General features: G+C 58.6%; 56 protein-coding genes and 7 pseudogenes (1 of these 63 only partly in view). 20 read left to right on the forward strand and 43 right to left on the reverse strand.

The genetic code is table 11. The features are described from left to right. Positions 1-35: 35 nt before the first annotated feature. Positions 36-416 carry a hypothetical protein gene (locus tag ACP7E0_RS25930; RefSeq protein ID WP_426129132.1) on the reverse strand — a complete coding sequence of 127 codons (381 nt, stop codon included), beginning with the start codon at positions 414-416 and terminating at the stop codon, positions 36-38. Positions 417-618: 202 nt separating this feature from the next. On the opposite strand from ACP7E0_RS25930, the pseudogene ACP7E0_RS25935 reads away from it, so the two are divergent. From ACP7E0_RS25935 to ACP7E0_RS25950, 4 genes and pseudogenes are all read left to right on the forward strand, one after another. Then, positions 619-1,067 (forward strand): annotated as a pseudogene (locus ACP7E0_RS25935) (YqaA family protein); the annotation flags it as partial. A 440-nt stretch (positions 1,068-1,507) separates the two neighbouring features. Then, positions 1,508-1,936, forward strand: a complete 429-nt coding sequence (copM, locus tag ACP7E0_RS25940; RefSeq protein ID WP_426129134.1) for a CopM family metallochaperone — start codon at positions 1,508-1,510, stop codon at positions 1,934-1,936. A 15-nt stretch (positions 1,937-1,951) separates the two neighbouring features. Beyond that, entirely contained in the window at positions 1,952-2,284 is a 333-nt protein-coding gene (locus ACP7E0_RS25945; RefSeq protein ID WP_426129136.1) for a four-helix bundle copper-binding protein, read from the forward strand. A gap of 684 nt (positions 2,285-2,968) precedes the next feature. Then, positions 2,969-3,391 (forward strand): hypothetical protein, encoded by a 423-nt coding sequence (locus tag ACP7E0_RS25950; RefSeq protein ID WP_209847920.1) that lies wholly within the window; start codon positions 2,969-2,971, stop codon positions 3,389-3,391. Between the two features lie 371 nt (positions 3,392-3,762). Here the strand turns inward: ACP7E0_RS25950 and ACP7E0_RS25955 are convergent, their stop codons facing one another. The 6 genes and pseudogenes from ACP7E0_RS25955 to ACP7E0_RS25980 form a co-directional block, all read right to left on the reverse strand. Continuing rightward, on the reverse strand, positions 3,763-4,092 hold the full coding sequence (locus ACP7E0_RS25955) for a hypothetical protein (protein ID WP_426129138.1): 330 nt from the start codon (positions 4,090-4,092) through the stop codon (positions 3,763-3,765). Next, positions 4,089-4,301: a DUF2933 domain-containing protein gene (locus tag ACP7E0_RS25960; protein ID WP_426129140.1), complete on the reverse strand. Its 213-nt coding sequence runs from the start codon at positions 4,299-4,301 to the stop codon at positions 4,089-4,091. The genes ACP7E0_RS25955 and ACP7E0_RS25960 overlap by 4 nt, the downstream gene beginning before the upstream one ends. Beyond that, positions 4,298-5,561, reverse strand: a pseudogene (locus ACP7E0_RS25965) (heavy metal translocating P-type ATPase); the annotation flags it as partial. The pseudogene ACP7E0_RS25965 and the gene ACP7E0_RS25960, both read right to left, overlap by 4 nt. A gap of 139 nt (positions 5,562-5,700) precedes the next feature. Beyond that, positions 5,701-6,408, reverse strand: coding sequence for an arsenical resistance protein ArsH (gene arsH, locus ACP7E0_RS25970; protein WP_426129142.1), 708 nt, complete (start codon positions 6,406-6,408; stop codon positions 5,701-5,703). A gap of 41 nt (positions 6,409-6,449) precedes the next feature. Then, complete coding sequence (locus tag ACP7E0_RS25975) at positions 6,450-6,782, reverse strand: ArsR/SmtB family transcription factor (protein ID WP_426129144.1); 333 nt, start codon at positions 6,780-6,782, stop codon at positions 6,450-6,452. 231 nt (positions 6,783-7,013) lie between these two features. Next, positions 7,014-7,721, reverse strand: coding sequence for a CGNR zinc finger domain-containing protein (locus ACP7E0_RS25980; RefSeq protein WP_426129146.1), 708 nt, complete (start codon positions 7,719-7,721; stop codon positions 7,014-7,016). Between the two features lie 9 nt (positions 7,722-7,730). Here ACP7E0_RS25980 and ACP7E0_RS25985 point away from each other — a divergent pair, with 9 nt between their 5' ends. Further along, the gene (locus ACP7E0_RS25985) at positions 7,731-7,904 is read left to right on the forward strand and encodes a hypothetical protein (RefSeq protein WP_426129148.1); all 174 of its coding nucleotides are present in this window, start codon (positions 7,731-7,733) and stop codon (positions 7,902-7,904) included. 531 nt (positions 7,905-8,435) lie between these two features. Here ACP7E0_RS25985 and ACP7E0_RS25990 read toward each other — a convergent pair. Continuing rightward, positions 8,436-9,635, reverse strand: a complete 1,200-nt coding sequence (locus ACP7E0_RS25990) for an IS256 family transposase (RefSeq protein WP_426129150.1) — start codon at positions 9,633-9,635, stop codon at positions 8,436-8,438. Positions 9,636-10,245: 610 nt separating this feature from the next. On the opposite strand from ACP7E0_RS25990, the gene ACP7E0_RS25995 reads away from it, so the two are divergent. Together ACP7E0_RS25995 and ACP7E0_RS26000 are read left to right on the forward strand one after the other, a co-directional pair. Next, complete coding sequence (locus ACP7E0_RS25995) at positions 10,246-10,431, forward strand: hypothetical protein (RefSeq protein WP_426129350.1); 186 nt, start codon at positions 10,246-10,248, stop codon at positions 10,429-10,431. A 179-nt stretch (positions 10,432-10,610) separates the two neighbouring features. After that, positions 10,611-10,710, forward strand: a pseudogene (locus ACP7E0_RS26000) (LysR family transcriptional regulator); the annotation flags it as partial. A 17-nt stretch (positions 10,711-10,727) separates the two neighbouring features. Here the strand turns inward: ACP7E0_RS26000 and ACP7E0_RS26005 are convergent. The 4 genes and pseudogenes from ACP7E0_RS26005 to ACP7E0_RS26020 all read right to left on the reverse strand — a co-directional run. Next, positions 10,728-11,190, reverse strand: a pseudogene (locus ACP7E0_RS26005) (GlxA family transcriptional regulator); the annotation flags it as partial. A 53-nt stretch (positions 11,191-11,243) separates the two neighbouring features. Then, positions 11,244-11,528 carry an SDR family NAD(P)-dependent oxidoreductase gene (locus tag ACP7E0_RS26010; protein ID WP_426129352.1) on the reverse strand — a complete coding sequence of 95 codons (285 nt, stop codon included), beginning with the start codon at positions 11,526-11,528 and terminating at the stop codon, positions 11,244-11,246. 265 nt (positions 11,529-11,793) lie between these two features. Next, a pseudogene (locus tag ACP7E0_RS26015) lies at positions 11,794-12,009 on the reverse strand (Crp/Fnr family transcriptional regulator); the annotation flags it as partial. Positions 12,010-12,046: 37 nt separating this feature from the next. Further along, the gene (locus ACP7E0_RS26020) at positions 12,047-12,256 is read right to left on the reverse strand and encodes a hypothetical protein (protein ID WP_426129152.1); all 210 of its coding nucleotides are present in this window, start codon (positions 12,254-12,256) and stop codon (positions 12,047-12,049) included. 212 nt (positions 12,257-12,468) lie between these two features. Here ACP7E0_RS26020 and ACP7E0_RS26025 point away from each other — a divergent pair, with 212 nt between their 5' ends. The 4 genes from ACP7E0_RS26025 (at position 12,469) to ACP7E0_RS26040 (ending at position 16,686) form a co-directional block, all read left to right on the forward strand. Continuing rightward, positions 12,469-14,646 carry a putative bifunctional diguanylate cyclase/phosphodiesterase gene (locus ACP7E0_RS26025; protein WP_426129154.1) on the forward strand — a complete coding sequence of 726 codons (2,178 nt, stop codon included), beginning with the start codon at positions 12,469-12,471 and terminating at the stop codon, positions 14,644-14,646. An 838-nt stretch (positions 14,647-15,484) separates the two neighbouring features. Then, the gene (locus ACP7E0_RS26030; RefSeq protein ID WP_426129155.1) at positions 15,485-15,709 is read left to right on the forward strand and encodes a hypothetical protein; all 225 of its coding nucleotides are present in this window, start codon (positions 15,485-15,487) and stop codon (positions 15,707-15,709) included. A 180-nt stretch (positions 15,710-15,889) separates the two neighbouring features. Next, on the forward strand, positions 15,890-16,165 hold the full coding sequence (locus tag ACP7E0_RS26035; protein ID WP_426129157.1) for a DUF1778 domain-containing protein: 276 nt from the start codon (positions 15,890-15,892) through the stop codon (positions 16,163-16,165). Continuing rightward, the gene (locus ACP7E0_RS26040; protein ID WP_426129159.1) at positions 16,162-16,686 is read left to right on the forward strand and encodes a GNAT family N-acetyltransferase; all 525 of its coding nucleotides are present in this window, start codon (positions 16,162-16,164) and stop codon (positions 16,684-16,686) included. Before ACP7E0_RS26035 ends, ACP7E0_RS26040 begins: the two co-directional genes overlap by 4 nt. 263 nt (positions 16,687-16,949) lie before the next feature. Here the strand turns inward: ACP7E0_RS26040 and ACP7E0_RS26045 are convergent, their stop codons facing one another. The 11 genes from ACP7E0_RS26045 to ACP7E0_RS26095 all read right to left on the reverse strand — a co-directional run bounded on the left by ACP7E0_RS26045 (position 16,950) and on the right by ACP7E0_RS26095 (position 26,843). After that, on the reverse strand, positions 16,950-17,468 hold the full coding sequence (locus tag ACP7E0_RS26045; RefSeq protein ID WP_426129161.1) for a hypothetical protein: 519 nt from the start codon (positions 17,466-17,468) through the stop codon (positions 16,950-16,952). Further along, positions 17,465-17,668: a hypothetical protein gene (locus tag ACP7E0_RS26050; RefSeq protein WP_426129163.1), complete on the reverse strand. Its 204-nt coding sequence runs from the start codon at positions 17,666-17,668 to the stop codon at positions 17,465-17,467. The genes ACP7E0_RS26045 and ACP7E0_RS26050 overlap by 4 nt, the downstream gene beginning before the upstream one ends. A 541-nt stretch (positions 17,669-18,209) precedes the next feature. Further along, the gene (locus ACP7E0_RS26055) at positions 18,210-19,121 is read right to left on the reverse strand and encodes an ABC transporter permease (RefSeq protein ID WP_426129165.1); all 912 of its coding nucleotides are present in this window, start codon (positions 19,119-19,121) and stop codon (positions 18,210-18,212) included. Then, positions 19,118-20,230: an ABC transporter permease gene (locus tag ACP7E0_RS26060; protein ID WP_426129167.1), complete on the reverse strand. Its 1,113-nt coding sequence runs from the start codon at positions 20,228-20,230 to the stop codon at positions 19,118-19,120. The genes ACP7E0_RS26055 and ACP7E0_RS26060 overlap by 4 nt, the downstream gene beginning before the upstream one ends. After that, positions 20,227-21,750 (reverse strand): ABC transporter ATP-binding protein, encoded by a 1,524-nt coding sequence (locus ACP7E0_RS26065; protein WP_426129169.1) that lies wholly within the window; start codon positions 21,748-21,750, stop codon positions 20,227-20,229. The genes ACP7E0_RS26060 and ACP7E0_RS26065 overlap by 4 nt, the downstream gene beginning before the upstream one ends. A 3-nt stretch (positions 21,751-21,753) precedes the next feature. Continuing rightward, positions 21,754-22,851 carry a BMP family ABC transporter substrate-binding protein gene (locus ACP7E0_RS26070; RefSeq protein WP_426129171.1) on the reverse strand — a complete coding sequence of 366 codons (1,098 nt, stop codon included), beginning with the start codon at positions 22,849-22,851 and terminating at the stop codon, positions 21,754-21,756. 27 nt (positions 22,852-22,878) lie between these two features. Beyond that, complete coding sequence (locus tag ACP7E0_RS26075; RefSeq protein ID WP_426129173.1) at positions 22,879-24,255, reverse strand: amidohydrolase; 1,377 nt, start codon at positions 24,253-24,255, stop codon at positions 22,879-22,881. A gap of 1 nt (position 24,256) precedes the next feature. Further along, positions 24,257-24,916, reverse strand: coding sequence for a glutathione S-transferase family protein (locus ACP7E0_RS26080; RefSeq protein WP_426129175.1), 660 nt, complete (start codon positions 24,914-24,916; stop codon positions 24,257-24,259). Further along, positions 24,913-25,758: an aromatic ring-hydroxylating dioxygenase subunit alpha gene (locus ACP7E0_RS26085; RefSeq protein WP_426129177.1), complete on the reverse strand. Its 846-nt coding sequence runs from the start codon at positions 25,756-25,758 to the stop codon at positions 24,913-24,915. Before ACP7E0_RS26085 ends, ACP7E0_RS26080 begins: the two co-directional genes overlap by 4 nt. Further along, the gene (locus ACP7E0_RS26090; protein WP_426129178.1) at positions 25,755-26,408 is read right to left on the reverse strand and encodes a Rieske 2Fe-2S domain-containing protein; all 654 of its coding nucleotides are present in this window, start codon (positions 26,406-26,408) and stop codon (positions 25,755-25,757) included. The genes ACP7E0_RS26085 and ACP7E0_RS26090 overlap by 4 nt, the downstream gene beginning before the upstream one ends. Positions 26,409-26,573: 165 nt before the next feature. Beyond that, a complete protein-coding gene (locus tag ACP7E0_RS26095; protein WP_426129180.1) occupies positions 26,574-26,843 on the reverse strand; it encodes an acylphosphatase in 270 nt (89 codons plus the stop codon). Positions 26,844-26,908: 65 nt separating this feature from the next. Here ACP7E0_RS26095 and ACP7E0_RS26100 point away from each other — a divergent pair. After that, positions 26,909-27,350: pseudogene (locus ACP7E0_RS26100) on the forward strand (ATP-binding cassette domain-containing protein). 43 nt (positions 27,351-27,393) lie between these two features. Here the strand turns inward: ACP7E0_RS26100 and ACP7E0_RS26105 are convergent. Both ACP7E0_RS26105 and ACP7E0_RS26110 read right to left on the reverse strand, forming a co-directional pair. Then, positions 27,394-27,951 carry a type IV toxin-antitoxin system AbiEi family antitoxin domain-containing protein gene (locus tag ACP7E0_RS26105; RefSeq protein WP_426129182.1) on the reverse strand — a complete coding sequence of 186 codons (558 nt, stop codon included), beginning with the start codon at positions 27,949-27,951 and terminating at the stop codon, positions 27,394-27,396. 571 nt (positions 27,952-28,522) lie between these two features. Then, a complete protein-coding gene (locus ACP7E0_RS26110; protein WP_426129184.1) occupies positions 28,523-28,828 on the reverse strand; it encodes a hypothetical protein in 306 nt (101 codons plus the stop codon). Between the two features lie 141 nt (positions 28,829-28,969). Between ACP7E0_RS26110 and ACP7E0_RS26115 the strand changes: the two genes are divergently transcribed. From ACP7E0_RS26115 to purU, 3 genes and pseudogenes are all read left to right on the forward strand, one after another. Continuing rightward, complete coding sequence (locus ACP7E0_RS26115; protein WP_426129186.1) at positions 28,970-29,290, forward strand: hypothetical protein; 321 nt, start codon at positions 28,970-28,972, stop codon at positions 29,288-29,290. Then, on the forward strand, positions 29,262-30,308 hold the full coding sequence (locus ACP7E0_RS26120; RefSeq protein ID WP_426129188.1) for an NAD(P)-dependent alcohol dehydrogenase: 1,047 nt from the start codon (positions 29,262-29,264) through the stop codon (positions 30,306-30,308). The genes ACP7E0_RS26115 and ACP7E0_RS26120 overlap by 29 nt, the downstream gene beginning before the upstream one ends. Then, a pseudogene (gene purU / locus ACP7E0_RS26125) lies at positions 30,305-30,406 on the forward strand (formyltetrahydrofolate deformylase); the annotation flags it as partial. The gene ACP7E0_RS26120 and the pseudogene purU, both read left to right, overlap by 4 nt. A 305-nt stretch (positions 30,407-30,711) precedes the next feature. Here purU and ACP7E0_RS26130 read toward each other — a convergent pair. The 16 genes from ACP7E0_RS26130 to ACP7E0_RS26205 all read right to left on the reverse strand — a co-directional run bounded on the left by ACP7E0_RS26130 (position 30,712) and on the right by ACP7E0_RS26205 (position 46,627). Further along, positions 30,712-32,019, reverse strand: a complete 1,308-nt coding sequence (locus ACP7E0_RS26130; protein ID WP_426129354.1) for a hypothetical protein — start codon at positions 32,017-32,019, stop codon at positions 30,712-30,714. A 22-nt stretch (positions 32,020-32,041) separates the two neighbouring features. Beyond that, entirely contained in the window at positions 32,042-32,773 is a 732-nt protein-coding gene (hutC, locus tag ACP7E0_RS26135) for a histidine utilization repressor (protein WP_426129356.1), read from the reverse strand. A 29-nt stretch (positions 32,774-32,802) separates the two neighbouring features. After that, positions 32,803-33,822: a zinc-dependent alcohol dehydrogenase gene (locus ACP7E0_RS26140; RefSeq protein ID WP_426129190.1), complete on the reverse strand. Its 1,020-nt coding sequence runs from the start codon at positions 33,820-33,822 to the stop codon at positions 32,803-32,805. A gap of 2 nt (positions 33,823-33,824) precedes the next feature. Continuing rightward, positions 33,825-35,141, reverse strand: coding sequence for a histidinol dehydrogenase (gene hisD / locus ACP7E0_RS26145; RefSeq protein ID WP_426129192.1), 1,317 nt, complete (start codon positions 35,139-35,141; stop codon positions 33,825-33,827). A 43-nt stretch (positions 35,142-35,184) separates the two neighbouring features. Further along, positions 35,185-35,985: an ABC transporter permease gene (locus ACP7E0_RS26150; protein WP_426129194.1), complete on the reverse strand. Its 801-nt coding sequence runs from the start codon at positions 35,983-35,985 to the stop codon at positions 35,185-35,187. After that, the gene (locus ACP7E0_RS26155) at positions 35,982-36,926 is read right to left on the reverse strand and encodes an ABC transporter permease (RefSeq protein WP_426129196.1); all 945 of its coding nucleotides are present in this window, start codon (positions 36,924-36,926) and stop codon (positions 35,982-35,984) included. Before ACP7E0_RS26155 ends, ACP7E0_RS26150 begins: the two co-directional genes overlap by 4 nt. Before the next feature lie 115 nt (positions 36,927-37,041). Then, a complete protein-coding gene (locus tag ACP7E0_RS26160; RefSeq protein WP_426129197.1) occupies positions 37,042-38,157 on the reverse strand; it encodes an ABC transporter substrate-binding protein in 1,116 nt (371 codons plus the stop codon). Between the two features lie 33 nt (positions 38,158-38,190). Next, a complete protein-coding gene (locus ACP7E0_RS26165) occupies positions 38,191-39,240 on the reverse strand; it encodes an ABC transporter ATP-binding protein (RefSeq protein WP_426129358.1) in 1,050 nt (349 codons plus the stop codon). A 40-nt stretch (positions 39,241-39,280) separates the two neighbouring features. After that, a complete protein-coding gene (locus ACP7E0_RS26170) occupies positions 39,281-40,054 on the reverse strand; it encodes an SDR family NAD(P)-dependent oxidoreductase (protein WP_426129199.1) in 774 nt (257 codons plus the stop codon). A gap of 512 nt (positions 40,055-40,566) precedes the next feature. Next, positions 40,567-41,025: a hypothetical protein gene (locus ACP7E0_RS26175; protein WP_426129201.1), complete on the reverse strand. Its 459-nt coding sequence runs from the start codon at positions 41,023-41,025 to the stop codon at positions 40,567-40,569. Between the two features lie 365 nt (positions 41,026-41,390). Then, on the reverse strand, positions 41,391-41,927 hold the full coding sequence (locus tag ACP7E0_RS26180) for an OmpA family protein (protein ID WP_426129203.1): 537 nt from the start codon (positions 41,925-41,927) through the stop codon (positions 41,391-41,393). 13 nt (positions 41,928-41,940) lie between these two features. Further along, positions 41,941-42,615 (reverse strand): L,D-transpeptidase, encoded by a 675-nt coding sequence (locus ACP7E0_RS26185; protein WP_426129204.1) that lies wholly within the window; start codon positions 42,613-42,615, stop codon positions 41,941-41,943. Positions 42,616-43,054: 439 nt separating this feature from the next. Then, positions 43,055-43,288: a 30S ribosomal protein S21 gene (gene rpsU, locus ACP7E0_RS26190; protein ID WP_113315867.1), complete on the reverse strand. Its 234-nt coding sequence runs from the start codon at positions 43,286-43,288 to the stop codon at positions 43,055-43,057. Positions 43,289-43,517: 229 nt separating this feature from the next. Continuing rightward, the gene (locus ACP7E0_RS26195) at positions 43,518-43,979 is read right to left on the reverse strand and encodes a cupin domain-containing protein (protein WP_426129206.1); all 462 of its coding nucleotides are present in this window, start codon (positions 43,977-43,979) and stop codon (positions 43,518-43,520) included. Positions 43,980-44,060: 81 nt separating this feature from the next. Then, complete coding sequence (locus ACP7E0_RS26200; protein ID WP_426129208.1) at positions 44,061-45,440, reverse strand: FAD-binding oxidoreductase; 1,380 nt, start codon at positions 45,438-45,440, stop codon at positions 44,061-44,063. Beyond that, positions 45,437-46,627 (reverse strand): alpha-hydroxy acid oxidase, encoded by a 1,191-nt coding sequence (locus ACP7E0_RS26205; protein WP_426129209.1) that lies wholly within the window; start codon positions 46,625-46,627, stop codon positions 45,437-45,439. The genes ACP7E0_RS26200 and ACP7E0_RS26205 overlap by 4 nt, the downstream gene beginning before the upstream one ends. A gap of 154 nt (positions 46,628-46,781) precedes the next feature. Here ACP7E0_RS26205 and ACP7E0_RS26210 point away from each other — a divergent pair, with 154 nt between their 5' ends. Continuing rightward, a complete protein-coding gene (locus ACP7E0_RS26210) occupies positions 46,782-47,930 on the forward strand; it encodes a DUF2652 domain-containing protein (RefSeq protein ID WP_426129211.1) in 1,149 nt (382 codons plus the stop codon). Between the two features lie 193 nt (positions 47,931-48,123). Here the strand turns inward: ACP7E0_RS26210 and ACP7E0_RS26215 are convergent, their stop codons facing one another. Further along, positions 48,124-49,041, reverse strand: a complete 918-nt coding sequence (locus ACP7E0_RS26215; RefSeq protein WP_426129212.1) for a dimethylarginine dimethylaminohydrolase family protein — start codon at positions 49,039-49,041, stop codon at positions 48,124-48,126. A gap of 1 nt (position 49,042) precedes the next feature. Then, the gene (locus tag ACP7E0_RS26220) at positions 49,043-50,629 is read right to left on the reverse strand and encodes an amidohydrolase (RefSeq protein ID WP_426129214.1); all 1,587 of its coding nucleotides are present in this window, start codon (positions 50,627-50,629) and stop codon (positions 49,043-49,045) included. 159 nt (positions 50,630-50,788) lie between these two features. Between ACP7E0_RS26220 and ACP7E0_RS26225 the strand changes: the two genes are divergently transcribed. From ACP7E0_RS26225 to ACP7E0_RS26240, 4 genes are all read left to right on the forward strand, one after another. Beyond that, positions 50,789-51,685, forward strand: a complete 897-nt coding sequence (locus tag ACP7E0_RS26225; protein ID WP_426129215.1) for a LysR substrate-binding domain-containing protein — start codon at positions 50,789-50,791, stop codon at positions 51,683-51,685. A 119-nt stretch (positions 51,686-51,804) separates the two neighbouring features. After that, the gene (locus tag ACP7E0_RS26230; protein WP_426129217.1) at positions 51,805-52,878 is read left to right on the forward strand and encodes an ABC transporter ATP-binding protein; all 1,074 of its coding nucleotides are present in this window, start codon (positions 51,805-51,807) and stop codon (positions 52,876-52,878) included. Between the two features lie 67 nt (positions 52,879-52,945). Then, positions 52,946-54,025 carry an ABC transporter substrate-binding protein gene (locus ACP7E0_RS26235; RefSeq protein ID WP_426129219.1) on the forward strand — a complete coding sequence of 360 codons (1,080 nt, stop codon included), beginning with the start codon at positions 52,946-52,948 and terminating at the stop codon, positions 54,023-54,025. Between the two features lie 174 nt (positions 54,026-54,199). Further along, a protein-coding gene (locus ACP7E0_RS26240) for an ABC transporter permease (protein ID WP_426129221.1) crosses the window boundary here: on the forward strand, positions 54,200-54,846 show its 5' portion. Its footprint extends 181 nt past the window's final position; only the first 647 of its 828 coding nucleotides appear in the window; it begins with the start codon at positions 54,200-54,202; the stop codon falls past the right edge of the window.

The raw sequence follows: 54,846 nt of genomic DNA on the forward strand, positions 1-54,846 counted from the left end.
GCACGTTCAGACCCGCAAGGACGGGCGTGTCCTATTCAGATATTCGGGGGGCGATGCAGCGGCACGAGTTCGCCGACGACACGATTGTCGTCGATGAATTCGCGGATAGAAGCCGTCACCACGGGAGCGCCGCCCACTTCGGGGGTGGCAATAATCGCAAAACTCACGCAGAAGTCTTTACAGCACTCCTGCTTTGCAATTTTCTCCATGTCATCCGGGGAGGCGCTCTCGTCTCCATGGACGTGGTCGCCGTTTGTCATGTCGTGGTGGTCGTGAGATTGGACGGTCGTGGATGTGGCTATCGATCCATGCATTGCCGCCGTAGCAGCAGGCAATGAATATCCAGCCAGTGATGCGATGATCACCAACCGAAGCAGAACCAGCATTTTTGCTAATGTGATTCGATACATACCCATGCCCGAGGACTACCATCAGCCCGGAAGTTGACAATTGCGAGCTTCATCTAGCCGATGATTCGCGTCGTTTATGTGGCGCTGCACAAGGAACCATCCCACCGATGGACCGTGAAGAAACCTTGTAGAGCTTCCAACGATGGCAAGGTCAACAGGTTCTAAAGGGGGAGTTCGGAATTTATGGGAGATATGCGGGTTACATTCGGTGAGTGGCTTAACGGCCTATATCGGGCCTTTCCTGGTCGCTTTCGGCGCAGCGACCATATTGCCCTTCCAATCTGAGCCGTGCTCGTTGGGCTCCTCGTTTCGGGCAAATTCTCCGTGTCCGGCCTCATCCTCGTCGCAAGTGTCGGGAACATTCTTGGGGCAGTGTGCAACTGGGTTCTCGGCCGGTTCATTGATGGCTTTCAGGACAGGGCTTGGTTTCCGGTGAAGGAGCCCTCGCTGGAAAGAGCTAGTGGTTGGTATCGGCGGTATGGGCGATGGTCCTTGCTGTTGTGATGGATGCCACTGTTCGAGGATTCGCTGACGGTTGTAGCCGGATTGTTGCGAGAGCCCCTGTGGTCCTTCGTAATCCTCGTGACGGTGGCAAAGACTGGCCGTTACCTCATACTCGCGGCGGCAACGCTGGGCACAATGGCAGTCCTCGGGTTCGAAGTTTCGATGACCAACGGGGAGGGAACATTCTTCGGAAAGGCGCGTTTGCAGGCGAAGGGAATTGCGCGTCCATGCCCGTTCTAAGAATCCTTTACCGCTTGGCCCGCATTGTGGCCCTGTGCGTCATGATGGTGAACCTCCACGGCACGGCGGCGGCTGGGCAATTCAACGCCAATCACAATTGCCCGTCCGTCTCGGAGTCTGGCCATCGCGCTCCAACATCCGTTCATCATGCGGGTTGCTGCTCCAATTTGCACTGCTGCCCCATACTGGCAGAGCCGCCGTGTGCAGATACGCATGCAGTCGTCGCCGGACCGGTTACGCCAATCCTGAACGAACTTAGTCCGTTCCTGCTCGTGCGTGCATTCCATCCCCCTCCAAAGCTCCCTGGCTGATTTGCCGAATTCAAATATGTGAATCCAATCAGGAGAATAGAGATGAAAACCCTCGTAAAATATTCGCTCGCTGCAGCAGGCGCTCTTTCAATACTCGCCATTATGCCAGCCACCTCTTTCGCGGAGATGGCCTATCCGGAAAAGTGCAAGTCCGGGATGGACATGTCGAAGATGGACATGATGTCCGGTGACATGGGCATGGCCGACATGATGACCGACTATCAGAAGGCATCAATGGAAGGCATGAAGTCGATGCACATGAACATGATGCAGGGCATGATGAAGAAGGACGCCGACGTTGCTTTCGTTTGCGGGATGATCGCCCATCACATGGGTGCCATCAGCATGTCCGAGGTCGAGCTGAAATATGGTGACAATGAATGGGCCAAAAAGACGGCCCAAAAGATCATCGACGCACAGACCAAAGAAATCGCCGAGATGACTGAGTGGCTCGACAAGGAAGCGAAGTAGGAAGGGAGCAGGAGCATGCATCACCTTTCAGACGAAATGAAAGCCTGCGTCGACAATTGTCTCGCCTGCTATCGCGAGTGCTTATCGATGGCCATGGGGCACTGCCTGGAAATGGGCGGCGAACATACCGAGCCGAAGCATTTCAGGCTCATGATGGCCTGCGCGGAAATCTGCCGAACTTCGGCTCATTTCATGCTCGTTGGTTCAGAGCATCACAAGCATGTCTGCCGAGAGTGCGCCGAAATATGCGCTCAGTGCGCCGAGGATTGTGAGCGTGTCGGGGACATGGAGTCGTGTGTAGCGGCTTGCCGTCGCTGTGCGGAGAGCTGCACAAAAATGGCGGCTTGAAAAGATGGTGGAGAGCACGGATGAGAGTGCTCTCCACCATCACCCTGTGTCATCAGGCGTTGTTAGCCTTTGCCCCTTCCAACCAGTAGGCGATCAAAGTCGCGGCCCAAAGGGCGAAGAGACCAAGTAGTGCTCACCTGAAGTCGGAGTTGAACGCGAAAAGACGGCTGTCATCGTCCCAATCGAAGCTGCGCCACCGTAAAGACTTACCCAATCTCAAGCGCTGCCCGAGAGCTGACAGGTCGGCGTCGGTCAACTCCATATAACGCACGTCCTCCGGCAGCATGGGCGGCGAAATAGAACAAAATAAATGGCTTATCCCGTTCGCACAGGTGTTAACAACATCTACCATTGGAGGATGACGCATCTCCCCCGCTTCAGTATTGAAGTGGGATGAGCGAGAGCCTGTTTCCGACGCGGCGAATGCCACAATCTACGCCGAACGTCAGGACGGCCGGAGTGCGAGCGGAAGTCCATCGGGTCCGGCGGATCGCTCACCGATGCCCCATTGCGGCCGCTCATTAGCGGTCGCGGCATGATCGAATTGGGCGGAACTTTGCCGTACGCCTCCATAGGACGGGCAAGCCATTTCCAAAAAGTTGATTTGACAACCATTATGATCGCGCCCAGGTTGATTTAGTAATCCGTAAGATGCAGCCTAACAAATTGGCTAGGGAGGAAACAATGGAAGCCGTCAATCGTAGAACCGCGCTCGCACTCGGTCTTTCAACGGCCGCAACGCCACTGATCGCCTGGGCGACGCCAGCAGCCGCCCAGACTTACGGCCCGGATGAGGGTGAGGAGCTAGGTCCCGGTGTCAGAGTTGTTGCGCTTGGTGAGCGGGCTTCGGTCATACCGGCCTATAAAATGGTCAAGTTGCGGGATGTTGTTATCCAACCCGGTTCGAAGACACCGGACAATGTGATGATGAACGACATGCTCTGCCACATGACTGAGGGAGAACTTTCGGTAGTTCAGAACGAGAAAAAGTTTACCGTCAAGAAGGGTGATGTTTGGACCTGCGCTAAAACCGATACGACGGAAGGCACCCAGAATACGAGCAGTGCGGTCGCGATCATGCGGGTCATCGATTTGATGACCTCATGAGGCGACGCGCGAAGTGCCGCAACGGCGGCTCTAAGAGGGAAGCCGGAGACGTCGTTGCCGCAATGTGGGCGATCTATATGCAGGAATGTCCACTTTTGGCACCACCTGCAGGTTCGGAAGGTGAGACGTAGGAAGAAAACCAGCGTCTTATCCTCAAAGCAGGCGGCTATCGTTAACACGCCCATCGCCAACGCGGCTGCGCTAGGTCAATCCGGACCGAGTTTCGCCGAAAATGCTGCCAAGGCAGCCGCGCCATCCGGTTAACGCACCATCTTGCGCAGATTGCACCTAGCAAGGTCCCAGCGATCCGGCCAACCACGGAAGTTGGATAGTTGTAATCGATACACACGTGGAGACGGCAGAGACGCCCGCTATCCTCTATTTGGAAGCGCATCCGGTAACTCCGATAGGCGCGGCTCTACTACCGTTTCCCATGCTTTTAGAAACGGTGCTTGCCGCTGAATGACAACTTCCTCCACATGCAGGTTCAAACCAGCTACTTTTCCGGTCATCTTGATTACGGAACCGACACTTCGACCGCAAGCTTCGTCAAAATCATATGCCATGCTCCCCCACACCATCATTGCCGACGATCTCTCCATGTGTGTGCCGGGGCTTGCCTGGTCGTCCATGTAGTCAAATAGCCGCTCTGCCGACGTCGCCACCTCCACATCTGCCTGTGCGGAGTGTGCGTAGATCAACGTGTTTCATCCTTACCTTCGCGGTCCTCGCTGTGCGCGGTGTGGCCGTGACCACCGTGGCCATGGAATAGATGCAGGACGGGGCAAGCTAACAGGAGAATGTAGGGCGCAAGACCAAAGGCATGCGCCCAGTGCTCGCGCAGAAGGAAAAAGGCGAAGATAACCCCGAGCGACGCAGCAAGCAGCGTCCATTTTCGATCCCATCTCATATCCGCACGCTCCTCAATCTCAGGGCATTGCCAATCACGCTTACCGACGAAAGCGCCATGGCGGCCGCTGCGATGATCGGCGACAGCAAAAGTCCGAACGAGGGGTAGAGCACTCCGGCGGCAATGGGTACACCAGCCGCGTTATATGGAAGGCGATGAACAGGTTCTGCCGGATGTTGTTCATTGTCGCATGACTCAGTTGGCGAGCCCGCACAATCCCTAGCAGATCGCCTTTGAGCAGAGTGACGCCTGCGCTCTCAATCGCGACATCCGTGCCGGTTCCCATAGCAATTCCGACATCTGCAGCAGCCAGGCAGGGGCGTCGTTCACCCCATCTCCGGCCATGGCGACGATCCGGCCTTCTTCCCGCAAACGCTTGACGATCTTGCTCTTGTCTTCCGGCAGGATTTCGGCCTCGACCTCGGTGATCCCGAGCTTGCGTGCGACCGCGTCGGCCGTCGTCTTGTTATCGCCCGTTAGCATGACGACCCGGACCCCTGCCTTCAGCAAAGCTTGAACTGCATCTGGCGTCGTCGTTTTGATTGGGTCGGAGATCGCCAAAAGGCCTCCAACGCGGCCGTCTATTGCGATGAAAATTACAGTCGCGCCTTCACCTCTCATCGCTTCCGCCTGGCTCGTAAGAGCCGAGACATCGATATGAGCTTCCTCCATGATGCGGTGGCTGCCTATGATGAGCATACGTCCGTCGACACTTCCCGTGACCCCTTTGCCAACCGGGCTATCGAAATCTACCGCGACGCCGAGAACCAACTGCCGTTCCGTTGCCGCGTTGACTATGGCAGTTGCCAGTGGATGCTCGCTCGCTCGTTCCAGTGTCGCCGCCAGTCGCAGCAGTTCGGATTCTGTGAACCCATTTATCGCGGCCATCGACGTTACCTTGGGTTTACCCTCGGTCAGTGTTCCGGTCTTGTCGACGACCAACGTGTCGATTTTCTCGAAACGCTCCAAGGCTTCGGCATTCTTGATCAGGACACCAAGTCCCGCACCCCGGCCGACGCCAACCATGATCGACATTGGGGTCGCAAGGCTCAACGCGCAGGGGCAGGCGATGATTAGCACCGCGACTGCGGCTACAAGACCGTGGGCAAAGCGCGGTTGCGGTCCCCATATCATCCACGCTACGAATGCCACGATTGCAATCCCGATCACCACAGGGACGAACCAACCCGACCAACCGCGTTGGTTGCTTGTGGCATTGTCGGCGGTGGGTGTTGCCGGGCCTGCTGCTCTGATTGCCTGGAACGTTGGCGAGGACAAAAACTAGCTCTCGGCCACGGGGCGGGCGGTATCGAACGGCCCCGCAATTTTTCTTGAATGAGACGCCGACGCCCGTGCCGGAGGTTCGATTCACCGACGGCGGAGAAGCTCCCTCGGACGATTAGATCGATTTCAACTGAACGCGCTTCTCGAGTTTTTCGGCATCTTCCTTCCGTTCGCTGTAGCGGTCGGTGAGGTACGACGACGCGTCACGCGTCAGGAGGGTGAACTTCGCCAACTCCTCACAGACATCAACCACCCGGTCGTAATAGGGCGACGGCTTCATACGGCCGTTGGTGTCGAACTCCTGGAAGGCCTTCGCTACGGAAGACTGGTTCGGGATGGTGATCATCCGCATCCAGCGCCCGAGGATTCGGAGCTGGTTGATGGCATTGAAGGACTGCGATCCACCGGAGACCTCCATGACCGCCAGCGTCTTACCCTGCGTCGGGCGCACCGATCCGACGGCAAGCGGGATCCAATCGATCTGGGCTTTCATGATGCCGGTCATCGCACCGTGCCGCTCGGGACTGACCCAGACCTGGCCTTCGGACCACTCCGACAATGATCGCAGTTCCTGCACTTTCGGATGTGAGACCGGGGCGGCATCGGGAAGAGGCAGCCCCTCCGGGTTATAGATCCGGACTTCGCATCCGAAGTGCTCAAGAAGGCGACCAGCCTCTTGCGCGAGCAGACGGCTGTACGAGACCTCCCTGAGGGAACCATACAGAATGAGAATCCGCGGCTTATGGGTTGAGAAAGGCGGTCTCAGTGCGTCGACATCCGGCTGGAGGAGGTGTTCGACATGGGCGGCGGGAAGTTTGGTCAAGAAAAGCTCCGTACATAGTTTGGGATCGGTATGGCGTGGGTTTACGTGGTCGAAATAGATGCCTTCGAGAACGCGGCGCAGATGTTAGGGTGTCCCGAGCAGCAGTCCTTCACAAGGAATTCAACAAGCGAGCCCAGCGCGTCAAAACGGGCGCTATAGAACATGGACCGGCTGCTTCGGCGGACCGCAATCAGGCCAGAGCGCTCAAGCTCCTTTAAATGAAAGCTGATGTTGGACGGGGAGACACTTGCCATGTCTGCTATTTCTCCGGCCGCCATTCCTTCAGGTCCAGCTACTACAAGCGCGCGCAGGACATTCAGACGCGTTTGCTGGGAAAGCGCCGCGAAGGCTAAAAGGGCCTGTTGCTCATTCATGTTTCAATATTTCTATCATTATCGACATATATAGTCGTCGGGTCATCGGGGGACAAGAGGGCACACAACATTGCATCGAGCACCGCTGTCCGACAACGTGGAGCGTTAACGAGGAAAATCAACTGCTGCCGTTACTACGACTGGGGCAGTGCCTGCAATTCGCATCTCCACTCGCCAAAGCCTGCCGTTTGGCTTCCGGCCTCAAAACAGTCAGCAAGCTCAGCGCGGTCTTTATCCCTGCTTTTTCCGAAATCGCTTGACGCGTTCATGCGTGCCGCAGGTGGCTTCGGAACACCAGAGACGTCGTCCACTCCTTGACGTATCGAAAAATAACCAGCCGCAATTGTCACCTTTGCATTCCCGGATCAGCCGACGATCACTGCGGGAAGTTATCAACTCCGCCGCCCCTATGGCAAACAGCCCAACCAGATCAACCAGGTCCGTGATTGGCATCAGCCACCGAAAACCATTATCAGTTTCAGATAAAATCTCTCGTGACCGAGCCCGTCTTGCGAGGTTATGGACGGCGTCGAACGCTTCACCCGGGTATGGCTGCTCAGCGTCTTCCGAAAGGAAAATCGCGTAGATCGCCTCCCGCAGGCGAACCGCTTCTTTGAATGCGGCTGCAGCCGCGCGAGGATGCACTGGGGCTAGCGCACCAAGTTCATGGACTTGGTGCTTGTCTACGAGGCCAACCCGTTCCGCCAGGTCGATGATATCATCATACGATCGCAGAAAGTCAGGTCCCCATCGCCCTCGCCGGCTGTCGACCGTGTTGGCAAAGTCGAGGGCAGGATGTCCACCGCTGAGCGTCATATCGGATGTAGCGATTGCCATGTCACCTTCGGAACAAGTTGGTTGCTGCCAAGTTTGTAACGGTAATAAATCATATAAACCGTTACAGAATAGGTTAAGCTCCGGCGAACGATCGTCAAACATACGCTGCGAATGCTTCAGGAGCTCTCGATCGTTCCTTTATGCGAGGGTGTCGAAACAGCGGGTGAGCTTCAGGTATTGCGTGACCTGGGTGTCTCACTTGTTCAGGGTTACGTCTTGGCTAAGCCAATGTTAGAGGGCCTGGCTGAGGTGACTGCAGTTGCACACCTGCTTGCCGCTGCCTAAGAGACAAGCCGATCCGTTCCGCTGAAATGCAATCCTGAATTCGGTAAAAAAACGAACTCTCGTGCCTGCCATTCGTCGAGGCGTGTGGCTAGCGTTACCACGTTAGCAACGGAGGCCCCTTCGACTGAGCACGTCTACAAGAAAACGGAATTCGTTGGCAGTTCGAAAACATCGATCGACGATGCCCTCCAAACGCGATCGGTAAGGCTTCGGAGACTATCAAGAACATCGACTGGTTGGGCGGCTGCCCCCCGGAACCGAAGTTGCATGCGCGAATTCTCGAACCGTGGCTTCGCCACCGCTATTCTCGGTTCTCCGATATGCTCATACATGTGAGAGGGCGCGCTCCGGCGCGACAGCCAATCCATGCTGTTGTAGTTCCCCGCGGGCGGCCAGATCGGATCCGCAAACAGGCGGAGACAGACTGGTTCGATGATTGCTAAAACAGCGTTAACTTATTCTTAACGATCGTGTCCCAGGACGTGGTGTAGCTTAGACGACCACGGCACATCCCAGAGGGTCGGATGAGTATCAGCGCGCCACTGCCGGCAAGCTGATGAGAGGATCATCGCTCATTTGTCCGATGGTTTCCAGCGTCATGTATCGAGCCCGTTGAACGGCCCACTCGTCGTTCTGTTCGAGCAGCAACGCGCCGACGAGCCGGGTAATGGCCTCATCATTGGGAAAGATGCCCACCACTTCGGTGCGTCGCTTGATCTCTCCGTTGAGGCGCTCGATGGGATTGGTGCTATGAAGCTTGGCCCAATGCTGCTTTGGAAAGGTCATGTAAGCCAGCACATCGCTTTCGGCCTCATCCATCAAACTGGCCAGTTTCGGCACCTTCGGCCTGATCTGATCAGCGACGCTGCGCCACTGTGTGCTGGCGGCCTCAGGCGTCTCCTGAGCAAACGCTGTGGCGATGAAAGCGGAAACGACGCGTCTGCCGCTCTTTCCGGCATGCGCCAAAGCATTCCTCATGAAGTGAACTCGGCAACGTTGCCAGGTCGCATTCAGCACCTTGCTAACGGCCGTCTTGATGCTCTCATGGGCATCGGAGACGACGAGCTTCACACCTCTCAAACCCCGGCGCGTCAGCTTGCGCAGGAACTCCGTCCAGATCGGCTCGGCCTCGGATGTGCCGATCTCCAACCCAAGCACCTCCCGGCGTCCATCGGCATTGACGCCGACAGCGATGATGGCTGCGACAGAAACGATGCGACCGCCGCGTCTCACCTTCAGGTAAGTGGCATCGATCCAGATGTACGGCCATTCGCCTTCGATGGGTCGGTCGAGGAAGGCTTTGACCTTGACGTCGATCTCCTCACAAAGTCTTGAGACCTGGCTCTTGGAGATGCCCGACATGCCCATCGCCTTCACCAGGTCATCGACGGAACGCGTCGAGATGCCCTGAATGTAGGCTTCCTGGATGACGGCAGTCAGAGCCTTTTCGGCCATGCGACGGGGCTCAAGGAAGCTTGGGAAATAGCTGCCTGTCCGCAGCTTGGGGATACGTAGCTCCACCGTTCCGGCTCGCGTTTCCCAATCTCTATCGCGATAGCCGTTGCGCTGGGCGATACGAAGCGCACTCTTCTCGCCATAGCCTGCACCAGTCGCAGCGCCAACTTCCAGTGCCATCAGCTTCTCGGCCGCAAAGCCGATCATATCGCGCAGCAAATCTGCATCTGCGCTCTTCTCAACAAGCGAACGCAGGTTCATCATATCGTCGGTCATCGGTGGTGTCCTTCAGGTTGGTTCTAAGCAACCCGACCCTACCGGAAATCACCGATGGCTATGAAATCCAGCTACACCACTCGCTGGGACACGATCTTCTTAACGGTGCGAGGCCATTCTGAAGTAGATTCGAGGCAGTGTCACACATCGGGTCAAAGCAGTGCAGTATAGTGCAGCGTACCCACAAACACGAAGCAATGCATGTTATTTCTCAGAATTGAGACCCACTGACCCTCTCAGTGGGTCTCTTTCGTTTGATCGATCTATGGGACCAGTGTAGCGGGTCGACACTCGCACTGTACGGAACGATGTTGCGCTGCAACAGAATATTTTGGAATGTGTTTCTTACAAATCGCCGCAAATGTCATACTTTTGAAAATGTGTTCTACGTTATTGTGTTATCCAATTGACAAACCCGACGTGTAATATACGTTCAAACCTGCCGGTCTGACCCGAGATGAAGAGGAGAGTGCCTTGAATATTTTCACAAGTATCTTGTCTCTCATTTCCATCCGAAAAGTGCATGGTTGTCGCGATCGAATGTGACGTAAACCGCGTCCGCTCGCATCGATTATCAATCAGCTTTCCGCCTCGATCGGAGAATCCAGTGATGAAACAGGTCGTCGAGTACCAAGGTATCCCGGTTGGCGTTCTCATCTCGCGTGACGGCAGCCTCGCCTTTATGGCAGTGAAATACGATGTCATCGAGCTTGATGGCCGAAGCTTTTCGTCGGCAACCGAAGCGCGTGAAGCCGTTAAAGCCCATGTGACACAACGCGTCGACCTTGCAGCCTAGGGCTGGCTTTTCGTCGGAGCGCGAGCTTTCGCTTTGGCCGGGGAACGAATGCTCCTTCCGGCGGCATCACCGATTACGGTTTTGGCCAACGACTTGCTTGAGATCTTCAGTCACCGGCACCACCGATGATGCCGCGGTAACTGCGGCATCACAATTCAGCGGTTGGTCTCGAACCAATTGATCAAATGGCAACCGCGCTTGAAAGGATAGAAGCCGGACAGGTGCGCGAATTGCTCTTCGTGGGCATGGTTGGAACGTCTGCCGTGCTGGCTACTACCTGTTGCGCGAAAAATAGAGGCGCCTTCAAGAAGGTTCCTGGCGGCATTTACCCGTGCGCTTTCGACGAACTCGTGCGGCGTAGTCCCTGTGGTCTGCCCGAAGTGCCTCGCAAAATTGCGAGTGCTCATACCCACGAGCGTGGCGAGTGATTGAAGCGTATGGCGTTCCCCGATGTTATGAATGACATGATGTTGAATTCTCGCGACGGTGAGTCCGGATCGCTAGGTGCTGTAAGATAAGGACTGAACTAGGACTTCCCTCCTTGACGTTGGGCAACCACAACTAAGCGCTTGGCGACCAAGAGGGCCATGTCGCCTCCGTGCGCTTCGATCAGTGACAGCGCCAGGTCATGCCCGCAGTTATCCCTGCGGATGTGACGAGGCGGCCATCGCGGACATAGATCGCATCCGGTTCGATTTGCGCCGCCGGAAACTTTGCTGCCAGCAGATCTGCATTTTGCCAATGGGTCGTGGCGCGTCGCCACAGCGGTTCGTATATCTTCAAGGCGACCGATCATCAGCAAACGCAAGCTGTTAGCGTCGCGTCGTGGGCGGCCGTGCCGCCGCTTGCTTCGATCTGCCACCAAATGGGCCAACGCGCGGCTTGAGCCGACCGAAGTGCTGGTGCGCTTTCGCCACTGCGTCGAACACTGCCCGCCAATCTGTGACGTCGAGCAAAATAGATAGGACGGCGTCTCCGAACTGCTCCGCCCTCGGGGCGAGCGCAGCCATGTTTCTCGCAGTCGACGCAACCTTGTCCCCGCGTTCGAGTGCCGCCTTGGCCCAGGGATGGCCGAAGCCCCTGGACGCGGCTGTGATGAACTATGTCTTTGTGGGGGGTCGTCATGCTGATTCCTGTCAGATGTCTGATGACTGTTCATCATGGGCGGCCCAGCGAGGACCGACTTAGTTTCGCTGGTGCTATCCGGGAACTGCGCGAGCAGCGTTTCGGCTTTCGATGTGATTGCTGCACCAATAACAGCCAGCTGCGACCTCACTAACGATTTTGGATCGCCCGGCTGGCCGGATTTAATGCAGCCGTGCGATGATCATGGGTTACCAACTGTGTTCCGAAGGCCGAATTTTATGCAGACCGAGCTACGGGAACTCCAAACAGATTCTTATACTCCGCTTCGGGCACGCCGTAGCTGCCACGCGCGATTTGCTGCAGCTGAGCCATGGTCAGAACGCGGATATTCCCACCGGTTGCTTTGACGGCATGCACGCCCTCCAGCACGTTTATATGATCGGTTACGCCGGAACGGCGAACGCCCAGCATTAGCGCGAGAAACTCGTGGGTGAGCGGGAGGTCATCGCGTCAACACGGTCATGGCACATCAATATCCAGCGTGGCGAATCGCTCGTGCATCCGGTACTGAGCGTTGGGCTGAATAGACCGCCTGGGTTCCACAGGTGTGGACATAACGCAGGAAATAATCCCGCACGCCATGATCGTTTATCGCCTGCAGGAACGTTTCGACAGGAACGAGGATGCCTTCCCCTGCCACCGGCATGAAGGTTTCTGTCGCTGCGCGATCAACCGTCATGACGACTGGACATCCAGTGACACCCTCAGCCCAACATGACGGACTTCGGCGCATTGAGAAAGACTCTTCAGGTAATCCAAGAACGCCGAAAGGCGCGCGCTGGGCAGACGCTGGAACGTTAACTTAATGACGAGGAGAAAAGAAACGTTAACCGTGTCCATTCCCTCAGACTTAACCCAGATCGCCTAGGTTTCCGGCCAGTGAAAAGGCAGATGCGCATGTTTAAGCAGTCACAATGGTTCTTGAAATGGGTACTTCCGGCAAGCGTGTCGGCCTTGGTCGGAGCGATCCTTCTCGGCACCCTCTACTGGGCTGCCGCCAGAACTGACGAGGTTGCCGCGGAGCGGCAGAAGGATCTCGTCGCCCTGATCGTTTCAAAAATTCAGTCTTCGGTCGCTCATGATCAAGAGAGCGCCACCGTGTGGGACGACGCGGTCACCAAGGCGAAGGAGCGTGATCACGATTGGCTTGACGTAAACCTTGGCCAATGGATGAACACCTACTTCGGCCATGATGCCGCGGTCGTGCTTTCGGCAGATGGGCTGCCGATCTACCGGTTTATCGCAAAGTCAGCCGGTTCGGCCTCACCAGAGGAACTTCACCTGGCCTATAGTCCGCTAGCCAAACGGCTGCGTGAACGGCTTGTCGCTGGAGACCAGGAAGGCATGTCGGACAGGGTCCTCTCAATCGGCGAGAGTGATCTGACATATGTTGGAGAACGACCCGCGGTGGTCAGTGTCAAACCTATTACGTCTGACACGGGCGAGATCGAGCAGCAGGCGGGCGAGGAGAGCCTGCATGTCGCGGTACGGTTTTTGGATCGAGACTTCCCAACCGAACTAGGTAACGAATACCAGTTCGCGGAGATGCAGTTCACGACTACGATGCCCCCCGACAAGCGCCACTCGCAAATCGCTCTCACCTCGAAATCCGGTCTGGTGATGGGGTATTTCAATTGGCATCCTTTTGAGCCGGGAACGAGCGTGTTGCACGCGACGCTTCCTGTCGTCGGCCTTTCCGTCCTTGGGATATTCATTGCCGCCAGCCTTGCCGGCCGTGCAATCTGGAGACGCTCGGTCAAGCTCAATTCTAATCGCCAGGAGCTTCAACATCTGGCGCTGCGTGACCCGTTGACGGGCTTGGCAAACAGGGCACATTTCAAAAGTGAGCTGGCGGCACGTCTGCAACAAGTACTGCCTCATGATTGCTGCAGCGTGCTCTATATTGATCTAGACCGGTTCAAGGCGGTCAACGATACCTATGGACATCCAACAGGTGACAGACTGCTTTCTCTCGCTGCAGAGCGAATGAGGGAAATTCTCCCCGACGCTCTAATTGGGCGGATCGGGGGCGACGAGTTCACAGCCTTGCTCGAGAGGATCGAAGCCGACGAAGTCGTTACGATCGCACAAAGGATCGTGGTGTGCCTGCGTGAGCCGTTTGAGATCGGAGGGATATATGTTTCGATTGGAGCGAGCGTCGGTGTAGCGATTGCGACAGGTACGAACGCCAATGCCGATGAACTGACAAGGCAGGCTGACATTGCGCTTTATCATGCGAAGGCCGCAGGGCGGAATGCGTATGCGGTGTTTGGCGATCATATGGACGAACTTCTCCGCACCCGCCGAAAACTGGAGCGTGACCTTCGCGCGGCGTTGGCAGCGGGGACGCAGATTGAGGTTGTTTACCAGCCGGTTTACTTCGCCGACAGCTCGGGACCATGCTCAGTCGAGGCACTGGCGCGGTGGAAACACCCAGAGTTAGGACCTGTTGGTCCCGATGTGTTCATTCCGCTCGCAGAAGAAATAGGCGTCATCCACAAGATCGGCTCCTTCGTACTCGAAGACGCGTGTAGCCTGATAGCCGAGTTGCCTTCGATAAGTGTCGCTGTGAATGCCTCCGCCGCGGAACTTGCTTCTCCCGGCTACCCACTTCGCGTTCTTTCTACGCTGGCCAAGTGGGCGGTCGAACCCGCTCGACTGGAAATCGAGATCACGGAAAGCCTGGCAATCAGTGCGGAAGAGGAAACCGAGCGTAACATCCTTATGCTTCGAACGGCGGGCGTGCGGTTTGCAATCGACGACTTCGGCACCGGATATTCTTCATTCTCACGGGTGCAGAACGTCACCGTGGATAGGCTCAAGATCGACAAGTCGTTCATCGGAAGGATTCGAGAGGGCCAAAACAGCGCTGTTGTTGAAGCAATCATCAACATGGCACGGGCGCAAGGGCTACAGACAACGGCCGAAGGGGTCGAAACCAACGAGCAGAGAGATGCTTTGAAGTCGCTGGGCTGTGACAACATCCAGGGGTTCCTGATGTCGCGCCCAATAGCACGAGGAGAGGTCATGGCGCTTCTGCATGCAGGCCACAAGAGCGAGAACGCTTAATGCGCCGACTGGTCTCAGCATCATCGAACGCGGTTTTGAACCCGGCCAGCATGGCCCAGCAACTGCTTGTACTAGCTGTGCCCTGATCCGGCCACGAGCATCTTCGAGAACATCTCGCATCTTGCACGTAATACGCGGACCGACGTCGATCCGATTTCGGCGACGCTCTCGCTCTCAGCCTGTTCACGTCGGCTCGGAGGGCCGCCAGCTCTTCATCCGTTGACACACTTGATGCGTTCTCCGTTTGCTCGGGCACGCTCGCAAGCGCAATATCGACCAAGGGAGCATCAGTTGCGGACACCTGATCGGCGGAGAGCGGTGCTGCATTGCCGGTTGGGATGGACGTGATGGTGGACGAGACGGGATCAGAGGCTGGAAACGTTACTTCGAGGCGGACATCCAATCCATTCTGACCACCCGGATTGTTGCCGCCTCGAAGACCACGAGCGCATGGCCGCGCTCGGCAGAGACCCGCGCCGCCTCGAGGCCAGCCGGGCGAGCACAGGCAGTTCCTGCCGACCAACTAATCGTCGAAGGATTTGTTGTGGGTGCGTGGTCACGTTCATCAAAGGCCAGGTATCGCATCGGGGAGAGGAGAGTGATCTCAAATCCGCGCGGATATCCGGGGGGTGAGGACAGGCCACCACCGCATCTTTGCCGATGATTGCCAAGGCTAGGCAGTACCCTCCCTCCTTTTTTACCTCCGGAAAGGCGCGGGTCCACTCATGGCAGTCTTTGGCAGGTTTTGCCTCCGAGAGAGCAAGATACGGGTTCAGCGGCTTCGACCTTGGGCTGTGTCATAGAGACAAAGCAGTCGGAAAACCGTACAGATGAAATAATGAGCCGTTTTGAAGACACAGAAGCCGCGGTGACCGAGAGGCTACGCGCGATGAAAGCCAAGCCAGAGATGACGATCAACTTGTTCGATATCGGTGTTGCCCTGAACGGTGATGGCTACTCGCAAGATGAGATCATGGAAGTCCTCTTCGCGCTTGAACAGGACAAGGTCATCGCGTTCACGCCGGGAAACAGAATCCTGATGTTTAAAGCACTGCCAGAATAGGCTGGGCCTTGCTGGTCAGAAGAGCTCGGTATTTTGTTCTGTTTAAAGACCCCGCCGGCAGCCTGCCTCACCGAAAATTTTACCGCCGCTACGGCGATGACTAATGTACGCCTTGAAGGCGCACAATTATTGACATCCTATGCAAGGGTGCATATACTCCAAGGATAGATGGAGGCTGATATGCCGAGCGTAGCAAATGAAAACAGTGAGCGAATGAGCCTACGGGTTCCGGCAGCTGCAAAGGCCAAGTTGGTGCGGGCAGCTGCGCTTAGCAATACGGATCTTACTAATTTTGTGACGCAATCCGCCCTACGGGAAGCCGAAGTGGTTATTGAGCAAGCCGAGACGATCAAAGTTTCTGAGCGGGATTACCCGCGCATTCTTGAGTTGCTAGAAAATCCGCCTGCACCCAATGAGAAATTGCGCGCCGCCGCCCGTGCTCTGCCAAAATTATGACAGCTTGGCATGAGGAGCCGATCGGCAAGCATCACGATCGCAAGTCTTTTGATTGTGGTGATGCCGAACTCAATGAATTTCTGCGAAAATATGCGCGGCAAAGCCACGATCAGGGCGGCTCAAAAACCTTTCTGGCGGTAAGCGACGCCAATGGTCAGAGCGTCTTTGGCTTCTATAGTCTGGCTCCGACATCAATCGAACCTGATAAAGTGCCTCCAGCACTGCGCAAAGGGCTCGGGCGCCACGAGGTGCCGGGCTTTCGATTGGCGCGTCTGGCGGTCGATCAAACCCAGCAAGGGCAGGGTATGGGTGGTCAACTCCTGCTTGCTGCGGGAAGACGGTGCCTGCGAGTCGCCGAGGAAGTCGGCGGCGGCGTTATGGCAATCGATGCGAAGAACGACCGAGTGGCGGATTGGTACAAGACCTACGGTGCTCACTCACTGATCGACGCGCCTCGTACCTTACTGATTCCGCTAACAACCATTCGGGCTGCTCTCGATGCTGCTGGTCACATCCTGTAATTCAGCTTGGATCGGTTGAGCCTTGAGCTGCTAAAGCCGAAAATTCCCAAGTCATGCCGTGGCTCGCGTCAGCGAGGCTCTGGGCGAAGCGCTCCTGGGTCATCGTCAGGTCACAGCGGTTGAGGACGATTGCGAAAGTCCGCTCCAAATATTGCTTTAGATTATTCGCATCTTGCCACAAGACCTCACGCCGTCCCGCATGAACGACTGCCGAGCGCAGTGAATAGAGGCCCTTGATTTGGTTATAAACCGCAATGCGCGTTTTAACATCCTGGGGTATAGATCACCGATACATGCCGGCTGATGGTCTGCGTCACCGGATCAGTCTTATCAGTTGACGTCAAAAGCGATTCAAGGGCTGTGAAAAATGACAGCAGCCGTTCGGCGCGGTCGGCGACCTGCCGTCCCCTTGTCATCCAGCCCAGTCCCTGCGCAACGCGCTGAGCCAAAGATTTATCGCTCGGATCAAAAAGAATGGACGCCAAACTTTGGATTTTGGGCAAATTTTGATCCACCACCGCCTTAGCTGTCGTTTCATACCAGCCTGGTAGCGTAGCGGTACTCGCATCGTCGAATGTCATATGCGGCTGCGCGTGAATCGTCGGATAGATTGGATGCGCTTCCAATTCGCCAATGCCGGGTAAATGTCCCTTCCATTGGCTTGTGCTGAGGCGCATCAGACTCACGGCGACGTCTATCAGCCATTTTGCTTCTTCCGCGACGTTGGCTTTAGTTGCGGGGACTTCGACAACCCACACACTCCCCGGCATATAGAGGGTCATGCAATCGTCTTTAAAGTCTGAGCGGGGTAATTCCCGACCTTCAACTGGATCTTCTTATTTTTTGACAAGGCAGTGTTCACCGCTGCCAATTCCGTGCGCATGGAACGAACGCGCCCGAGAGAAACCACGTCCGGCACCGCATGCCTTACCACGAAGTTTGGTTCGATATGCACATACTCGCGACCGGCCTCGGCCAGCACGGTGTCAACCAGATCCGTCGGAGCATTCTCGAGTGCGTCCGGAATGGGTGCCTCAGCGGTTTCAATCAGTTTGATATAGTCTGACCAGTCTTCTGGCAGAGTGTGCGTATTGATTTTTCATGCGCGTTTCGCGACTTGAGCATCTTGCAGCCAGACCGGTGATGTCTCGGCGGGCAACTGGGTAAAACGCGCAGCGTACCCATTAAAGAAGGTGATCCCAAACTCCCCATAGTCATGGGGTTGGGGTCATCGCTGAAACCCGGCAATGACCTTCCTCGCATGCTCAAGCAGCAGCTTCTTTTGTGCTCCGTCAAACTGCTTTTTCTTTGCCATGATCCCTCAAATGATAACCCGCTCGACATCATCAAGCGTTACGTCCTCGTTGCGACGATCGTAAAGTTGCGTTGTGCGCGTATCGGAGCGGCTTGCCATGTCTCGCGCTTTCTCCAGTGAATCCGCTATACCGGGGCAACTCATGGGTTCTCGATGCTCTCTTCCATAAGCCGGACAGCGTTGAGAACCTTCCGGTTCCACATTGTTGCTAACGCTCGAAAGGTTCGCCAAGCGAGGCGACGCCGTTCAGCTTCAGGAGGCGACGGTCTGCCGAGATGATGCCGAGTACGATGATCGTGATGAGATAGGGCAGGCTCGACAGCAGCTGCGAGGGAACATCCATTCCTGTCGCTTGGGCCGCGAGCCCCATTAGCGAGACAGCACCGAAGAGGCAGGCACCGAGGAAGACGCGGCCGGTGAGCCAAGTGCCGAAGACCACCAGGGCGATTGCAATCCAGCCGCGCCCGGCAATCATGCCATCGGCCCAGAGCGGTGTGTAGATCACTGCAGCGTAGGCACCGGCAAAACCCGCCATCGCGCCGCCGAAAGCAATGGCGGTCACCCGAACGGTGATGACAGAGTAGCCGATGGCGTGGGCTGCCTTGGGGTTTTCGCCGACGGCGCGAACGACAAGGCCCAGTTTGGTATGGGTGAACACCGCCCATATGCCGAACGTTGCCACAAGCGAAATCCACACAACGATGTCTTGGTTGAAAAGCCCGCCGACGACCGGGATTTCGGATAACCAGGGAAACGCAATCTTCGGCAGTGCCTTTACCGTCAGGCTTTCATAAGTCTTTCCGAAAAGCGCGGAAAGACCTTGACCAAGAATGCCGATTGCTAGGCCAGTCGCCACCTGGTTTGCCCGAAATCCGATAACGACAATGGCAAACACCAGCGAAAGAGCAGCGCTGCCGAGACCTGCAACGACGAAGCCTAGAAAATGCCCACCGCCGTGATAGACGATGATGAAGGCGAGCACGGCCCCAAAGGCCATCAGCCCCTCGACTCCGAGGTTGAGAACTCCGGCGCGCTCGACCACCAACTCGCCGAGGGCGGCGAGAAGAAACGGCGTCGCGGCTGCAAGCATGCCGGAAATGATGAACTCGATGGCGTTCATGATGGGCTCCGGAGGGCGGTCTTTTTGGTGGCCTGCGGCCACTCCAAGCGGTAACGCACGAAGGCAACGGCGACGAGATAGGCAAGCAGAAGGCTGCCCTGGAAGACACGAACGGCGGCGATCGGCAGGTTGGCCGAGACCATGGCATTGTCGCCACCGATGTAGATGACGGCCATGACCAGCGCGGAAACAACGATGCCGAGCGGATGCAGCCCGCCGAGATAGGCGACGATGATGGCGGCATAGCCATAGCCGGTGGAGATCGAGCGTTGCAACTGCCCAAGCGGCCCCGCGACCTCAGCTGCGCCTGCAAGTCCTGCGGCAAAGCCGCCGATCAAAAGCGAAAGCCAGATTGCCCAGCTCTCGTTGAAGCCAGCGTAGCTGGCCGCCCGAGGCGCAAGCCCGCCGACCTGCAGCTTGTAACCGGCGAAACTCTTCTGCATGAAGACCCAGGCCGCAAGCGACAGCGAAAGCGTGATGAGGAGCGACACGTTGACTCGTGTGCCGGAAATCAGCGTCGGCACCATCGCGTCATACTGGAACATCACGGACTGGGGGAAGTTGAAGCCGTTCGGATCCTTCCATGGGCCGAGCAGCAGGTAGTTGAGCAGTTGGGCTGCCACAAGGCTCAGCATTAGCGAAACGAGGATTTCATTGGCATTCAGGTGGACACGCCAGAAAGCGGTGATTGACGCCCAGAGCGCGCCGCCGATTGCGCCGAGCAACAGCATCGCCGGCCAGATCCACTGACCCGACGCCTGCGGAAACCAGACGGGAATGGCGGAGGCGAAAATCGCACCGAGGATGAACTGGCCTTCTGCGCCAATGTTGAAGACTTTGGCACGAAAGCCGATCGCCAGCCCCTGGGCAATGAGAAGGAGTGGCCCTGCCTTCAACAGCACCTCGGAAAACGATGCCCAGGAGAGGAAGGGCTCGAGTAGCATGGCGTAGATGACGGCGACCGGGTCACGGCCCATCACCACGTAAAGGCCGAGATTGAGGACGATGGCGACCGTCAGCGCGATCACAGGGGCAAGTAAGGTTGCCTTCAGTGACGCGCGCTCACGCCGCACGAGGTTGGGAAGGAAAGCCATGGGCCAGACATTCATGCGTGCGCCTTCTCGGGCGAATGCTGCGCCCCGATCATGTATCTGCCGATTTCCTCTGGCTTGGTATCGCGGGTAATGAGTGGTGGGCTGAGCGCGCCGTGATGCAGCACTTGGATGGAATCGCTGAGCTCGAACAGCTCCTCAAGCTCTTCGGATATCACGAGGATCGCCATGCCTTCGTTGCGCAACGCCACAAGCCGGCTTCGAACGGCCGACGCCGCGCCGATATCGACGCCCCAGGTCGGCTGCGCCACGAACAGCAGCTTTGGCGATAGCATGATCTCGCGCCCGACGATGAACTTCTGCAGATTGCCACCAGACAAGCTGCCGGCTTCCGCGTCCGGGCCGGGTGCACGGACATCGTATTGGCGTATGCAATCTTGTGTGAACGCCGCGACGCGTGCCCTGTCGACAAGGCCGCCCCGCAGAAGCTTGAGGGGATGGGCCGTCAGCAGGCTGTTGAGGAGAAGTGACATTTCAGGCACGGCGCCCCTCCCGAGCCTGTCTTCCGGAACAAAGGCAAATCCAAGCTTGCGGCGGGCGCCGGCATCGAGCCTGCCGACGTCCTTTCCCATCATATAGATCCGGTCGCGCTGTTCGCGTCCAAGCAGCGTCTCCCCGGATATCAGCGCGGCAAGTTCACTTTGGCCATTGCCGGAGATTCCAGCAACTCCCAGAATTTCACCGCCGCGCACTTCAAGGCTGATGCCGGAAAGCGGCACGCCGAAAGGGTCGGAGGGCTTATAATCGAGGCCGATGATTTCAAGCTGCTTTTCACCGCCTGCCCGAGGCAGGGCCGGCATCGGCGACGGCATGTCGCGGCCGATCATCATGCGGGCAAGATCATGGGCATCATGCTCGCGCGGATCGATATCTCCCGTCACGCGCCCGCCGCGCAGAATGGTCGCCCGGTCGCAGATCGCCCGGATCTCCTCCAGCTTATGGGAGATGAACAGGATGGAAACGCCGCCATCGCGCAGACGGCGCAGTGTGTCGAAAAGCTTCTCCACCAATTGCGGTGGCAGGACCGAGGTGGGCTCATCCAGGATGAGCAGTTTCGGGTTGGTCATCAGGCAGCGAATGATCTCCACGCGCTGCCGTTCGCCGACTGACAACGCATGCACATGGGCGAGCGGATCGACGTCGAGGCCGAACTCCCGTCCAAGCGTTCGGATGCGTTCCTTGAGATCGGCTTTCCGCCCGGGGACCACCAGTTGGATGTTCTCCACCACGGTCAATGTCTCGAACAGCGAGAAGTGCTGGAAGACCATGCCTATGCCCTTGCGCCTTGCGTCTGCGGGGGAGGCAACGTGCAAGGGGTGTCCCTCCCAGATGACGGTTCCGTCATCCGGCTGTTCGACACCGTAGATCAGTTTCATCAGCGTCGATTTTCCCGCCCCGTTTTCTCCGAGGATCGCATGGATCGACTGCGGAGCCACATCGAGATCGATTGCCTGATTGGCATGGATCTGGCCGTAGCTCTTGGAAATGCCGCGGAGCGACAGGAGCGGGTTGGTCATGGTCTATTTTGGCAGCGGCGTGGCGACGCCCTTGACGTGCCAGTCCAGTGCGACGATCTCGGTATCGGGCATGGTCGTCCCGGCGGCCACGCCTTCGCTGCCGTCGGCTTTGGCGATCGGCCCGGTGAACGGCGAGAAGCTGCCATTGGCGATATTCGCCTCGATCTGTTTGATCTTGGTCATCACCTCGGCGGGGACGTCCGGGCTCCAGTCAATCACTTCAACGACCTTTTCAGTGACGCCGAGGAAGGTATTGGCGCCCTTGAAGGTGCCGGCGAGATGCGTATCGACAGACGCCTTGAAGAATGGCGACCAGTCCGTTGAAATGCAGCCGAGATAGGTTTTCGGCGCGTATTTCTTCATCGATGAGTTGAGGTTGAAGGAATAGACGCCGGCGTCCTCGCAGGCGGCGATGACAGACGGCGTATCCTGGGCATTGGAAAAGATCACGTCGCATTTCTGCGCGATCAGAGCCTTGGCGGCTTCCTGCTCCTTGGCGGGGTCGAACCATGAATTTACCCACACGACCGACACCTCGATGTCCGGCTTGATCGCTTGGGCGCCGAGCGTGAAGGCGTTGATGGTGGTGATCAGTTCCGGGATCGCGAAGGCGGATACGGAACCGAGCTTGCCGGTTTTGCTGAGTGCTGCGGCCGCCATTCCAAGCAGATAGGAGCCCTGGAAATACTTGGCGGCGAAGGGAGAGAAGTTCGGAGCAACTTGGAAGCCCGATGCATGCAGCACCGTCACGCTCGGATCGCGACGGGCGATTTGCAGTGCGCCGTTCTGATAGCCGAAAGAGCCGGCAATCAGGAACTTGTTTCCGTCGGCAACGGTCTTATTCATGATGCGGTCGGCATCGGGACCTTCCGCGATATTCTCAAGAATGGTGACCTTTACCTTGTCGCCATAGGCTGCCTTGATAGGGTCGAGGCCAGCGGCAAGGGCGTGACCCCAGCCGACATCGCCGATCGGCGAGGGAACGACGAGCGCGATGCCGAGCGGCTCGTCGGCAGCAAAGGCGAGGCGGCTGCCGAGCGCGCCGGCAAAGCCGGTTGCGGCAGCGGCCTTGATCAGGTTTCTGCGGGTCAGATTGTTCATGGTGACAGTTCCCTTTTTTTGGTTTTTTTAGAATTCTACGGTGGCGAGTGCGGCCTCGGCATCAGCAGACAGTTTCGCTTCGTCAAGGCCGGGGAATTCGCCCTTCTGCCAGACAATGCGGCCGTTGATCATGGTCATGTCGGTTGCCATGCCGATGCCGACGCGGGGGATCAAGCTCAGCGGATCATGCCGTGTACCGACATAGTCCATACGGCGGGTATCAATCGCAAACAGGTCGGCGGCCATGCCCGGCGCAAGCCGGCCGATGTCGCGCCGCCCGAGCAGGCTCGCGCCGCCGGTCGTGGCGTAGCTGAGGAAATCGACGGGTGGTGGTACCGGATGGGCGCGTGTGGACGAAACGAGGCACTGCAGCATGTAGGCCGAGTGCAGGCAGTGCATCAGGTTCGAATTGTCGTTGGATGCGGTGCCGTCGCAGCCGAGGCCGACACGCATGCCAAAGGCGGACATGGCCGGAATATCGGTGACTTCGGCGCCGACCAGATAGACCGGTTCCGGGCAATGCGCGACGCCGGTGCCGCTGGCAGCCATCGTCCTCAGTTCGTCATGGGTGAGTTCCCAGCAATGGGCATAGAAGGCATCGGGTCCGGCAAACCCGAGCTCTTCCAGATAGTCGACGGTGCGCATGCCGTGGCGGGCCTGAATGACCGGGCTCTCGCCTTCGCCCACATGCGTATGCATCATCACGCCGCGATCGCGCGCCAGCGCCACCGACTCCACGAAGGTTTCGCGGTAGCAGTTGACCGGCTGGCAAGGCGCGACCGCAACCTGGCGCATACTGAACGGGCTTGTGTCGTGATAGGTGTCGATCAGGCGGGCGCAATCGGCAATGAATTCGTCCGTCGTCTCCAGCATTTCATCGGGTATGGTGGAACCCTTCGACTTCGGCAAGGTATTGCCGCCGCGGCCGGCATGAAAGCGCATTCCCAGCAGTTCTGCAGCCTCGAACTGGCGATCGATCAGCCGCTTTCCGGCGTGGCGGGGGAAATTGTACTGGTGATCGAAAGCGGTGGTGCAGCCATGCTTGATCAGTTCGGCCATCGCGGTGACCGAGGAATGGTAGAAGCATTCCTCGTTGAGCTGCGAGAAGATGGGGTAGATGCGGTCCAGCCATTCGATGACCGAAAGCTTCGTCCAGTCAAGTTCGGCACGGTTACGCACGAAGCACTGGAAGAAATGATGGTGCGTATTGACGAGGCCGGGATAGACAAACCAGCCGGTGGCGTCTTGTACCGTTGTACCATCGGGTAGCGCGGCGCCGAGATTCTCGCCGATGGCCTGGATGGCGGCGCCATGGGTCAGGAGATCGACATTGCGACGGACGACCGGACCCGTGCCGTCATCGACGATCACAGCTGCGCAATTCTTTAGAAGGTAGCCGGTCATGTCATGCCTCGCCCAGTTCGATATGAGGATCGGGCTTCAGTTCATGCAGCCGGTGAATGCCGGGCATCTCGATGAAATGATCGAGGCCACGCAGCGCCCGTGACCAGAGCCTGATCGCGGGATAGGGATCGAGCGGCACGCCGCCATCGGGGGCAAGCGCGACATAGGGAAAGCAGGCAATATCGGCAACTGTCGGCCGGTTAGCTGCAAGGAAACACATGCCACGAAGGCTTTGTTCGACCAGGCCCGCCTCCAATTCGCGTAGGGCCAGAACCCCGTGCGTCTGCAGCGCAGCGATGTCGCCGGGTCGCAGCAGCATTTCGGTCAGCCGTGCGCCGCCGAGACTTGCCGTCAGCCGGCCGGAAAAGGACAGCCATTGCTGCACCCGCGCAACTTCTTCGGCGCTTGCGCGGCCTAGCCATTCCGGTGCCGCCTTGGCCGCGAGATAGACGAGCATGGCCGAAGATTCGGTTAGGATCAGGTCGCCGTCCTCAAGGATCGGGATCCAACCGGCCGGATTGAGCGCCAGGAGTTCGGCGCTCTTGTGTTCCGCCCCGGGGTGGAAATCCACCGGGTGGATATCGAGCTTCACGCCAGTCAGCGCCGCCATCAGGCGAACCTTGTAGCAACTGGGCGAGAGGATGTAGTCGTAGAGCTTCATTGGGCCACCAACTGCGCGCCATAGGTATAGTTGTGGCGTTTAAGCCAGCGCCGATAGGCGACCGAAGTCAGATCGGCCCGTGTCGGGATTTCCATGCCGGGATCCAGCGGCAGAAGGCGCGGGATCTGGTTTTCGAGGATAGACCGGTCCTGCAGGAAGATCGTCTGCTGAAAATGAATGAGATCGGTCAGGGACGTCGTGTCATCGAACAGCGCCATCCATGGCCAGACGTCGCACAGGTCCTCGGCAAGCGGCTGCACGAAGAGAGTGATGACATCCCATTCGCTCGGGCGTGGCGGGCATGTCTTGTAGAGAACCGAGCAGGTCGGCGCCGGCACGCGGTACATATACTCAGTCGTAATACCGCCGCTTGCCGACTTGGCCGCCTGCGGCTGATAGAATTTCACCTGCGTTGCCCAGACTTCGTCAACATCTTCGCGGATCTCGACCTTGTAGTTTTGGACTTCCGTATGGGGCTCGGCGCCGAGAATGTCGGTGTGCACAAACGGAAAATGTGCGACGTCGAGGAAGTTTTCGACGGCGCGCAGGGGAGAGCAGCGCACGCGGACCACACCGACATCAACGAAGCGGCGGCCCGGCTGATCAGCCTCCGGGATCGGAAAAAGCTCCTTCTTCGGTTCGCCAAGCGACGACCAGACGTGGCCGTAGCGCACGCGCACGGGCAGGGTGCGGCCGTTTCCTCCAATTACTCTGGCGTTTCCCTCCGCATCGCGGCCGACTGTGATCGGCTCGCCCATCAAGGTGGTCTGGCGCCCTGCCTGATCAAGCTGGCTGAAAAGGCCGACGGGATACCATTCGTCGATGATCGCTTGCACGCTCATTGTGCGAACTCTTTCTTGTGAAGATCCTCGGCCCTGCGGCGTAGACTTTCGGTGCTGCGCACAGCAGCAATGCGAGCAGCCGGGTCGATTATGCCCTTGAGCAGAACATGGATCAGCGTCCTGTCCTCTTCCTGTGGCGAGAGTAGGAGACAGATGGCGCCCATACCACTGGCGATCTCCACAATACCTTGCGGACTCGTTTTTGCTCCGGCTGCGGCCGCAATCGCGGCAATGTTTGCAAGCGCTGTGAGGGAGCGCAGGGGCACGAGACCTTCAAGCCGGGGTGGCCCACCCTCTGGCTGCCCGGCAGCGACCCAGATGACACCGTCGGCCTCTTCGACCACATGCGTCACCACCCGGATCGTCTCCGGCGGCACCAACCCTGGATGCGCCGGAATGCGAAGACAGTTTCCAGCCCGTGCGTAGCTCCAGCCGTGGTAGATGCAGGATAGCGCTTCACCGCGCACAAAGCCGTGAGACAGGCGCATTCCCCGATGCGGACAGCGATCGGCAGATGCTGCAGTGCGCCCGGAATCCGTTCGCCACAGGGCAAGGGATCCGGCCGGTATCTGTACCGGCATCACGGTTCCTGCTGGCAAATCCGCGGAAAGGGCGACTGGCGTCCACGAGCCCGTCGTGTCGGAATGCATAACTGTACTTTCTGAACGAAATCAAAGGCTAACCAAGCAAAACCGCGTTCTTTGTCGCGCGTCATTCTCCCCAGCAGCCACCACGATTGCATAATTTTTTCGCAATGGCAAGAATGATCAAATAAAGTGCAGCGGTTGTGAGCGCTACAGAAATGCGCGCGGCAGTTACGTCGTTTTAGAGTTGATAGGCCTGCGTTCTATCGTCTCAACCCAGACATCGATCGGCCCCAGCGAACACCCCATCTCCATCATGTCGATCAGTTCCTCCGACCCTTCGACCTCCATCTCGACCCGGTCGCTGCTGGCATGGGATATGGCATGGGAAAGCCCCAGTTTGGCGGCATGCCTCCGGATCCACGGCACGAAGGAGGGGGCATCGAGATCGCCGAGGATAGTCATCCATTCCCGGGTGGGATCGCTGTGCTGTTTTCTCATGGCGGGCCTCGCATTTCAGTTGCATGTACATACAATAGCGATTGGATTGGGCTGCGGAAGGGGGCATGCTAAAGATTAAAACCTTGGAAACGAAAGCCACCGATAAAGTAGTGTTGTCCGTTAGGGAGTTGACCGTCAGGCTTCCAAAGAACATGGAGCGGACATATTCCGTGAATAATATTTGCTTCGACCTAAACTCTGGAGAAATTTCTCTGCATTATCGGCGAGTCCGGTTCGGGAAAATCCGTCACCGCCAATGCCATCATGGGGCTTCTCTCCTCGGCGAAGGGCGCCGGTTTGTTACAACACAGTCATGACGAAACGTATGGTTCACACGAGGTGAGGAAGGCGCGTGCCCAGTTTTTTAAGCAGATCAAGGGGCGGTTTCGTGAGCTTTGCGCCGCAGCAATCGTGATCGAGGGAGCGACGCCAACCAATGCCACTCCGGTTGGCCGCTCAAGGGTTCGGCAAGGCTTTGGGGGTGAATTTCCATTTCGCCAAGGGTGAGGGGGCCGCCGCAACCGTCGGGAAAGAGTGCCGCATATAGCGATCACGCGCCATCTATACTCTCCTTTGGCAACAGGTCTGCAGGGACCGTTACGCGATAAATCGGGTGGAGCCGGCCGCCTGGGACAAGTGCCCGATCACCGCGTCCCATATCGATCTGCGATCTGTCTATATGCTTGAGCCACGCATGCGCATGCTTGTCGGCATAGACGAAGAATAGGCGTTTCACCTTTACGCTGCGACACTGGGTCAACAGCGTCGTCAACATTGTCGGGCGCAAATTGACCATTCCCTCAAACACCATGTCGATGCTGTGAAAGCTCTCGTTCTTCGGAAGTTCATCAAGAAGCTCCAGTATCGCCCGCTCTGCCGACGAAATTCTGAAAAGCCATCGCCACGGGCTCATGGCGAGTTCCTCATCTGGATTATCGGAGAGGCTGAATTCGCTATTCTCCACGCCGCTGCTCTCCTCAGGGAAAAGTCCATGACGTCGTCGAACGAACCTGGCATCGGTTGTCAATGTCATAAGCCAGTCAGGGATATCGGACCCATAGAGGTACACGCGTGTATCACCGCCAAGCTGCAGGTCGCAGGCCACCATGCCTGAAGCAGCAGATGATCACCCGGCCACCATATCAAATTGTGCCTGTGTCGAAGTCGCGCTTCGGATAAAAAGCAGTTCCCCACCTTCCCTTCGTTACGGAAAATGGCAATCCGGCTGATCAGGCCATTGAAGCAGGCACCAAATGAAACATGCGTGCTCGTTAGCCGGGATATGGAATGCAACTTCGGGGACAGTCGATCCCGATTTCCGCCGTGGCGGCGGCGCGATGCTAAATCTCCTACGAATGCCAGAGCCGTGGCTTAGGCCAGCCATTCGATGGGGCTTATGAAGGGTATTGATACGGCCGAAACGGTTTTCGACGGCCGTAATGACAAGGTCTTGAACATCTTCGCTGTTGGAGAGCACGGCATCGAGGGACACGGCCATCAGGCCATTGACCTCGGTAACAAGCTCATAGCGATCAAATCTCAGCTGCAAAGGGGGCATTGGCTGCCGCGGGTCCAGGATCGATCAGGCATGAGCTACGGGATATGCGCATAGCTCGGGAGGCGAATGCGTGACCATCTGATGCCATTGGGTGGGTGCGGCTGCCATTCAACTGCGGCTCTCATTCCGAGTAGGAAAGCGTTTCTACGAGCCGCTGCAATGCCGGCGGTAGTGAACCGGCGTCGGTAATGTGCGCCTTAAGCCCGCTTTTGTCAGAATGACCGTCTTGATACCAGTGGATCAATCCGACTGCCACGTCCTGAGCCGCCTTGTCATTGATGTCTACCGAATTTTCCACGCACCATGCCTCCAGAAAGGTCTGCAAGAGAGCTAGGTCTTCAGGCGCAAGGAACTGGCTGGACGTCACAGTGGAGTGCATGGTGAACCCTTTCCGTCTTGGACAGGAAATCATTTTGATCGACTGCAATGCAGGGTCCGGCAGCGCATGATTGACCCAATATCGTTTAAAGCTTGCGCTAAGCTTGGAAACGATATCATCGGTAGCGATAAGAGTTCTTCTCGATACCTACTGCGATCCAGATTAGATGGCCTCAGGAAGGCGTGCATCATGGACAGCATCAAGCGCGAGAAGAGCCGCATTCCGCCCTGCGAGAGTTTCTCGGTAGTCTTGCGCGCTTCAACATCCCTGAAGAATGGTGCGTCCGGCGCCAACCGGGCAACAGTCATGGCCGGCATGATCTCCAAGCCAGTTACACATACCCAAAACACCATCATTTTTGCTTGCGCAGTTGTGGTGATTTTGGATGGTTTCCCCCACCAGCCGATTCCGGCCTTGCAACAAACCGGGGCGGATATACCCTCCGGTTTGGAATTAAACAGAGATCAATGGATAGATGAAAATGGCAATGCAACGTGCACTTGTTCTTGAGCGTCAGCACGAACTGACGCTTCGTAATATCGACTTGCCGGCGACCACCGGACCGGGCCAGGTGAAGATCAAGATCCATACCGTCGGTGTATGTGGATCAGACGTTCACTATTACACCCACGGCAAGATTGGCCCTTTTGTCGTCAAAGAGCCTATGGTTCTCGGACACGAGGGTGCCGGTATAGTCATCGAGATTGGGGAGGGTGTGACCCATCTGAAAGTTGGCGATCGCGTGTGCATGGAGCCCGGCATTCCCGATCCGAATTCCAAGGCGAGCCGGCTCGGCATGTACAACATCGATCCCGCCGTCGCCTTTTGGGCGACGCCGCCGATTCACGGGGTTCTGACACCGGAAGTCGTTCATTCGGCAAATTACACATTCAAGTTGCCGGACAATGTCAGCTTTGCTCAGGGCGCGATGGTGGAGCCCTTCGCGGTCGGTATGCAGGCGGCGGCCAAGGCAAAAATCGTTCCGGGCGATACGGCTGTCATTCTCGGCGCTGGACCGATTGGCACCATGGTGGCAATTGCCGCTCTTGCCGGGGGATGCGCACGGGCGATCGTGGCGGATTTCGCCCAGCCGAAGCTTGATATAGCTGCCCAGTATCAAGGCGTCATTCCCGTCAACATCAGGGAGACAAACGTTGCCGAGAAAGTCAATCGGTTGACCGATGGCTGGGGCGCGGACGTGATCTTCGAGTGCTCCGGTTCGCCGAAAGCCTGGGAGACACTCATGCAACTCGTTCGTCCAGGCGGGACGATCGTTGCAGTCGGTCTTCCCGTCAATCCGGTCGCCTTCGATGTTTCCACAGCCACCACCAAAGAGGTCCGGATCGAGACGGTGTTTCGCTACGCCCACCAGTATGAGCGTTCGATCGCGTTGCTCGCGTCGGGTCGTGTGGATCTCAAGCCGCTGATCTCGGAAACGTTCACGTTCGAGGACTCGATCAAGGCGTTTGAACGGGCAGTCGAGGCACGTCCGACCGATGTCAAGCTGCAGATCGTATTTGACGCGTGACCGTCGCGGCGATCACCGGTTATCTGGCAGATGAGGGCTGTCACATCACGGACAGTTCGCAGTTCGACGATCTGGAGACGGGGCTGTTATCCAGCAGGGCTATTTGATGATGCGCGCGGTGGTTCGCTTTTGCCTACGTGTTTGTCCGGGCGAGTGGGCACCGCCGATGAAGGAGCTTATGTGACATCACCGGCCGGAGGTCGGAAGTTCTGGATGAGGCTGTCACACAGATCGGTCGAAACATCACCAGCGTATAGCGCGATGCAGTGTTTCTGGACGACTCGACCGATAGCCTGACTGCTGGAGAAAAGTCTTCCTCTGGACGATGCCGATTTCGTCCATCCTCGGACACGTCGTCCTCCATGAGGCAACCACAACGTCCGCCCACCGACCTAGATTTTGATCAGGATTTAGAACCAAGACCGAGGTCGGGATCAACGCGTTCCAGAAACAGTGACATCCTATCGTCCCCCGTCTCCGGCTCGCTCCCCACCATTACCGCCGAGGCGATAGCGATGAGCGAAGAGGTGGGATTGTGTGTCGATGCCCCGGCCCTGATGTTCATGACAAGCGTCGGGCACAGAAAAAGCGCGAGCCTAATGACGTGGCGCCAATCTTTCGGAAGCATGCCCCGTGCATCCAACGCGCTCAAAAGAGGCCGCCACACATTGTCGGCCTTCACGTCCAGCAATTTGGCTCGCACCACACTCAAATCCCAATTCGTTTCCAGGAAAAGCGTGCCAGCCTCGTAGCGGGCAAGCCCCGAAAATCGTTTTTCAGCGTCGGCAGGATCATAGAGCCATAGCGGATGTGCGAAAACATTATGGAAGGTCGTCTTCACCTCAGCGAGAAGCGTCGGCACATTCTGCCCTGCAAAGGCCGGATCGAAGTAGGACAGTTGCGCCCGGCCGTCCGTCTCTCTGTACCAGACATTCGCATTGTGCGCATCGCCGTGCGCGACGACGCCACCGGCATCGGCAAGCCGGTCGGGTCTCAGGCGAATACTCGCAAGCTCGAAGAGTTCGCCAAAGCTGTGACGATATCGCCGGTCATTAATGACGATTCGGGCCCTAGAAAAGGTCTCCCAGTCGAGATCGACGCCCGGCAGAACAAACTGCTGGTCTACGTAGAAACTTTTGTAGCGCCCGCCCGGAATGGCGCCGGATTGCGGATCGGTGAGCCTGTCGTGGAACAGCCTATGGATCGGCTCGGCCGCAACCTCCTGCGGCGTCACCTCATGCAGGCTTTCGAGGTAGACGGAAAGCACCCGGGCAGAAAGAGCCGTCTCCGCAGCAACGGCCTTCGATTCCGCCGCGGGATCCGGTTGGAGGTCCAACGCCCGAAGCACATCGGAAAATCGCGGATCGCTGCGCCGGCGATAAATGAGTATCTGTTCTCCGGGCAGAACCGACATATAAAGGGGTTGATCAACCGGGAGCCCGGCGCGAGCAAGGATGTCGGCGCGATAATATTCGCCGGACATCGCCTCTTCGCCTTCCTCCTGATGAAACTTGAAGAAAAACGACTGGCCGTCGGCGTCGAAAAAGCCGTTCAGCGAATTCAGGCTGTATTGATCGCGATTGATGCGGATCGACTCGGCCTTCAGTGAAAACAGGTCCAGAAGCAGGCAGGCCAGAAGTGCTGTCGCCGCCGGCTCATCGGTTCGCGCCATCCGGCGAATGTCAGCTGTCCTGCTGTTGGTTTCGGTCATCTTCATCGTCCAGTCCTTGATGTTATTTCAGCGATGACGGTGCATAGCGGCTGCCAAGGGAATAGCGGTTGCCGGCATAGGTGAGCCGGTTGACCGTCGCGACTTTTGTACCGGACCAGGTCCGGCGGTGAAGAAGCAGGCAGGGGGTTCCCTCTTCCACCTTTAGCATCCGTGCGGTTTCAGCATCCGCTCCGATGGCGGAAATAACGTGTTCCACTTCGGTCATTGGCGTCGAGCGCTGCAGATAGTCGTAGGTGGTCATAAGAGCGAAGTCCTGCTGCTCGTAGTCCGGCACGAGTTCCGAGTTGACGAAGCGCTCTTCGACCTGGACAGGAATGCCGTTGTCAAAGTGGACGACGATCGAATGGGCAACGCGGATCTGCCTGCCGGCCTCGAAGGCTGCCAAGAGTTCGATTTCCGGCCTTATAGTTTCGAGCAGAATGACCTCGGCGCGATGTTCTCCGCCACGCCCGATAATTTCGCTGGCAATATTGGCGACCTCGATCAGGGTCGATTGCGGCTTGGGTGGGGCAACGAATGTACCCACCCCTTGAATGCGCAGGAGATAACCTTCGGACGTGAGCTCCCGCAACGCCCTGTGAACAGTCATGCGGGATACACCGAGCCTTGCCACCAGATCGTGCTCGGACGGTAGCCTGCGGTTCTTGTCCCATTCACCGCTGCCGATATGCGCAAGGACATAATCCTTGACCTTCTCGTAGAGGGGGCTCGCATTATCGGTCAGGGGCTTCATCGCAACCGGCTTTCCATCAAAGGCTTGGGTCACGGGCGGTACCCGAGCCGAACGATCGTTTTGAGACCTGTGACATTGCCGGCAAGAAGCCGCTCATAGGCCTGCGGCACGGCATCGATTGTGATTTCCCGGTCGATCAATTTGACAAGAGCGGGCGCCAGTTCGGGCAACATGGCGACAGCTTCCGGCAACTCGTCGGTAAAGGCGTGGCAGCCGATGAGCGCGATTTCGCGCTCGACGAGCGTGTTCGGGTCGAGCTCGATGCGACCGTGAGTGATGCCGACCAGTGTCAGCGAACCGCCGCCACCGAGAAGCACAATAGCCCGCATCAGGACATCGATATGGCCCGTCGCGTCAAGCGCGTAACGCAGTACCCGTCCAGAAAGCACATCGCCGAGAGATTCCGTGTCGAGAGTGATACTTAACGCACCTGTCACCCGCGCAACTAGTTCTGCGCGATCCGCGTTGCGGTCGCAGACAAGGACCGGACCATCGTGAAGGCGCGATAGGAGAAGCGCTGCAAGGCCCCCAATTGGGCCGCAGCCGATAACGAGAACCGGCTCGCCTGCCGGGGCAGCCTGCCGGCGTACCGCATGCAGGGCAACAGCCAGCGGCTCGGCCATGGCAGCAATGGCGGGATCAAGCGCCGGATCGTACCTGACGAGCAGCCGCTCCGGTAATGCCACCTGCTCTGCAAAGCCACCGTCGCAGATTTCTCCCACGAAGCCGAGATGGTCGCAGATGTTGTGCCGGCCGCTTTGGCAGGCAGGGCATTCGCCGCACCAGAACCGGGAGTCGGCAACGACTGTATCGCCGGACGTGAACGCGCGAACATCCATCCCGACCTCCGTGACCACGCCCGCGAACTCATGCCCTGCCACCGAAGGCGACCGCGTGATCCACTGTCCGGTACGAAAATTATGAATATCGGAGCCGCAGATACCAGCGGCGGTAACAGCGACACGGACCGAGCCGGGGGCAAGCGGGCCGGGGATGTCGATGTCCTCGACCCGGATATCGCCTGCTGTGTAGAGTCGGGCCGCCTTCATCGTCACAGGTAGTCCTTGCGAACATCGGAGACCGCGTGCTCGTGCGAGGAGAAGCCCTCGTAACGGGCAAGGGTACGGGCATGTCGTGCAAATTCCGGATAAGCCGACGCAGTGACGTAACCGATCGACGAGCGTTTGACGAAATCTGTCACGGACAGCGGTCCGTAGGTTCGTGCCCAGCGGCTTGTCGGAAGCACGGCATTGGGGCCAAGACCGAAATTGCCGATCGAAACCGGCGTATGCGGACCCATCAGGATTTCCGCGGCTTCCGTGATATGGCCAAGATGAGCGAAGGGGTCCATCGACAGGATTTCGAGATGTTCCGGCGCATAGTCGTTGACGAAGCGATAGCTTTCTTCAAGCGAGGAGGTGAGCACGATGCCGCCGCAGCGGCCGGTGAGCACCGCTTTCGAGAAAGCCACGCGTTGTTCGGTCATGCGAGCCCAGTGATCGGGCAGGGCGGCGAGGGCCTCGTCGGCCACGCGACGGCTATGGGTGACGAGATAGGCGGATGAATCCGGACCATGCTCGGCTTCGATCAGAAGGTCGAGCGCCGCAAGGCCGCCCTTCACCGTATCGTCGGCAAAGATGACGGCCTCGGACGGGCCGGCAGGCAGGCCGGGATCGATGACGCCGGACAGAAGCCGTTTGGCCGCCACCACGAATGGGCTTCCCGGACCAACGATCTTCAGCGCCGGCTTGATGGTCTGCGTGCCATAGGCGACAGCCGCCACGGCCTGCGCGCCGCCAACCTTGTAGACGTTGGACACACCGGCGAGACGCGCTGCGACCAGTGTCGCGGCATCCACGGATCCATCCGGCGCCGGCGGCGTGACGATGGCAATCTCCGGCACGCCGGCGACGACGGCAGGCACGGCCGTCATCATGGTGACCGAGGGAAACGCGCCCTTACCACGGGGAACGTAGAGCGCAACGGAGCGGATCGGGGTGAAGCGGTCGCCGGCATAGGCGCCCGGGCGCATTTCCTTCAGCCACATCGGTTCTGGTTTCTGCACTTCGTGGAATCGCCGGATATTGTCGATGCCGAACCGGATGGCTGCGATGACTTCATCCTCCACCAGATCGAAGGCTGCTTCGAATTCGGCTTCCGTCGCCTTGAGCCGGCTCTCGTCCAGATCCGCCTTGTCCAGTTCGCGCGCATAGCGCACCAGGGCGGCGTCGCCTTCGACGCGAACCGCCTCGATGATCGGCTTCACCGTTTCCATGAAACCGGAGAGGTCGGTCTCCGACCGGCGCAAGAGCGCTGCGCGGCTCGGCGCGTCCAATGCGGAGAGATCGTGAAAGGAGACGTCTGACATGGCTGTTATCCCGTTTCGCCGGTGCATCGCGCCGGCTTCTGCGTCATTTGGATTTGAGGAAGATTTCAAGGCCGACGAGGCGATCGAGAAGAACGATCGCCAGCGCAGCGCATGCGATGAAGACGACCGAGATCGCCGCCAGGTCCGGCGTGATGATGGAGCGGATGGAATTATAGATCTGGACTGGCAGCGTCACGATGCGTGCATCCGTCAAAAGCAGGCTCACCAGAAATTCATTCAGCGCCAGAATGAACATCAGCAGCGACCCGCTGATGACCCCGGGCATAACGGCGGGCAGGGTCACGTGCAGGAAGGTAGAGAGCGGTGGTGCGCCGCAACTGGCGGCGGCGAGCTCGAGATCAGGATCAAGACTGGAGGCGCTTGCAGTCACGGCCCAGATCATGAACGGCAGGTTGATGACGCAGCAAGCCAGTCCGACCGGCCAGAGCTGGCCCAGCAGCCTCGCTTCGCCGAAGATCAGCATCAGCCCGATGCCAGAACCGATAAGCGGGATGGTGAATGGCAGCAACAGATAGATCTGAACCGATTTCTCAAAGCGGATCGCGTATTTTGCAAGCACGATACCGGCCAGCGTCCCCACCGGGATAGCGATGATAGTGCAGATTGCCGACACGTAAAGTGAACGCAGGAACGCATCCCACAGATCACGCGAGGTGGCGATCTTCTCGTACCATTTCAGGGAGAAGCCCTCCGGCGGAAAGGTGATGATATTTCCGGACGTGAAGGAAGCACCGAGGATCACGATGGTCGGCGCGGACAGAAGAACAAGCACCGCGACGACGAAGATCCAAAGAACGATGGTTTTGCTCAAGGGGGCAGTCATCGGCGTGCCCTCCCCATGGCCAGGGTGCCGGCACCGAACAGGGTGAAGACCAGACCCACCAGCATGGAGCCGGCGGCGACGAGCAGCAGCGCCAGCGTCGAGCCCAGCCCCTGATCCGATGTGCGAAAGAACTGGTCGTAGATGGCGTTGGCGATGAAATCCTGGCTGCCGCCGCCGAGGATGGCGGGCATGGCGAAATCGGTAAGCGACAATGTCATGACCACAAGCCCGGCACCGACAAGTCCAGGCCTTGCAAGCGGTACCACGATGTGGCGGAAGGTACGCACCCAGTCGGCACCGAGGGAGCCGGCGGCAGCTTCCAGCTCTTCTGGGATGGCAGTCAGCGCCGGAGCCAGCATAAGAACGGCGAAGGGCAGCATGTACTGGACAAGGCCGAAGAGCACGGCCCAGTAATTATAAAGAAGGCGTATCGGGGCGATGCCGACAAGGCCGAGCGCCTCGTTGACCATGCCCTGGTTGCCAAGAATGATCAGCCAGCCATAGGCTCGGACAACCTGGCCGATGAAGAAGGGGAGAAAGAGAGCGATCAGCAATAGCTTGCGGATGGTCGGCGAGGATGTGCGCACCATCACGTAGGCATAGGGAAAGGCGAGAGTGAGGGTAACGACGGTGACGATCAGCGATCCCGCCAGGCTGCGCCAGGCGACGACTGCAAACAGGCTTTCGGTGAAGGCGCGCTGATAATTAGCAAGGGTGTAGGCTTCCGACATCAGGAAGGTGCTCGTATCCAATGTCCGCAGGCTGACATCGCCGATCTGCCAGAGACCGAGCACGAGGAGGCCGACGAGCAGAAGGGCGGGTGCGAGCATCAGCCACGGGATTGCCCGGCCGAAACGCGCTGGCCAGACAAAGGCCGCGAAGGCTTCCAGTGCATCCATGATGCGCCAGGTCAGGGGATAGGCCGATTTCGCCGCTCGCATGTCTGTCCTTGTTTGGTGACGTATGGGCACCGGAGCGCCCCTCATCTGGCCTGTCGGCAACCTGTGTCGTTGCCTCTTGCGGGGCGACAGGCCAGGGTGAGGGGTATCCGAGGGCTCAACCCTGCATGATGGCCTTGAACTTCGAGAACCACTCGCTCTCGTTTTCCACCTGCACCTTGGAGGAGATACGGATCAGGTGTTTGAAAGCTTCTTCTGTGGTGGGATAGGAGGGATCATCAACGAGGTCGGCCGGCGGCTTGACGCCCGGCACCACACCCGGCAGTCCCAGGCCGTCAAGCCAGATCTGCTGGGCTTCGACAGTCAGCGAGTGGTTGATATATTCCTTCGCCCAGAAAAGCTCGTTGGCCGGCAGACCTTTGGGAATCCAGAGACCGTCGGTATCGAACTTGGCGCCCTCCTCCGGCACGACCCACTTGATGTCGATGCCGTTTTTCTTTGCCTCGCGCGCGTTGGTCGAAATCGTGCAGGCGGCGTCGATTTCGCCCTTCTGGAACCACGTTGTGAAATCCGGATCTTCGCCAAGCAGCGGCTGCTGCTCCTTCATCTTGGCGACGAAGTCCCAGGCTGGTTGCATGTTGGCCGGAATGTCCTCGAGCTTGCCGCCGCCGGCGACCTGTGCGGGGAAATGGAAGCCGATGCCGTCATTGTAGAGCGCGATGCGGCCCTTGTACTTGGGATCGAGCAGGTCCTTCCAGGACTTCGGCGCACCGTTCGGAAAGGCTTCCGGGCGGTAGGCAAGCACATAGACATAACCGTAGGTGTTGACGATTGGATAGCCGTCGAGACCCACCGGCTTTGCAAGATCGGTTGTGTTCTTCAGGTTTGAAAGATCCGACAGATCCTCGGTTACTCCGCGCAGCGCCGATTTCGTGGCGTTGGTGGTCGTGTCCCAGTTGATGTGGATCGGTGGCACGCGGCCTTGGGCGACAGCCGCCCAGACCTTCGGCTGGATTTCGTTATCCTCAGTCAGATCGTGGCGGACGGCGATGCCCGTCTTGGCGGTGAATCTATCGGAAACACCGGCTTTCAGGGCATCGACCCAACTGCCGCCCCAGGCGCGAACGATCAGTTCCTTCGGTTTTTCCGGCTCTTGCGCAAACGCGCTGGACAGGCCCAGTGAGGACAGACCGGCCGCTCCGCCGATGGTTGCGGCGCCCTGAAGGAACCGGCGTCGGGGGAGCATCATGGATGTCAGTTTACCTTCGCGCATTTTCTTCTCCTCTGGTTGACCGGTTTGTCCGGCTTACGGTTTGAATTCTAAAACATCGCCCGCGGTCCAGCCGAGATAAACGTCAGAACCCGGTTCCAGTCGGCTATGTTCGGACGGGTCATGATCGAAAACCCGCAGCAGCGTATCGCCGAGAGATGCGACCCGGACCTCGTAGACGACCCTCTCGCCCTCGAAGATCGCATCCGCCACCATCCCCTCGACAATCGTGTCGGCGCCGACCAGGCCGTGACGGGTCGGCGCGATGCGTATTTTCTCTGCGCGGATTGCCCGGCGTTCGCCGTCCGGCGCATCGAGGAAATTCGTCACGCCGATGAAATTCGCAACGAAGGCGTTCGAAGGGCTTCGATAGGTTTCGGAGGGCCGCGCCTTCTGCTGAATCTCCCCGCCGTCCATGACGATGATCTCATCGGATACAACGAGGGCTTCCCGCTGGTCGTGCGTCACGTTGATCGTGGTCACGCCGAGCTCACGCTGGATGCGGCGAAACTCGAGTTGCATCTCCTCACGCAATTTCCGGTCGAGGGCTGCGAGCGGTTCATCGAGCAAGAGCAGGTCCGGCTCGAACACCAGCGCGCGGGCAATCGCCACACGCTGCTGCTGGCCACCCGACAGCTCGTGCACCCGGCGGGTGCCGTAGCCGCCAAGACGTACCATGTCCAAATAGCGCTCGACCCGGGCGGGAATGGCACGCGCATCACTGCGCCGCATTTTCAGTGGAAAGGCGACATTCTCTGCGGCAGTCATATGCGGAAACAAAGCTAGCTTTTGGAACACCATGCCGATTGAACGTTTATGCGGGGGAACCGCACTGACAGCGGCGCCATTGATGAAGATTTCGCCGCTGGTTGGACGCTGGAAGCCGGCGATTAGTCGCAGCAGTGTGGTCTTGCCGGATCCTGAAGGCCCGAGAATCGTCAGGAACTTGCCAGTTTCCAGATCGAACGACGCCGACCGAACTGCATGCACACCATCATAGACCATGTTCACGGACTTGACGGATACGGCTACTGTGGGCCTTTCTAGCTCAGGCTTAATCGCCGATCCTTTGAGTGCAGCCGGCATCATGCTTTCCCTGCGCGGCGATCCTGCCGCATTAACAATGTTAGATTGAGGCAAGGTAGCCTCCATCGATCGGTATGCAGTGTCCCGTGACATAGCGGGAGGCGTCACTCGCAAGGAAGACGACGGCGCCTGCCACGTCGTTCATGTCGCCGAAGCGCCGCTGCGGGATCTTTTGTAGCATCGCTTCTTGCCACGCTGCGTCATGATAAAAAACATCGGTCATCGCAGTGCGGAAATAACCAGGTGCAATGGCGTTGACGCGAATCCCCTGTTGCGCCCACTCGGCGGCCAGAGCATGGGTCATACCCATCAGGCCGGATTTCGAGGAGCCGTAGGGAACCGCCGTTGGAACACCAACATAGGAGGTCAACGAGCAGAGATTGACGATTGCGCCGCCTGTGCCGAGCGCCACCATGTTGCGCGCTGCGGCCTGCGCGCAGAAGAACGCCCCCTTCAGATTGGTCGATACAATCCGCTCCCACAACGCCTCATCGACATCGAGAGCCGGCCGGATTTCTTCATAACCGGCATTATTGACGAGAATATCCAAGCCGTCCAACGCGCGCGCTGCAGCGTCGATGACAGACGCGCAGGAATCAACATCGCGGACGTCGTGGGCATAAGCGAAGGAGCGCTTGCCCGTGTTGCCAATGCGCGTTCTGGTCTCTTCTAAACCGTTGACGTCACGCGCAGTGACCGCGACGTCCGCGCCGGCGGATGCGAGCGCGTGGGCTATTGTCTGCCCCAGACCGCGGCTTGCGCCTGTCACAAGTGCCTTTCGCCCCGTCAGATCGAAGAGTGCCGCTACATTCATCGGGCTCGCCAAGGTCTAATTGCTTTCCTACTTCCGCATAGCACCATCTTTTTTAAAGGTTGTCTATACATATATGTACAAACAATAAGCTCTTCGGGTGGGTGAGTAAAAATCAGTCAATTTTGACTCGGCGCAAGGGTGATTACCCCAGCGCAGATCAATTTCGTGCAACCACACCGATCGAAACAGGTACCTTCCAATCAGTGAACAGCGCCATTTCCAAGAGGAGGTGACGGCGGAATCGGTCGAACTGAAGGCTGCAAATCAAACGCTTTGGGACCTGCTTCGTCGCAGCTCGACCATTCCGGCGATGTCATGCCGAGCCTTTCGATCTCTTCCGCAGTGTCACAGGGTTGATCGACCAATGGGACCGCCGATTTTAGGGGCGTACTTATGAACGCCGATGGCGGAGAGGGTGTCCGACCACGGCGATGGCCGCCGGGCATTTGATGCCGTAAAGATGCGAGCCCCGAACATGCAGCCCGTGCGGTGAGTTCGGGGCTCGCATGCCGTTATGCCATGCGGCGAATCTTGGCTTGAAGTTGCTGAGCCTGATTTTGCAAGACAGCGTATCGCGCTGCCGGTATCGCACCATTGTTATGGTCAGCCACTGCCATTGCTTCATGGCGTATCTGTGCATCGTCGGCCTTGAGGCGCTGATATTCAGCACTTGTGAGAAGACCGCGTGCCTTGTCCGCGTTCATGCTGCGGTTGTCGGCCCGAAGCTCGGCGAGGATCGTATCAAGCCGCGACCGGTAAACGTGAGCGGGGGCATAGGCCGGAACAACGAAGGTCGGACCTTGAGTGTCGTCGTTCGTGATGTCATCGTCCCCGCGCATAAAGGATTGGTCGCGGTGACCGTCGTGGTGATCATTATGGCCGGGATCGCCGTGGGAACCGGCGAAAGCAACGCCCATAGAGGCTGAGATGAAAATTGCGGAGATTGCTGCGGTTTTTGCAACAGAGAACATTTGCGTTACCTCTAATATAAAGACGTTCCTGAAACGTCTTTTGATAGGAAGCTATCCTATAGTGTCGCGTCACGGCGCGATTGCCGCCGGCAATACATAGCTTCGATCAGGAATATACTGCTCATGCCGCGTAAGATCATGTTAAATTAAAGTAATATTCAGATGCGTGCGGCTGCCACAATTTCGATGAATTGTGGGGAGCGTGACTTGTTGCAGTTATCGGAGAGACCAGGTCTTCGTAAGATGGGTTGGCCGGATCATGGAACTGACGAACAGCGGGGAGCGGATGCCTGCATCGCCGCCGATCTGATGGGCTCAAAGGAGCAGAGCCGCCTTCCTTTGAAACGAGGCGCTGGCATCCGTGGTCAGAGTGTGTCGCGCTGGGTGCGCAGATTGGCGACGACACGGCGGTTCTGCACCTTGCAGGACTTTTCCGTACAATCGCGCACTTCCCGGTCTTTGCCGTAACCCTTGGCCCACATCCGCGAAGCGCCTACACCCTTCGAGGCAAGATAGGCCATTACCGCATCGGCGCGCTTCTGAGACAGTGCCTCCATTTGGGAAGTGGAGCCGGAATCGTCGGCAAACCCCTGCAGCTTGAGCAGCCAGGCCTGATTGTTGTTTAGCCAGTTGGCCTGGTTATCCAGTGTTGCCATGGCGACGGAATCGAGCGTGGCAGAATCCTGCGTAAAATAGATTCTCCGGCCGACATTGAGGATGAAGTCTTCTTCGCTACCCGCCTTGACGTTCTCGAAGCCAGGGGCAGGATCGTTGGTTTGGCCGGTCATGGGAACCGCCGCGGGCTCTTCCACGGAAGCGACGTCGGCGGTGTTGCAGGCGGCGAGCGTCAAGAGCATGGCAGCGGCGAGAAGGCCTCTCGCATATCCGGGAGGAATAGACATCAGGCGATATTCCTTATTCGGCCGGAGCTGTTTGGCTGACCTGAGCGGCATTTTCAGCCTGGTCGGCGATGTGCGGCAGTACCTGCACAGCAGTGCCGATGGGACAGCGCTGATAGAGATCGATGGCGTCTTCGTTGAACATGCGAATGCAGCCGCTCGAAGCATCCTTGCCGATGCTTCCAGGTTCCAGAGTTCCGTGGAAGCGATAGCCGGTATCGACGCCGTCGCGCAGCAGATACATGGCGCGGGGACCAAGCGGATTCTTCGGTGAGCCCCCCGCCACGAATTCCGGCAATTCGGGATGGCGCTTGCGCATATCCGCTGGTGGCGTCCAGCGCGGCCATAACGACTTTCTGTCGATCGTGGCCCGGCCAAACCATTTGAAGCCCTCACGGCCGACGCCAACGCCGTAGCGGATAGCTGTCTTGTTTTCCATGATTAGATAGAGAAAATGGTGCCTTGTGTCGACAACGACGGTACCGACCGGCTCACTGCTGAAATATCTGACAACCTGGCGGTGCCACTGCTTGTCGATCTTGGCAAAGTTGGTCTTGCGGTAGGTCACGCCATTGTCGATGGTGGTGCCGGTAAAGTAGGAAGTGGCCTGGGCGAATAGAGGCTTCTGGACCGCCCCGGCACCAAGAAACGCCAAACCACCAATCATCAAATTCCTGCGGGTCCACACCATCGGCAACATCCCCCCGAAAGCCAAGCCGTGAAGGGGCAGTAAATCAGATTTTCTATTTGCTACAACAGAAAACTCCTCAGGGCCGGCCGATCCAGCTGCAACCAGGCGCTTTGGGGGCGCGATCGATGGTGCTGAACAGCACAGACCCAAGTGTCCAGGCTTTGATTTTCGGATATTTCGGCCAAGCGGTGAGCGCGACGGATGGCCGGTTCAGCTATCATCTTCCACTGGATGTGAAACTTACTGGGGGTCTATGCGCATGAGCAGCCCATGACCTGGTCAGAAACCGAAGCCTGGGTGTTGCGTCATGCGGGCACAAAAAAACGATCAGTCCGAGGCTTTTCAATGCCTGGGACTGGCAGCACCTGATGGGAGGTGAAATCCCACGATTCAAAGTCTTCACGTCTGGGTGACGACCACGATCGCGGGATGATGGCGCTTAAACGCTTGGCTTCTTTTTTGGAGCCGGCAGCAGGCCGTCCCGCTGAAGCTGCTTGCGAGCAAGCTTGCGCTGGCGGCTGATAGCTTCCGACTTCTGCCGTGCCTTCTTTACGGACGGCTTCTCGAATGCCTCGCGCAGCCGCATCTCACGAAAGACGCCTTCACGCTGGAGTTTTTTCTTCAGTACGCGAAGCGCCTGATCAATGTTGTTGTCGCGAACCAGTACCTGCATTTAAAACCTTTCGACACTTGCAACTGCGCAAGAGAGCGGGCAATCTAACGTTTTTGCCGGACTTTACCAGCGGGCAATGCAACGATTTTTCGCGAAAATGGGGTTATCGGAAATATTTCGAGTCGTGCAGACCGTCACAAAGTCCACCGTGAATAGTTTTGGGGGCTGCGCGGCCCTGCCGTGACGTCCCTGAAACCGCGGCATATCGTCGAAGAATGTGCTGCCCCCGCTACGCGTTGTCGAAGGGCTTGCCATCCTTGTGCACGAACCGGCCGTCTGCATTGGAGCTCATTACGTCGATATCCGAGCAGGTGGTGAGGTCGTCCCACTGACGCGAGCCCATTTCCAGATAAACAACCGTCGCCGCCGACCTGTTGATCATGTGATGGCCATTGCCGGAGTTTTTTGGAAACGCCGCGCAATCACCCGCCCGCAACACCGTCTCGCCATCGTCCTCGACAAGAACAACCTGACCTTTCAGAATATAGACCAGCTCGTCCTCGTGACTGTGCCAGTGACGCTGGCTGGACCAGCCGCCGGGCGGCAGTGCCATCAGGTTAACGCCGAAATCCTGAAGCCCGCCGGCATCGCCCAGACGTTTGCGCGTCCGTGTCGCGCAAGGGGCGTCATAGGGCGGCGGATAACCTGAGCCCTTGATGGCGGGCACGGCGGCAATATCGATCTTGGGCATGGCGCTTCTCCCTCGTTCGGTTTCGGCAGTTTAAACCAGCGCAACGCGCGAGTCCGGTACCTAAATTTTGGGTAGCGAACGCTACGGCTTCGGCGGGATCACCTTGCCGGGGTTCATGATGCCGTTCGGGTCGAGCGCCGTCTTGATCCGGCGCATGACGCCGATCTCGGCTTCGCTCCGTGAATGGTCGAGAAAATCGCGCTTCAGTGTGCCGATACCGTGTTCGGCCGAGATCGAGCCTTTGTAGGTCCCCACCAGATCATAGGCGATGGCATCGATTTCGTGCAGATCGTGCTCGCTCGGCGTCTGGACCGCGATCGCTACATGCAGATTGCTGTCGCCGACATGGCCGAAGAAGGAGACATGGGCGGCAGGGAAGCGGGCGAGCAGCGCTTTCTCGCAATCGCCGGCGAAATCATCGAGTTGGCCGACCGGCAGGCTGACGTCGAGATTGATCAGCCCGGGCAGCAGCTGATCCATCATGTGGCCCTCCCGCACCGACCAGAAGGCGCGGGCCTCTTTTTCCGACTGGGCGATCAGCGCGTCGGTGACCAGGTCATCTTCGAAGGCCTGGCCGAGGAAGGTCTCGAAACGTTCCTTATCCTCATCTCGGCCATCGACATCCTGCTCGATGATGACGAAGAATGGATAGGCCTTGTCGAAGAATGTCAGGTTGAGCGCTTCGGCATTGAAACGGAAATAGCTTTGCCACATGGCCTCAAAAGCCGACAGACCGGACAACCCGCGCTGGGCGGATTTCAGCAGCGTAACGACCTGGGCGTAGCTTTCGATGGCGCAGAGCGCCGTCAGCCGGGCGGCGGGCAGAGGTTTCAGGCGCAGCACGGCGCGGGTGACGACGCCCAGCGTGCCTTCCGAGCCGATGAACAGCTGGCGCAGATCGTAGCCGGTGTTGTTCTTGGTCATGCGGTTGAGCGACGACAGCACGGTGCCATCGGCGAGTACGGCCTCAACGCCGAGCACGTTGTCGCGGGTGACACCATGGCGGATGACGCGGATGCCGCCGGCGTTGGTGGAGATGTTGCCGCCGATCTGGCAAGAGCCGCGGGCACCGAGATCAATCGGCAGCAGAAAGCCGGCGGTTTCGGCCACCAGTTGTGCCACTTCCAGCGGTGTGCCGGCCAGAACGGTCATGGTGCCGGCGGCCGTGTCGATATCCTCGACACCGGACATGCGCTCCAGCGAAATCGCGATATCGCCAGCGCGCGCATTGGCGCCGCCGGCAAGGCCGGTCAGTCCGCCCTGCGGCACGACGGGCTGGCGGTGACGGTCGCAGATGGCCAGTGCGGCTGAGACCTGTTCGGTGCTTGCGGGACGCAGCACAGCAAGCGGCAGGAATGTGCCGGTGCCGCTGGCATCACTGCGGTAGCGGCCACCGATGGCCTCGCCGGTGAGCACGACGTCTGAGCCAAGGGCTTCGATCAGGTCGTCGATGACGGTCATGGTTCTGGTCTCCTATCATCGGCCCTTGGTATGAGAGGGGTGGGAGCATGGAGGAAGGCGGGCAGGTCGGCGACCGTGCGGCAGCCGAGCTGGGCCATGGCGCCGGACAGTTCGGTCTTGAGGATGGTCATCAGGTGATCGCCGCCGGAAGCGCCCATTGCAGCGCTGGCAAAGACGAAGGGTCGGCCGATCAGAACGAAATCGGCGCCGAGCGCCAGCAGTCGCGCGACATCAAGGCCGGAGCGGACACCGCCATCGGCGGCGATCGGCACATCGGGGCCGATGGCGCTGCGGATGGCGGGCAGGACGGAGATGGCGGTGGGGGCCGCATCGAGCTGGCGGCCGCCATGATTGGAGACGATCAGGCCATCGGCGCCCATGGAGAGGTAAGCCTGTGCTTCCGAAACGTCGAGCACGCCCTTGATCAGCAACCTGCCCTTCCAGGCATCGCGGATGCGGCGGACACGCTCAGCGCCAAGATGACCGGTCATGACGCGGCGGACGAATTCCGCCGACTGCTTCAGCGACGAACCCTTGGGATAGTAGGGTGACAGGTTTTCAAAATCGGGGATTCCGTGGCGCAGCACATGGCTTGCCCAGTGCGGATGGGTGGCGATCTGGAACATCGTCTTCAAATCGAGGATCGGCGGCACGGACATGCCGTTGCGGATGTCACGCTCGCGCCGGGTCGGCGCGGGGATATCGACGGTCAGCACCAGCGTCTGATAGCCGGACCGGGCCGCACGGGCGATCATATCGGCTTCCATAGTGGGATCGTTGGGCGGGTAGAACTGGAACCAGCCGTTATCGCCGGTGGTCGGGCCGATGGTTTCCATTGCGCGGTTAGCAAAAGTCGAAAGTACATGCGGGATATTATGGGCCTTGGCAGCCTTGGCCAGCGGCACTTCGCAGCCGGGCCAGAGCAGACCGGCAAGGCCGAGCGGGGCGACGCCGAACGGTGCATCGAACCGCTTGCCGAACAGGGTGACGCTGAGATCCGGGGAAGGGGCCTCGGAGAGGTAGCGTGGCATCAGCTCGATCATGTCGAAGCTGTCGACATTGCGCTGAACGCTGCTTTCCCGGCCAAGGCCGCCGATCAGATAGTCATGCACGAACCCCGGCATGCGCCGCGCGGCGGCCGCCTCCATATCAGGAATGCAGGGAAAACGTCTGTGAAGATCTGTCATGCTTGGTCCGGATGCTCCTCGAATCGATCACGAGCTTAGCGGTTTTTGAGGGATGGTCGAAGGTTCCCTGAAGGTGGCAGTCGGATGGTCCGAAAAATCAACTGTCCCGTATCTGGAAGATGTGAGACAGTTAAATCTCGGGAGGGACGATGAGATGTTTCCTCAATCAGAAACCGCCTGTTTCACGATCGCCGATATCACCGGCTATACCGGCTTTCTTGCAGGTGTCGAGCTCGACCACGCCCAGGACATCATAGCCGACCTGATGGATACGGTCGTGCGGGCCTTGCGACCTCCGTTCCGGCTTGCCAAATTCGAGGGCGATGCTGCGTTTGTCTACGCGGTCACCGACAGGATCGACGGACCACTTCTTCAGGATGCCATCGAGTCTGCCTACTTCTCTTTCCGCAGGCGGCTGCGCAATATCAAGCAGGCAACGACCTGCGAGTGCCTTGCCTGCACGAACATGCAGCAGCTGGACTTCAAGTTCGTCAGCCATCATGGCGAGTTCATCCGGCAAAAGATGGCCGGCCGCGAGGAACTGGCCGGTCGCGACGTCATCCTCGTTCATCGCCTTCTTAAGAACGCCGTGAACGAACGGCCGCATGGACACGCCTACGCGCTCTATTCCGATGCCTGTATCCGGGCGATGGACATCGACCCCGTCAAGCAGGAGCTCGTCGGGCACCGGGAGCAGTTCGACATAATCGGCGACGTGACATGCTGGGTGCGGGATCTCGAAGGGGCATGGCAGGCGGAAAACAACCGCCAGCGCCACGAGGTGGTCCGCGACAAGGCCGCGATGGTGATTGAATTCGAGATCGCGGTGCCGCGTGCGACCATTTGGGACTATTTCACGTCGCCAAGTCTCCGGCCCAAATGGCGGGCTGCGGACGAGGTGCGCGAAGCCGTCGCCCATGGCCGGCGCGGGGTCGGCACCGTCAATCATTGCATGCATGGGAAAGATGCGATGATCGAGGAAGTGCTTGACTGGCGCCCGTTCGATCTCTTGACGCTGACCACGCTGGTGCCGGTGCCCGATGCCCCGAAGATCCTGATGACCTACGCGTTTTTCGAAAACGCCGGCGGCGGGACGCACATCGAAATTCGCATCGCCAAACCCAAGCCCAAGGACCAAGCCTTTCTCCAGAAAGTCGGGGCGGTGTTCCACGAGCATATCACCGCCGAAATGGCGGCTCTTCGCCAGATGCTGGAGGGGCAGGACAGGGCGACGGCGATCGAGGAGCCGGCCCTGCCGAAATCGGGGCACCGGTTTTTGCATCAACCCATTCACGAACGTTGATTTCAGATCGCGCAGCAACGGTTTTTCATGCTCCCCCGGATGCTTTGCAAGTGTTGAAATCGGCTAAAAGCCCCTCACCCTAACCCTCTCCCCGCCCGCGGGGAGAGGGGATTACAGAGGTTGCCGTTTGTCCTTCTCCCTGCTTGCGGGGAGAAGGTGCCCGACAGGGCGGATGAGGGGTATTTTCGAGGCGTTACGCCGCCTCGCGCACCAGCGCCTGCGCCATGCAATGAATGCCGCCGCCGGTTTTGGAGATTTCGCTCATGTCGATGGCGGCGACTTCGAAGCCGCGGGCGCGCAGTTTCTCGATCAGCGTTTTAGACGATGTCGGGGCGATGACGCGGTCCTTGCCGAGTGACATAAAATTGCAACCGAGCGCCATCGTATCCTCGAAGGGAACGTCGATGATCTCGTGGCCCTTGGCCTTCAGCCACTCAACGATGCCCGGTTCGGTGCAGGCAAGGCAGACGGCCGTCAGTTTCGGGGCGATCGGCACGACCATGAGGTCGATATGGACGTAATATTCATCGATGAAGGCAAGACGGGTTTCCCAGCCTTCTCGTCTGAACCAGTCCTCCACCTGGCGGGCGCCTTCCTCCTGCGTGCGCGCGCCGCCGCAGCCGATCAGCACGCAACCATCCTCGATGACGTTGAAATCGCCGCCCTCGAATGTTCCTGCCGTCACCATGTCGTAGATGGGGATGCCGAGTTTTTCATAGGTGCGGATGGCGGCATAATTTTCGCCGCGTCGCCACCAGTTGGCCATGGCGGTGATGATGGCGCCATAGGGGGTCATGACGCTGCTGTCGCGCGAATAGACCTGCATTGGCAGCTCCGGAGTCGGCTCGTGCCAATGGATTTTGACGCCGAAATGCTCATAAGCCGAAACTAGTTCCTTATGCTGCGACTGTGCCACCTGGATATTGCAGGGCGCCTCGCGCAGATGCTTGCGCGACAGCGAACTGGTCGACAGATGCCGCAGATGCGCCGGCGAACCGAGCAGCACGTCCGTCAGCGGATCGGTCTCGTTCTTGAAGCCCCAGCGGGTTAGCGGTGCGGTGCCGCCCTTCGGGTTGCGGCGTTGAAGCGAAAAGGGCTCGTTGAACTGCATGTCATGCCTCCGGGGTTGAGGGTTTGGGGATCCACCAGTCGCGGCCACGGGCTGTGGTCACATATTCAGGCCAGCGGAAGTGGATGGGTGGTTCGTAGTCGCAAAGGGGCGGGATCCATTTCGAACCACCGATGCCGCCACCGGTGCGCTCATTGAATTCGGTTTTGGCCGCGGTGCGAACGGTTTGGTCTTCCAAAAGCCGGACGGCCGAGACGGCAATGGTCTTGGCGGCACAAAGCACGGTCGGGTCGATGGTGGCGGGAATGCCGCCAAGCGCATTGGAGACCCAGACGGGATAGGTGTAGCCGGTCGGGGCTTTGAGCGCCGGGCGGGCGATGTAGAAGCGGGCGGTCGGGGCGTGCCAGCTCATGTCGGTGTAATCGTCCGAGGTGGAATTCAGCTGCGACGGGGCGAGGTCCCGGCGCAGAATGGCTTCAGCGTCCTGCGGGGCAATCAGTTTTTCCATCTCGTCGATAAAGGGCTGTGCCATCGCTTCTACGCCGAGATTGGCCTGGATTTCGCGTGCGGCGGTCCTTGCGGTTTCATCCCAGCGCGGCGGGCCGACGCTTTTGAGCGCGTCCCAGACGAGATTGGCCATCGCGTGGTTGGCAAGGCCCGGCCGGGATTTGCATACCCAGTGGCGCTCGGTCCGGCAGCCGGTCATCGCAGCTGCGGCCGTGGCGTTGCGATCGAGGACCGAGGCCACCTGTTCGGCCATGGCGATGGTGGGCACGCGGATCATGTATTGGATTTCGGCAAGGCCGGCCGGCAGGTTGTCGGCAGTTGCTTGGCCCGCCGTCAGGATCGCTTCGCTGATCGACCAGCCGCCCTGATGAGTGAGCATTGAATCGCGCAGCGCCTTGGACGCCATGTACATGGTCATCAGCGCATCGTTGGCGCCCGGCGCGCGCACGGCGGAATGCGATTGCGGGATCGGTGCGTCGTCGCTGCGGCCCCAGGCTTCCGGCTGGTCGCAGACGAAGCGGTAGATCATCGAGTAGGCGGCGCCGCAATGGGTATCCCAGCGCACCGTATTGCACATCGGCAGCATATAAAACGGGTGGAACGAGAACATGCCATCCAGGCCGTCATAATAGCCCTTGGCCGCATGGATCGGCTTGGAGCCGCGCACCTTTTCGGCGGGTTCGCCGGTGAAGCGCAGGGTTCCTTTGATGTCGTGCCGCTGCATCGCCGCCTTGGCTGCAAGCAGGCCGCCGAGCGCGCCGATGCCGAGCGCCGAATGCGGATCGGTATGACCACCTGCCTCGAAGCTAAGGTTGTCGCGCGGCTCTCTTCTGGTCGTTGCCGCCTGGCAATTGCCGGGCACGGCATCATATTCAGCATACATCCCGATGACGGGTCCCGAGCCGTTTCTCCATTCGGCGCAGAAAGCCGTCGGCATTCCGGCTGAACCTTCCTCGACGGAAAAGCCCTGTTTGCGCAGCAGATCGACATACCAGGCAGCGGATTCATATTCCCGCCATGCCGTTTCGCCGAATGAGAAGATCCGTGCCGTCCAGTCCGACAGATCGGCCCGGTTGGTTTCGACATAGGTCAAAGCAGATGTCTGGGCGGCGGATATCGGCACGAGGGTTTCGTTTCGCTGGAGGGATCGGCTGACGTGCTGCGGTTAGTTAAGCGCCGAACCGATCATCGAAAAAGTGAAATGTTTTCCCGTCTTCGACAAATTAAGTTCGCCAATGCTCAAGATCCCGACTAGCCTTCCGTTGAAATCAGGAGGGAGCCAATGCAGAGAGTCCCGTCGACACAGGCATTGCGTGCGCTGGAGAGTTTTGCACGCCACGGCACGGTCTGGAAGGCCGCCGACGAGCTGAACCTGACGCGCAGCGCCATCAGCCATCAGCTGCGGTTGCTGGAACGGGAACTCGGCTTCCAGATCTTCAACCGGGTGGGAACGCGGATCGAGCTGACGGAACAGGGGCTGGGATATGCCGCCGATATCAGGCAGGCGCTGAACGCCATTGCCGGGTCCGCCTCGCGCCATGCCAGCCGCGGTGTCAGCGGCTCGATCACCGTCAGCTGCCCGCCGGGCTTTGCCTCCAACTGGCTCTGCAGCTACATCTCGCACTTCCGCGACGCCTATCCGGACGTTCGCATTTCCATCGTCACGCCGCGCCGGCTCGACGATATCAGCAATCCCGATGTCGACGTGTTCATCGCGTTCGGCACGGGAAACTGGCCATCAATGCAGGTGGAGCTGATCATCGAGGTGGAGTTTGCGCCGCTCTGCAGCCCGGTGTTGCTCAACAAGATCGGCGGTTTGAATGAACCCAGCGACATCAAGAAGATGTGCCTGCTGCACCTCACCGATTACGAGGACTGGGAAACTTGGCTGGCGCTGGCGGGGGTTGACCAGGGCTATGCTTCGACCGGCATCGTCTTTTCCGACATGAACCTGGTTTTCGCAGCGACGCTCTCGGGGCAGGGCGTTGCGGTGGGGGATCGTTTTACCTGCCGGCACGCCATGAACAGCGGCCAATTGGTGCAGCCCTTCGACATCAGCATCAATTCCAGCCGCTCCTATTATCTGGTGACATCGGAGGCGAAAGCCGACAATCAGGCCGTCGTCGCTTTCAGTTCGTGGCTGCGCTCGCAGATGCTTAAAAATGACGCAGATGCCTAGTCACTCCGCCTATGGAGCGAGCGGCTTTTGGCAAATTATATTTGTCCAAGCGGCGAAAAGATTTCGTTTGTCCTGTTGCTAAAACACTCCTACGATTTCAGCGTTGAAAAGGAGCGTCGATGAAGAGCGGACACGAGGCGGCCGAGATCACAGCAAGCGGGATAGGCAAGGCCTATGGCGATTTCCATGCCCTGCGTGATATCTCGCTGACGATTGGCTCCGGTGAATTCCTGACGCTTCTTGGGCCTTCCGGCTCGGGTAAGAGCACATTCCTGATGATTCTGGCCGGCTTCGAAACTCCGACATCCGGAAGCTTGCGGAAAAACGGCTCCGACATTACTGGCGTGCCCGCCGAAAAACGCGCCTTCGGCATGGTCTTCCAGGGCTATGCGCTGTTTCCGCATATGACCGTCGAACAGAACATTGCCTTTCCGCTGCAGGTGCAGCGACGCCCGGACAACGATATCAAGCGCAGCGTCAATACGATCATCGACCGCGTCGGTCTGCGCGGACATGAGAAAAAACGGCCGACCGGCTTGTCTGGCGGACAGCAGCAGCGTGTGGCGCTGGCGCGCGCACTGGTATTCGAGCCCTCCGTACTTCTGCTCGATGAGCCGTTTTCGGCGCTCGACAAGAACCTCCGCTCCTCGATGCAGGAAGAAGTCCGTCGGCTGCATCAGGAGACCGGTACCACCTTCGTGTTCGTCACCCACGACCAGTCCGAAGCATTGGCGCTCTCGACCCGCATCGGCATCTTCAATCACGGGCAGTTGCAGCAACTGGGAACGCCGAAGGATGTCTACGAGCGGCCGGCCAACCGATTTGTTGCGGAGTTCCTGGGCGACGTCAATTTCCTGTCGCTCTCCGGGGTAAAGGCAACGGCTGACGGTGCCGAGGGATTGTTCGAGGGGCATCCAATGCGGATATCGGCGCCCGGCCAGGCCGTCAGCGAACATTTTGCCATCCGGCCCGAACATATGGTGATGTTCGAGCAGGCGCCTGGCGAGGGAAACATGCTGAAGGCGGAGATCGGCGAAATCACCTATCTCGGCGCCGAAACGCGTTTTGGCCTGAAGACATCAGGCGGCATCGATCTCGTTTTGCAAATGCCCACGCGCGAGGTGAAAAGCGCCTTTCAACCGGGGCGGCAGGTCTGGGCCGGCTGGCCCGCCAACCAGGGTTTCTTTCTGTAAGTGCTTTGAACGTGCATGCACGAGCGACGCCGATAAAGGCGCGCCGCAAAAACCAGAGGAGAACGGCATGAGCGAAATATTGGCGAATGGCGGCATATCCCGCCGCAGATTTACCCAGCTGGCGGGGCTGTTTCTGTCCGTCAGCCCGATTGCGCTTGGCGCGACGCGCGGCTGGGCAGCCGAAGGTGAACTGGTCTTCGTCAACTGGGGCGGCGATGCCGGCCCGGCCTATGACAAGGCCTATGGAGCACCCTTCAAGGAGGAAGCCGGCATCACGGTGAAACAAGACGGCTCGGGCCCGACCGAAGGTGCTGTCGCGGCGCAGTTTTCAAGTGGCAAGCCGGCCTGGGATATCGTCGATATCGACCCCTTCTCGGCAGAAGCGCTTGGCAAGAAAGGCATGATGGAGCCGATCGACTATGCGATCATCGACAAGACGAAGATGCGCGAAGGTTTTGGCTGGGAGTTCTCCGCCTCGACCTATTTCTTCTCCTATATCATCGCCTACGACGCGTCGAAATTCGGCGACAAGGTGCCGACCGGCATGGCCGACTTCTTCGACGTGGAAAAGTTCCCCGGTAAGCGTTCGCTCTACAAATGGGGTGCTGGCATGTGGGAAGCAGCGCTTCTTGCCGACGGTGTCGAGCCGGCAAAGCTCTACCCGCTCGATCTCGAGCGCGCCCACAAGAAGATCGCCGCTTTCAAGGACAATGTTGTTTCCTATTGGGGTGGCGGCGCCGAAAGCCAGTCGGTGCTTTTGAACGGCGAAGCCTCGATGGCACTGATCTGGTCGACCCGCGCCGGACTGATCGAGAAAGATTCCGGCGGTTCGATCAAGTTTATCTGGGATCAGGGCCTGATTTCGCCCGGCGCCATGGGCGTGATCAAGGGCAATCCGGGCGGCAAGGACAACGCGATGAAGTTCATCGCCTCGGCGCAGGACCCGAAGAAGCAGGTCATCATGTTCGAAATGCTCGGCCAGGGGCCGGCAAACCCGGCCGCCGATGCGCTGCTTTCGCCGGAACAGGCGCGTCTCAGCCCCGTCGATCCGGCCAACATGTCCAAGCAGATCGCGCTCGACATGGCTTGGTACGAGACCAATTACGGTCCTGCGCTGAATGAGTATACGAAGATCATTTCGGCTTAACTCGGACAATTCCCTCCCCCTGTGGAGAGGGTGGGGGAGGGATTTCTTTTTTACGGTAAAGAACTCTTCCCGGCCCTTCGGGCCACCCTCCCCACAAGCGGGAGGGCTCGCTCTGTGCCCGCTGTAACCTCCGACCCCAACCATTTGATCCCGCATCCAGAAAGGAGAGCCGCCATGGAATCCGATCGACTGAAACCGGCGCTCCTACTTGGGCCTCTCGTGCTGTTTCTCGGCCTTGCCTATCTCGTGCCGTTCCTTGGCGTCATGCAATGGAGCGTCACCCTGCCGGAGCCTGGGTTCGGGCAATATGGCAAGGCGGTCACCGATCCGTTGATCCAGTCGGTGTTTTTCCGCACGTTCCGCATTTGCCTGATCGTCACTGTTTGCGCGGTGATTGCGGCTTACGCGATTGCCTATGTCTGGGTGCGCGGCACACCGGCACAACGGCTGGTGACGGAGCTTTGCATTCTCATTCCCTTCTGGATTTCGGTGCTGACCCGCGCTTTCGGCTGGGTGGCGCTTTTGTCCAATCGCGGGCTGATCAACACCTGGCTGCAGGCGGCCGGCATCCTTTCCGAGCCGCTGACGATGGTGCGCAACGAATTCGGTGTCGTGCTCGGCATGGCGCATTTTCTCATACCGTTTGCCGTCTTTCCGATCGCCTCCTCCATGCGCAGTCTTGACGAGCGCGTATTCCTCGCCGCCCGCGGCATGGGTGCTTCGCGGCTGCGGATTTTCTGGTCGATCTTCGTGCCGATGACGCTGCCGGGCATTCTCGGCGCCGGGCTGATGGTCTTCGTCTTCGCGCTCGGCTTCTTTAT

It is taken from the genome of Pararhizobium sp. PWRC1-1 (assembly GCF_049897905.1).
Taxonomy (GTDB): Bacteria; Pseudomonadota; Alphaproteobacteria; order Rhizobiales; family Rhizobiaceae; genus Pararhizobium.

What these genes read in the sequence shown, in the direction of transcription:
- ACP7E0_RS25930 (WP_426129132.1), bottom strand. Translation starts at nt 416, where the DNA reads ATGGGTATGTATCGAATCACATTAGCAAAAATGCTGGTTCTGCTTCGG.
- copM (WP_426129134.1), top strand. Translation starts at nt 1,508, where the DNA reads ATGAAAACCCTCGTAAAATATTCGCTCGCTGCAGCAGGCGCTCTTTCA.
- ACP7E0_RS25945 (WP_426129136.1), top strand. Translation starts at nt 1,952, where the DNA reads ATGCATCACCTTTCAGACGAAATGAAAGCCTGCGTCGACAATTGTCTC.
- ACP7E0_RS25950 (WP_209847920.1), top strand. Translation starts at nt 2,969, where the DNA reads ATGGAAGCCGTCAATCGTAGAACCGCGCTCGCACTCGGTCTTTCAACG.
- ACP7E0_RS25960 (WP_426129140.1), bottom strand. Translation starts at nt 4,301, where the DNA reads ATGAGATGGGATCGAAAATGGACGCTGCTTGCTGCGTCGCTCGGGGTT.
- ACP7E0_RS25975 (WP_426129144.1), bottom strand. Translation starts at nt 6,782, where the DNA reads ATGAATGAGCAACAGGCCCTTTTAGCCTTCGCGGCGCTTTCCCAGCAA.
- ACP7E0_RS25980 (WP_426129146.1), bottom strand. Translation starts at nt 7,721, where the DNA reads ATGTTTGACGATCGTTCGCCGGAGCTTAACCTATTCTGTAACGGTTTA.
- ACP7E0_RS25985 (WP_426129148.1), top strand. Translation starts at nt 7,731, where the DNA reads ATGCTTCAGGAGCTCTCGATCGTTCCTTTATGCGAGGGTGTCGAAACA.
- ACP7E0_RS25990 (WP_426129150.1), bottom strand. Translation starts at nt 9,635, where the DNA reads ATGACCGACGATATGATGAACCTGCGTTCGCTTGTTGAGAAGAGCGCA.
- ACP7E0_RS25995 (WP_426129350.1), top strand. Translation starts at nt 10,246, where the DNA reads ATGAAACAGGTCGTCGAGTACCAAGGTATCCCGGTTGGCGTTCTCATC.
- ACP7E0_RS26020 (WP_426129152.1), bottom strand. Translation starts at nt 12,256, where the DNA reads ATGACGGTTGATCGCGCAGCGACAGAAACCTTCATGCCGGTGGCAGGG.
- ACP7E0_RS26025 (WP_426129154.1), top strand. Translation starts at nt 12,469, where the DNA reads ATGCGCATGTTTAAGCAGTCACAATGGTTCTTGAAATGGGTACTTCCG.
- ACP7E0_RS26030 (WP_426129155.1), top strand. Translation starts at nt 15,485, where the DNA reads ATGAGCCGTTTTGAAGACACAGAAGCCGCGGTGACCGAGAGGCTACGC.
- ACP7E0_RS26035 (WP_426129157.1), top strand. Translation starts at nt 15,890, where the DNA reads ATGCCGAGCGTAGCAAATGAAAACAGTGAGCGAATGAGCCTACGGGTT.
- ACP7E0_RS26040 (WP_426129159.1), top strand. Translation starts at nt 16,162, where the DNA reads ATGACAGCTTGGCATGAGGAGCCGATCGGCAAGCATCACGATCGCAAG.
- ACP7E0_RS26045 (WP_426129161.1), bottom strand. Translation starts at nt 17,468, where the DNA reads ATGACCCTCTATATGCCGGGGAGTGTGTGGGTTGTCGAAGTCCCCGCA.
- ACP7E0_RS26055 (WP_426129165.1), bottom strand. Translation starts at nt 19,121, where the DNA reads ATGAACGCCATCGAGTTCATCATTTCCGGCATGCTTGCAGCCGCGACG.
- ACP7E0_RS26060 (WP_426129167.1), bottom strand. Translation starts at nt 20,230, where the DNA reads ATGAATGTCTGGCCCATGGCTTTCCTTCCCAACCTCGTGCGGCGTGAG.
- ACP7E0_RS26065 (WP_426129169.1), bottom strand. Translation starts at nt 21,750, where the DNA reads ATGACCAACCCGCTCCTGTCGCTCCGCGGCATTTCCAAGAGCTACGGC.
- ACP7E0_RS26070 (WP_426129171.1), bottom strand. Translation starts at nt 22,851, where the DNA reads ATGAACAATCTGACCCGCAGAAACCTGATCAAGGCCGCTGCCGCAACC.
- ACP7E0_RS26075 (WP_426129173.1), bottom strand. Translation starts at nt 24,255, where the DNA reads ATGACCGGCTACCTTCTAAAGAATTGCGCAGCTGTGATCGTCGATGAC.
- ACP7E0_RS26080 (WP_426129175.1), bottom strand. Translation starts at nt 24,916, where the DNA reads ATGAAGCTCTACGACTACATCCTCTCGCCCAGTTGCTACAAGGTTCGC.
- ACP7E0_RS26085 (WP_426129177.1), bottom strand. Translation starts at nt 25,758, where the DNA reads ATGAGCGTGCAAGCGATCATCGACGAATGGTATCCCGTCGGCCTTTTC.
- ACP7E0_RS26090 (WP_426129178.1), bottom strand. Translation starts at nt 26,408, where the DNA reads ATGCATTCCGACACGACGGGCTCGTGGACGCCAGTCGCCCTTTCCGCG.
- ACP7E0_RS26095 (WP_426129180.1), bottom strand. Translation starts at nt 26,843, where the DNA reads ATGAGAAAACAGCACAGCGATCCCACCCGGGAATGGATGACTATCCTC.
- ACP7E0_RS26105 (WP_426129182.1), bottom strand. Translation starts at nt 27,951, where the DNA reads ATGGTGGCCTGCGACCTGCAGCTTGGCGGTGATACACGCGTGTACCTC.
- ACP7E0_RS26115 (WP_426129186.1), top strand. Translation starts at nt 28,970, where the DNA reads ATGGACAGCATCAAGCGCGAGAAGAGCCGCATTCCGCCCTGCGAGAGT.
- ACP7E0_RS26120 (WP_426129188.1), top strand. Translation starts at nt 29,262, where the DNA reads ATGGCAATGCAACGTGCACTTGTTCTTGAGCGTCAGCACGAACTGACG.
- ACP7E0_RS26130 (WP_426129354.1), bottom strand. Translation starts at nt 32,019, where the DNA reads ATGACCGAAACCAACAGCAGGACAGCTGACATTCGCCGGATGGCGCGA.
- hutC (WP_426129356.1), bottom strand. Translation starts at nt 32,773, where the DNA reads ATGAAGCCCCTGACCGATAATGCGAGCCCCCTCTACGAGAAGGTCAAG.
- ACP7E0_RS26140 (WP_426129190.1), bottom strand. Translation starts at nt 33,822, where the DNA reads ATGAAGGCGGCCCGACTCTACACAGCAGGCGATATCCGGGTCGAGGAC.
- hisD (WP_426129192.1), bottom strand. Translation starts at nt 35,141, where the DNA reads ATGTCAGACGTCTCCTTTCACGATCTCTCCGCATTGGACGCGCCGAGC.
- ACP7E0_RS26150 (WP_426129194.1), bottom strand. Translation starts at nt 35,985, where the DNA reads ATGACTGCCCCCTTGAGCAAAACCATCGTTCTTTGGATCTTCGTCGTC.
- ACP7E0_RS26155 (WP_426129196.1), bottom strand. Translation starts at nt 36,926, where the DNA reads ATGCGAGCGGCGAAATCGGCCTATCCCCTGACCTGGCGCATCATGGAT.
- ACP7E0_RS26160 (WP_426129197.1), bottom strand. Translation starts at nt 38,157, where the DNA reads ATGCGCGAAGGTAAACTGACATCCATGATGCTCCCCCGACGCCGGTTC.
- ACP7E0_RS26165 (WP_426129358.1), bottom strand. Translation starts at nt 39,240, where the DNA reads ATGCCGGCTGCACTCAAAGGATCGGCGATTAAGCCTGAGCTAGAAAGG.
- ACP7E0_RS26170 (WP_426129199.1), bottom strand. Translation starts at nt 40,054, where the DNA reads ATGAATGTAGCGGCACTCTTCGATCTGACGGGGCGAAAGGCACTTGTG.
- ACP7E0_RS26175 (WP_426129201.1), bottom strand. Translation starts at nt 41,025, where the DNA reads ATGTTCTCTGTTGCAAAAACCGCAGCAATCTCCGCAATTTTCATCTCA.
- ACP7E0_RS26180 (WP_426129203.1), bottom strand. Translation starts at nt 41,927, where the DNA reads ATGTCTATTCCTCCCGGATATGCGAGAGGCCTTCTCGCCGCTGCCATG.
- ACP7E0_RS26185 (WP_426129204.1), bottom strand. Translation starts at nt 42,615, where the DNA reads ATGGTGTGGACCCGCAGGAATTTGATGATTGGTGGTTTGGCGTTTCTT.
- rpsU (WP_113315867.1), bottom strand. Translation starts at nt 43,288, where the DNA reads ATGCAGGTACTGGTTCGCGACAACAACATTGATCAGGCGCTTCGCGTA.
- ACP7E0_RS26195 (WP_426129206.1), bottom strand. Translation starts at nt 43,979, where the DNA reads ATGCCCAAGATCGATATTGCCGCCGTGCCCGCCATCAAGGGCTCAGGT.
- ACP7E0_RS26200 (WP_426129208.1), bottom strand. Translation starts at nt 45,440, where the DNA reads ATGACCGTCATCGACGACCTGATCGAAGCCCTTGGCTCAGACGTCGTG.
- ACP7E0_RS26205 (WP_426129209.1), bottom strand. Translation starts at nt 46,627, where the DNA reads ATGACAGATCTTCACAGACGTTTTCCCTGCATTCCTGATATGGAGGCG.
- ACP7E0_RS26210 (WP_426129211.1), top strand. Translation starts at nt 46,782, where the DNA reads ATGTTTCCTCAATCAGAAACCGCCTGTTTCACGATCGCCGATATCACC.
- ACP7E0_RS26215 (WP_426129212.1), bottom strand. Translation starts at nt 49,041, where the DNA reads ATGCAGTTCAACGAGCCCTTTTCGCTTCAACGCCGCAACCCGAAGGGC.
- ACP7E0_RS26225 (WP_426129215.1), top strand. Translation starts at nt 50,789, where the DNA reads ATGCAGAGAGTCCCGTCGACACAGGCATTGCGTGCGCTGGAGAGTTTT.
- ACP7E0_RS26230 (WP_426129217.1), top strand. Translation starts at nt 51,805, where the DNA reads ATGAAGAGCGGACACGAGGCGGCCGAGATCACAGCAAGCGGGATAGGC.
- ACP7E0_RS26235 (WP_426129219.1), top strand. Translation starts at nt 52,946, where the DNA reads ATGAGCGAAATATTGGCGAATGGCGGCATATCCCGCCGCAGATTTACC.